Here is a 40,871-nt window from a genome sequence, read left to right as displayed (position 1 = left end):
CTTTATATTAATGCTAAAGAACAAGAGATTGAACCCTTAATTAAAGCAATTAAACAATTATTTCATACTCATGAGTTTGAAAACTCAAATCAAGAATTATTACAATCTGCTCGTCAAGTTGGTTTATTAGAACAAGTTCAATTAATTATTAAACAAGTAATTAATCATTTAAACAATAATGCAACAGTTGATCTTGTAATTGGTGATTTAGAGATGTGTAATCACAAATTAAATGAAATTCTTGGAGTTGGAGAGAACTACGACTTTTTAGATGAACTATTTAAAAACTTTTGTATAGGTAAATAAAGATGAAAAAGACAACTTTAATTGATACACATACACACACTAACATTGAACCATTAACACAAGAGTTTGATCAAATAGCTAAAGAATGTTTAGATCAACAAATTGGATTTAATATTGTTGGAGTTGATTTAGCTACTTCTAAACTTGCTATTAAACAATCTAAACAGTATGATCATTTAATGTGTTCAGTTGGTATCCATCCAACTGAGTTCAAAGAATTAAATGATGATATTATTGATCAACTTGATCAATTAATAGCTGATAACTTAGATGTGATTAGTTCGATTGGTGAATGTGGTCTTGATTATTATCATCAACCATATGACAAAAACCTACAAAAAGAGTTTTTTATTAAACAAATTAATTTAGCTAAAAAGTATAATAAAGCATTAATGATGCATATTAGAGATGCACATGATGATGCAATTGCTCTTTTAAAAGAACAACAAGTAAAGAATGCAATTATACATTGCTTTACTGATAAAAGTAGTTACATTGATCAATATAATGAATTAGGTTGTTATATTTCATTCCCTGGGGTAATTACTTTTAAACCAACAGCTAACAATAATATTTTAGATTTGTATGAAGCTGTTAAAAAGACCCCACTTGATAAGATCTTAGTTGAAACCGATGCACCATATTTAACACCAGCTCCTTATCGTGGTAAAGTTAATTATCCACAATATGTGCAACATACTGCTACTACAATTGCTAAAATTTTAAATAAGTCAGTTGAAGAAATAAAAGCAATTACAACAGCTAATGCTAAAAGAGTTTTTAATATTTAATTGAAACTATTAAAAAAAAGATAAAGAATACAGGTTATTAACATGTTTGATATTAATTTGATAAGAAAAGATTTAGACAACACAAAACAAAGAGTTAAAGCTCGTAATTTTGATCCATCAGTTATTGATAAGATTTATCATCTTGATATTTTAGTTAGACAATTAATGGTTCAAGAACAATCTTTAACCAATAATAAAAACAAACTATCTAAAACAATTCCTGAATTAGCTAAAACAAATAAAGAAGAACAATTAAAAGTTTTAGCTGAACTAAATACTATCAAACAAGAAATTGAAACAATAAGTGAACAGTTAACTGTTAATAAAAAAGAATTAGATAGCTTATTATTAACAATTCCTAATGTTGCTGATGAATCAGTGCCAGTTGGAAAATCTGAAGATGATAATGTTGAAATTAAACGTGTTTTTGAACCAACTAAATTTGATTTTGAACCTTTAGCTCACTGGGATTTAGCTGCTAAAAATGAATTAGTTGATTTTGAAAAAGCAGCTAAATTAACTGGTAGTCGTTTTAGTGTTTATACTAAAGATGGAGCTAAACTTTATCGAGCTTTACAACGTTTTTGTTTAGCTATGAATACAAATGCAGGATATGAAGAAATTATTGCCCCTGTTATTGTTAATCAAGATTCATTAATTGGATCAGGGAATTTACCTAAATTTGCTGAAGATTTATTTAAGCTTGAAAATAGTAATTATTATCTATCACCAACTGCAGAAGTGCAATTAGTTAATTTACATCGAAATGAAATCTTAAAAGCATCTGATCTACCTAAAAAGTTCACAGCACTTAGTGCTTGTTTTCGTAGTGAAGCAGGATCTGCTGGTAGAGATATGCGTGGGGTAATTCGTCAGCACCAATTCCACAAAGTAGAATTAGTGCAACTAACTAAACCTGAAGATAGTTTTAATGCTCTTGAGTTAATGGTAAGTCAAGCTGAAAGCATTCTTGAAGCATTAAAACTACCTTATCGTCGTTTATTATTATGTACAGCTGATATGGGCTTTTCATCAGCTAAAACTTATGATCTAGAAGTATGATTACCATCATATAATGCTTATAAAGAAATATCAAGTTGTTCTAACTGTACAAACTTCCAAGCAAGAAGAGCAAAAATCCGTTATAAAGAGCATATTAACAGTAGTACAGAATATGTTCATACGCTTAATGGATCATCACTTGCAATCGATCGTTTATGAGCTGCTGTTGTTGAAAATTATCAGCAAAAAGATGGTTCAATTATGATCCCAGAAATTCTTAAAAATTATTTGTAAACTTTATTTTCCGAATGTGTTAAAATTTTATCTGTTTTCTAATTAAAATTAGAAGACATTTTTTATCTCGTCAATGAGCGAACAAATATATCAATAGATAGAGAAATTAATTTTGGAGGACATTAAATGGAAAAACCTTTCCTACATCTTAGTGCTATTACCAAAACTTATGATGATGGATTTACAGCAGTTAATAATTTCGATTTAAAAATCAAAAAAGGGGAATTTGTTACCCTTCTTGGACCTAGTGGGTGTGGGAAAACAACAATGCTTAAAATGTTAGCAGGTTTTGAACAACCATCTAGTGGAAAAATTTTATACAACGGAGTAGATATTAAGGATATGCCGATCCGTTTAAGACCTACTTCAACAGTATTCCAAGATTATGCATTATTTCCAAACATGACAGTTAAACAAAACATTTTATATGGTTTGAAATTAATGCGTACACCAAAGGATAATATTGATCCAAGTATTTACACACAAGCAGAGAAAGTATTCTTAAACTCAGAAAAGAAAGCAAACGAAAAAATCAAAGGAATCGCTAAGAAGCGTGAACAATTGCTTGCTGAAATTAAAAAAGTAGAAGCTAAATATAATAAATCAGCTGAGCTTTTAGAAATCAAAGACATGCGTCGTACTCAATTCATAGCTACGCTTGAAGAGTTATGAGAGCAACAAGAAAATGAAAGTGATCAAAGCAAAATTAATGCTATTGAGCTTCAAATCAAACAACTTAAAAAACTTTATAAAGATAAAAGTGCAATTGATAAAAAGTACGATGCTTTAATTTATAAATACAACGATCTAGATTACTGAGAATCATATTGATCAATTTATCCAGAAATTAAAAAAGAACAATTTGAAAAACATAATATTACAAGAAGATTAACTAAACAAGAAGCTAATGAAAGAGCTGAAAAAGTAATTGAGTTAATTGGTTTAAAACACAAAGCTAATAGTCATATTACTGAACTTTCTGGTGGGATGCAACAACGTGTTGCTTTAGCACGATCAATTGTGATCGAACCTGAAATTATCTTATTAGATGAACCATTAAGTGCTCTTGATGCTAAGGTTCGTAAACAATTACAAGATGAAATTAAATCATTACATACAAAACTAGGTTTAACATTCATCTTAGTAACTCACGACCAAGAAGAAGCGTTAAGTTTATCTGATAAAGTTGTTGTTATGTCTCATGGTCAAATTGAACAAGTAGGAACACCATCTGATATTTATGATTCACCAAACTCATTATGAGTTGCTAACTTCATTGGTAAAACAAATATTTTTGAAGGGGTTTATAAAGATAAAGGTTCTGTTGAATTCGATGGTGTAGTTTCAGAAACTGATGTAGTTGAAGGTTTTGAAAAGGGTGAAAAATGTTTAATCATGATTCGTCCTGAAGACTTTGATGTACTTAAAGCTGGTGAAGGATCAATTAATGCGGTTGTTGAATCAGTTTTATACAAAGGTTTATTGTGAGATATTAAATGTCGTTACAAAGACATGATTATAAATGTTGAAGGTATTGATGAAGTTAAAGTTAATGAAACAATTGGATTAGATTGAGATGATATTGATGTTCATGTTATTAAATGAAATGATGAATATGATCAATATCGTAACAACAAAGTAGCTGATAATGAGAACTAATCGATTCATCAAACGTTTTACTTTACGTCAATACATTATTACAACTAAAAGAAAAATTAGAAAAAATCGAATTGATCAAGCACAGTTTGAACAATTATTACCAATTGAACAAACACTTGATAACTTAGATATAATTCAACCAATTGATTTATCAACTCTAGAGTTATCTTCACTTAATTTACAACATGAAGATGCAAATAAAAATGAAGTGATGAATCAACTAGAAATCAAAACAGAAGAATCATCTAATCAATTTGATTCAATTCCATTAAATGATTTATTAATTAATGATCATGATCAATTATTAAATCAATCAAATACTGTAGATCAAAAAGTTGATCTACAGATTCAAGAAGCTAATGCTAGTTTAAAAAAAGTTATTAAAAAGAAACCAAATAAGTTTTTACCAACTAAAAACAAAAAACCTTGGTTTGATCGTTTTAGATTAACAAGAGGGTTAGTGTTAACTATTCCTTATGTTTTATTAACACTATTCTTATTAATTATTCCAATTGCAGCGATTGTTATTAAATCATTTGTTCCTAACAATGATCCAACAACAGGGATTACAACAATTGCTGATAACTGAGCAATTGTAACTCCTGCAGTTGGTGAGAAGATCTTCCATTCATTATGGATTGCTGTTGTTGCTACTATTTTCTGTATCATCATTGCATATCCATTTACTTACTTCTTATCAATTAGTAAATCAAAGATGCTTAAGATTATTGCTATTACTTTGATTACAGCTCCAATTTGATTAAGTTTATTAGTTAAATTAATTGGACTTAAAACATTGTTTGATGTGATCCATGGTGAGATCAATAGTACATATGGGCATATGTACACTGTTATTGGTTTAACATACATCTATTTACCATTTATGATGTTACCACTTTATAATACTTTAACAACAATGCCAAAAAACATTACTAATGCTAGTTATGATCTAGGGCGAGGTTTCTTTTATACATTCTTTCATATTGTTATTCCATATACAAAAAATGCTTTATTATCAGGAATATCAATCGTCTTCTTATCTTCATTCACATCAGTTGCTGTAGCTGGTTTCTTAAATAACAGTAATAGTGGTGGATCAATTGGGGATGAGATTGCTCAACAAGGACAAGCTGGTATTGCTAATGTGATCCAACTTTCAAGAGCTTCAACGCTTACTTTAGTAATTAGTTTAGTATTAATTGGTTTATATTTAATCTTTGTTTTAGTACCAAAGATTTGAAAACTAGTTGCTTATAAAAGAGTTTGAAAAAAGAAAAACAAGGAGGTAGATAATGAAAAACTTTAAATTTAAAGATTTATGAAGAACTTCGTATATTTGAATCGTTTTAGCTGTTATTTACATTCCTTTAATTATTATTGTTTTATTATCTTTTACAGCCCCTTCTGTTAAAAACAATGTTACATCTGCTTTTAATTGAAATGATGGAAGTAACTATTTATTATTAGATAATGAACAATTTAAAAATGCTTTATTAAACACTGTTATTATTTCTGTAATTGTTGTCCCAGTATCAGTTATTATTGCTGTTATTACTTGTTTTGGGATCTGGTATGCACGAACTTTCTATAAGAAAGCAACAATGTTTAGTTCACAAACTAACATTATGATTCCAGATATTATTACAGGGGTATCTTTATCATTATTGTTTGCATCAACATTTATCCCACTAGGATTTAGTTTTGGTTTTACAACCATTATTCTTTCACATATCTCATATTGCACACCTTATGCAATTGTGATTATTTATCCAAGAATGGTAAAGATGAACAAAAACTTACTATTAGCAAGTTATGATCTTGGTTATAGTAAACTTGCTACTTTCTTTAAGGTAACATTACCTTATATTATGCCATCAATTATCTCATCAGTTATTATTGTGTTTGCAATGTCGTTTGATGACTTTATTATTACTAAATTAGTTGGTGGTAAGGTTAATACTATTAGTACTGAACTTTATTCAATGGCTAAAGGGATTAAGATGTGAGCTATTGTCTTTGGTTCATTGATGATTTTAGCGATGATCGGAATCGTATTTATAATTGCTTTAGTAAAATTATTAAAAGATAATAAGCTAAGAAAAGCTAATATTAATGAGAAAATGAAGATTTGAAATAAGCAGGACTAAAAGATGAAATTAAAAAGTAAATGACATAAATTATTATTAGGTGCAGGTTGTTTAACTTTAATTGCTCCGATCGCAGCTGCTTGTAGTTCAAACTCAAAACTTGTTTTTAGTAACTATGATGGATACATCGATCAAGATGTTGCTAATGAGTTAGCTAATGAACATAAAGAAAATGGTTTAACATATAACTCACACGATAATAATGAAGTAATTCCTGGTTTAATTAAATCAAAAACAGTTGATGTAGCTGTAGTTTCAGCTTATACTGCTGTTGGTTTAGCTAAGAATAAATTAATTCAAAAAATTGATTGATCGCAATTTAATATAATTAATCCAGAAACTAAAAAGAAGATCACAACAGTTGATGAACTAGCTAGTATCTATACAAAAGAAGTATGAGCTTTCTCTAGTGTTTATGATCACTTATTAGGGGATATTGATGAAGATGGTAAACCTGATCGTTTAATTGAATACATGGTTCCATACTTCTTCCAAGACTTTATTTTTGCTTATCGTGGTAAAAAGATCGATCATTTACACAACCCAAACACAACTTGAGAAAACATCTATCAAGAATTAACTCGTAAGGGTGCAGATAACCGATTCTTAAAAGAAAATGAAGCTCAAATTGGAACTTCTGATAAACCACATACAATTAAAGCTAATAAATCAAAGATTACTTTAATTGATGACTCACGAACAGTTTATGATATTGCTAAGATTATGGATCATGAAGGAAAAAAACGTGATCAAGTAATAGCTGAAGCAAATAAACAAATCAAAGAACTACAAGATGAGATTCAAATTACAAAAGAATTAATTAAGACTCCTAACTTATCAGAAGATATTGTTCAACAAAACAAAGAACGATTAGCTAATTTAGAAGCTAGATTAAATTTCTATAAATTAAATCTAAAACCAAATGTTTCTTTACCTAAAAATAGTACAGTAACTGAAATCGTTGATAAGTTTAATAACATAACAAATCACTTTAAGGATTTACCTGCAGATTCACACAATCTTAAGGCATCATCAAATGATTTAATTAATGAATTAGCAACTGGTCAGTTTGCAGCAGGTTTATCTTATAATGGAGATATCTCATTTGCTTTAAATGGGGGAGAATATCTAAGTGATGATGCATCATCTGAATATGAAAACATTAGACCAAATGCAGATAACTTCCATTTCATCAGACCAAAGAATACTTTAAAAGTATTAGATGGATTTGTAATTAGTAACTTCATCGATCCAGTTAATATTGATGCAACATATAAATACATTAATGATATTTCATTCTCTGGTCTTAACTTACCTGATTATGATGGTTCGCCAGCTATTTTACGATGAGATATGAAAATCCATCGAAATAAAACTGATAAAGAAATTCAAGATTATGAAAATAGTGATATAAACCAAACAGAAGAAGGGGAGTTACTTAATGATATGGGATATATCTACAAATCAATGCGAAACTTTGATTATGTAGCTTACACCCCTGTTCTACGTAGTATCTACGATCACTTATTAGATGCTGATGAAGGATATTATGGAGCTAATTCATTCCAAGAAGATGAATTCAAAAAACGATTAGTAAAAGCGTTCTTAAAAAATGGACAAGCTAAATATACTCATAAAAAAGAACGACAAACAAAACATGCTAATTTATCAACTCTAGCTGAACTTGTAATGCATCTACACAGTAAATATAAAGAAGAAAACAAACCATTTAGTCTTACTAATGAAATGTTAGATGATGTTTACAAAAAACTAACTCTTGTTTATGAACTTAAAAACAAACAAGAAGGTAGTGAACCAGTTGAAATAGAAACTGTTGTTGATCAAAATAATGAAACTGAAATCGATTTAAGTAGTTTAGAACAAGATCAAGAATATGTACTAACTAGTGTTAAAAATAGTGATGGTACTGAACTTGCTTTAGATGCATTCAATAGTATTAAATCAATTACTAAAAAAGAAAATGCAGAAAACTTAACAGCTACTTTAGCAGCTAATTATGATCAAATTAAAGAAGAAGATAAAATAGTTAATCAAATTAAAACAGCTTTAGCTAATTTAGGTGTTAATTTAGATAATAAGTATAAAGAAACGATCTTTAAAACTTTAAATGAAGAAGTTTATAAAGATATTGATCAGTTTATTGAACAAAAACAAAAGTTATATGCACTACAACGTGAAATTATGAAAGTTGACTTTAGTGCAGATCCAAATAGTAATGATCCAGCTTTAATTGAGTTCCCAACAAACGATCTATCACTTGCTAATTTAAAACTTGCTTACATTGATTTTAAAAAGAAAGCATAAAACATTCAAACAACCCAAAAACCAGGGTTGTTTTTATATTGTTTTTTGAGTTAAATAAACCATTAAAAAAGGGTTGCAAAAGATATCGTTTTATTGTATAATTGTAAAGATTGTTGCTTGTGAGATTGCTGATACACCGAGAAAAGTTGTCAAAAGGCATCAGGTAACTCATAAAGTAAATAATTCAACGATTCGCATACAAATATCAATGCATCAGGAGACAACAAAAAATGAATCAAGAATTAAGAATTAGATTAGAGTCATACGATCACAGATTATTAGATGATACTGTGAAAACAATCGTTGATATATCTAATAGTACAGGAGCAAAGGTAAGAGGTCCAATCCCATTACCTACTAAAAAAGAAATCTTTACAATCTTACGTTCACCACACGTTAACAAATCAAGTCGTGAACAATTTGAAAGAAGAACACACAAGCGTTTAATTATTTTAGAAAACGCAACTCCAAAAACAATGGAAGCTCTTAAACGTTTAACAATTCCATTTGGTGTTGAAGCTACCTTCAAACTTTAATTTATTTTTCATTAGGAGGAAACGATTCATATGAAATCATTACTAGGAACTAAAGTAGGCATGACACAAGTTTTTACTGAAGAAGGTAAAGCTGTTGCTGCTACTGTTATCTATGTTGAACCAAATAAAGTACTAGCAGTTAAAACTAATGAAAAAGATGGTTATAGTGCAGTGCAAGTTGGTTATGAAACAGTTAAAGAAAAAACTTTAAACAAACCTGAACTTGGATTATTCAAAAAACTTGGCTTTGAACCAAAAAGACATGTTAAAGAATTTAGAAATCTATCAAGCACTTATGAAGTTGGAGCTGAATTAACAGTTAGTGAATTTGCAGCTGGTGAATTAGTAGATGCTCAAGCATTAACTAAAGGACACGGATTTACAGGTTCTATCAAGCGTCATAACTACAAAATGGGACCAATGGGTCATGGTGCTGGATACCCACACCGTTATGTTGGTTCAATTGCTAAAGGTCGTGGGGGTTCTCAAGCTCAACGCGTTCTTAAAGGAACTAAACTTCCAGGACACTACGGTCATGAATTAGTAACTATTAAGAATTTATTAGTTTTAAGCGTAATGCCAGAACAAAACGTAATCTTAGTTAAAGGAGCAATTCCTGGTCCTAAGGGTTCAAATGTAACACTTAAATCATCTAATAAAGCAAGACACATTGTAAACGACCCACAAGTTGTAAACTACTTAAAGAAACCTTCAACTAATGAAGAACAAGAACAAGCAAGTGAATAAGGAGTAAATCATGGCAAAAATTAAATTATTAACAATTGATGGTAATGTTGCAAAAGATCTTGAAATTACTTCTGACTTATTTGTTGAACAACCACACAAACAAGCAATGTTTGATGTTGTCATTAGTGAAAATGCAGCAGAACGTCAAGGAACACACTCAACATTAACTAAGGGTGAAGTTCGTGGTGGTGGTAAAAAACCATTTAGACAAAAACATACAGGACGTGCACGTGCTGGTTCTACTCGTAACCCACACTGAACTGGTGGGGGTGTGGCATTTGGTCCTAAACCAAACCGTAACTACACTAAGAAAGTGAACCGTAAGATTCGTTTATTAGCATTCAAGTCAGCTTTAAGCGTGAAGTTAATGGAACAAAACTTATTTGCACTAGAAGCTAATGCTAAATTAGAAGTTCCATCAACAAAGAAAATTGTTAACTTCATTTCAAATGCAAACTTAGATAACAAAAAAGTTTTATTTGTACTTGATGATAATAATGAAAACATTTCAAAATCAGCAAACAACTTACCAAAGGTTGTTTCAAAGAAATGAAACCAAGTATCAGTTCGTGATATTTTACATTCAAATGTTTTAGTAGTAGCTGAAGAAGCGTTTGCTAATTATGCTAGAAAGGTAAGTCAATAATTATGGAAATTACAAGAATCATTATTCGTCCACATGTAACTGAAAAAACTTACCAATTACGTGAAAGTGAAAAGCAAGTTTTATCATTTGTTGTTGATAAAAAAGCAAACAAACACCAAATCAAAGAAGCATTCATCGCAATTTTTGGACAAAAACCTGAAAAGATTAGTACTGTGTTACGTAAACCGACAGTAATTAATAAAAACCGTCCAAACCAAGGTTTTACAAAAGCAAAGAAAATTGCATATGTAACAATGCCTAAAGGTGTTAAAGTTGGTCAATCTGAAGATCCAACTGATACTAAATAATAAATATAAATAACAGTCGAAAAGCAAAGAGGCAATTATGGCAGTTAAAAAAATTAAAAACCATAGTAGTGGTAAACGCCAAACGGTTGTTGTTGATTACAAATCTGTATTAACAACAAGCAAACCAGAAAAATCATTACTAGTTACTTTACCTAAAAAAGCTGGTCGTAACAACCAAGGTAAAATTACAATTCGTCACCACGGGGGCGGACACAAACGTAAATATCGTGTAATCGATTTCAAACGTAACAAAGATAACATTGTTGGTGTTATTAAATCAATCGAATACGACCCAAACCGTACTTCATTTATTTCATTAGTAGTTTATGCAGATGGTGAAAAGCGTTACATCATCGCTCCTAAGGGAATTAAAGTTGGTGATAAAGTTGTTTCAGGAACTAATAATGTTGACATTTTAATTGGAAACTCATTACCACTTGAATTTATTCCTGAAGGTACATCAGTTCATAACATTGAACTTTACCCAAATGCTGGGGGACAAATTACAAGAAGTGCTGGAGCAAGTGCACAAATTCTTGGGTTTGATGAATCTAAGAAATTCGTATTAGTTAAATTAAACTCTGGAGAAGTTCGTAAATTTAGAAAAGAATGTCGTGCAACAATTGGTGTTGTAAGTAATGAAGAACACATTCTTGAAAATTTAGGAAAAGCAGGTAAATCACGTCACTTAGGAATTCGTCCAACAGTTCGTGGTTCTGCAATGAACCCAAATGACCACCCACATGGTGGAGGTGAAGGTCGTTCACCAGTTGGTATGGATGCACCTCGTACACCTTGAGGTAAACGTCACATGGGTGTGAAAACACGTAATAGTAAAAAAGCTTCAACGAGCATGATTGTTCGTCGTCGTAAGTAATATAGAAAGGAATATAGGTCGTTATGGCTAGAAGTTCAAAAAAGGGTGCTTACGCAGAACCAAGTCTTCTTAAAAAGGTTGAAGCTGCAAATGCATCAACTTCAAAAAAACCAATTAAAACTTGATCTCGAAGAAGTCAGATTTTCCCAAACTTTGTTGGTCTAACTTTCGAAGTTCACAACGGGAAAACATTCATTAAAGTTTATGTTACTGAAGACATGATTGGTCATAAGTTAGGTGAATTCGCACCAACGCGTAACTTTAAAATGCATACAGAAGCAAAACGTTAGTAAGAAAGGAAAAGATCAAAAATGACATCAAAAGTTATTCAACGAAATATTCATATCTCACATCGTAAAGCTTCTCTTGTAATTGATTTAATTCGTAACAAACCAATCGATGAAGCGATTAGAATCTTACAACACACACAAAAGAAATTTGCTCCAATCGTGTTGAAGTTATTAAACTCAGCAGTTGCTAATGTAACTAACAACAAAAAAGATATGGATCCTACTAATTTATATATCTACAAAATTGTAGCTAACCAAGGTCCAACAGCAAAAAGACGTAACTTCCGTGCTAAAGGTTCAGCTGATATAATCTTCAAAAGAACAACTCACTTAGAAATTGTACTTTCAGATGATAAAGATGAATTAGCTAAAGAATTAGCTACAATCAAAGCAAAAAAAGCTAAATCATCAACTCCTAAAGAAACAAAACCTGTTGAACAACCTAAAAAGGAAACTAAAAAGGAAGCTAAACCTAAAAAAGTAGTTGAACCTGTAGTTGAAGAAAATGAACCAGTTGATCCTGAACTATTAAAGCGTGAACAAGAAGTATTAGTTGTTGTTGATGAAAAAGATGATAATGGTGAAGAAGTTAAAACCGAAACAATCATTATCTCAGCATCACCAAAGGTTGTTAAAGAATTATTTGACAATCCAGAAAAAGATGTTTTATTCTACAAAAACACACCAGTTAATAAAGTATCACGTGTAATTGTTTATGCAACTGCTCCTGTGCAAAAAGTTGTTGGTGAATTCGATTTAGAATTAATCGACAAAGGTGCTGTTTCAACAAACTGAAAGAAATACAGCAAGCGTTCAGTATTATCTAAAAAAGATTATGATGTTTACTACACTGGTAAAGATCAAGCACATGCAATGGTAAGTTCTAAAGCCTACAAATACCGTAAACCAAAAGCACTTAGTGACTACAATATGAGCAAGGGACCAAGTGGGTTCCAATACTTAAAATAATTAAGGGGAGAAAAATATGGGTCAAAAAGTAAATCCTAATGGTCTAAGATTTGGAATTAACAAACAATGAGTTTCTCGTTGAGTTCCAGCAGACAAACAACAAATGGGTAAGTGACTAGTTGAAGATCACAAGATTCGTACTTACCTTAATACAAAGTATAAAAACGCTGCAATTGATCACATCGAAATCGAACGTGACCAACAACGTATTCATCTTTATATTTATGCTGTACAAACGGGTTTATTAATCGGAAACGAAGGTTCTGAAAAGAAAGCAATCGAATTAGCGATTAATAAAATTGTAGGTCGTAAAATGAACGTTTTCATGCGTGCTGTTGAAGTTTATGCACCAGAATTACAAGCTAATTTAATGGCTCGTGAAATTGCAAACGCAATTGAAAACCGTGTTTCGTTTAGAACTGCTCAAAAAGCGGTTATTAAAAAAGTACTTAAGGCTGGAGCTAAAGGAATTAAAACTCATGTTTCTGGTCGTTTAGGTGGAGTTGAAATGGCTCGTGAAGAAGGATATTCACAAGGGGTTATTACACTTCATACATTACGTGCAGATATTGACTACGCACTAGCTGAAGCAAAAACAACTTATGGTATTATTGGTGTTAAGGTATGAATTAACCGTGGAGAAATCTTTGGTAATAAATTAATTAACAATGTAGAACACAGTATTGCAAAAGCAAGTGAACGTGCAGCTAAAAACCGTCGTAATTCAAACCAAAAACCATTTAATAAAAACAAGCGTTCAAGCAATAAGCCATCAGCAAGCCAAAGCGCAGCTAATGAATAAGGAGGAAAATACAAATGTTACAACCAAAAAGAACAAAGTATCGTAAACCACATAAAGTTAGCTACGAAGGTAAGGCTAAAGGAAACCGTAACGTTGACTTTGGTGAATACGGATTAATGGCTTTAGAAGGAGCATGAATTGATGCTCGTCAAATCGAATCAGCTCGTATTGCGATTTCAAAACGTTTACTAAAAACTGGAAAAATGTGAATTCGTATTTTCCCGCATATGTCACTTACAAAGAAACCACTTGAAGTACGTATGGGATCTGGGAAAGGTAGTCCAGAAAAATGAGTTGCTGTTGTAAAACAAGGAACTGTGATGTTTGAAATTGCTAATGTTTCAGAAGAAATGATGAAAAAAGCATTACGTGCAGCAGGTAACAAGTTACCAATTAAATGAAAAATTGTTAAAAGGGGAGAAGCTAACTAATGAGTAGTGTTGTTCAAGACCTTCGTAAAAAAAATAGTGCTGAGTTAGAACAAATCGTTGTTGATTTAAAAGCTAAATTACTAGAACAACGATTTGCAGCTGCTAATGGTGAAGCTGTAAAACCTCACACAATTAAAGAAATTAAAAAAACAATTGCAAAAGCATTAACAATTTTAAACGAACGATCACTAGCTGAAGAAAACAAGGAGGCTAAATAATGGAACGAGCACGTCGTAAGGTATTAGAAGGTTTAGTTACTTCTGATAAGATGCAAAAGACTGTTGTTGTAACAGTTGAAACTAAAAACAAGCACCCATTATACCGTAAACTTGTTATTACTCACAAAAAGTACCACGCACATAATGAAAACGATGATGCAAAACTTGGTGATAGAGTTGAAATTACTGAAACAAGACCATTGAGTGCAACAAAAAACTGACGAGTTAGTCGAATTATTGAAAGAGCACGTTAGCAACTGATAAGGAGAAAAATTATGATTCAATTTATGTCTAGATTAAAAGTTGCAGATAACACTGGAGCACGTGAAGTTGGGGTCATCAAGGTATTAGGTGGTTCAAAGAAACGATATGCATCAGTTGGTGATATTGTTGTTGTATCTGTTAAGAAAACAACACCAGCAGGAATGTTTGCTAAAGGGCAAATGGCAAAAGCTGTTATTGTGCGAACAAAAAAAGCTGTGCGTCGTGAATCAGGTTTATTATTAAAATTTGATGAAAACGCATGTGTAATTATTAAAGAAGATAAAACACCACGTGGTTCACGTATTTTTGGACCAGTTGCACGTGAAATTCGTGACCGTGGTTTTGTAAAAATTGCATCACTTGCAAAGGAAGTACTTTAGGAGGTTAACGAGTAATGAATCGTATTCGAAAAGGCGATACTGTTGTTGTAATTTCTGGTAAGAACAAAAACAAGTCGGGCGTTGTTACGAGCGTTAACTTACAAGATCAAACAGCAATTGTTGAAGGTGTAAATAAAATTAAGCGTCACCAAAAACGTGACCAAGCACACCAAGAAGCAGGAATCATTGAAAAAGAAGCACCAATTCGTATGTGCAAACTTGCCCATGTTGATCCAAAAGGAAAAACAAAGGGTCAAGCAACAAGAATTAAATATGTTATTAAAGATAACAAGAAAATTCGTGTAGCTAAGAAGTCAAATAACGAACTTGACGGTGCTAAGAAATAGGGAGGAGCATAAGATATGGCATTTTTAAAAGATTTATACAACCAAAAAGTTGCTAAAGACTTACAAAAAGAATTTGCTTACTCATCTGTAATGCAAATCCCAAGAATCGAAAAAATCGTAATTAATGCAGGAATTGGAAATGCAGTAGCTGATAGCAAACACCTTGAAGCTGCAGTTAATGAATTAACTTTAATTACAGGTCAAAAACCAGTTGTTACAAAAGCTAAGAAATCAATCGCGACATTTAAATTGCGTGCAGGTCAAGGGATTGGTGCAAAAGTAACATTACGAGGTAATCGTATGTGAGCTTTTATGGAAACATTATTTAACATTGCATTACCACGTGTTCGTGACTTTAAAGGGATTTCAAACAATGGGTTTGATAGCCATGGAAACTACACACTAGGTATTCGTGAACAAATTATTTTCCCACAAGTTGTTTATGATGATGTTAAATCAGTGCGTGGCTTTGATGTGACATTTGTTACAACAGCTAACACAAAAGAAGAAGCTCGAGCTCTTTTAGTAGCGCTTGGAGCTCCATTCCAAAAACTTAAAGGAGACAAATAATTTATGGCAAAAAAATCATTAATTGCAAAGCAAAAAAAGCACCAAAAATTTGCAGTTCGTAACTATACACGATGCCAAAAATGTGGTCGTCCGCACGCTGTAAATCGTAAATTCGGAATTTGCCGTTTATGCTTTAGAGATTTAGCATATGCTGGTGCAATTCCTGGTATTAAGAAAGCATCTTGATAGGAGGTTATGTATGTACTTAGATCCAATTGCAGAATTAATTACAAAGATCAACAATGGTCGAAAAATGCGTAAACAAGAAGTTACATTTGCAACTTCAAAGCTTAAAACATCAATTCTAGAATTATTGGTAAATGAAGGTTACATCAAATCTTTTGAAATCAAGCAATTACCAAACAACAAATCTGAAACGATTGTTAAATTAAAATACAAAAACCAAACAACTTCATCAATTAACGGCTTTAGACAAATTTCAAAACCAGGACTTCGTATTTATTCAACTCACAAAGAATTACCAAAAGTTTTAAATGGTCTTGGAGTTGCAATCATTACAACATCTAAGGGTGTTATGTCAGATAAACAAGCTAGAAAGGAAAATGTAGGCGGGGAAGTTATCGCTTACATTTGGTAATTAAAATATGTCTCGTATTGGAAATCGTGTTTTAACTATCCCAGCTGATGTTAAAGTTACTGTTAATAGTGATAATGTTGTAGTAGCCGGAAAAAGCGATCAATTATCAGTTGCATATCCACCTGCTTTAATCCAAGTTAAAGTAGAAAATAACAAAGTAACTGTTGTTCGTGTTAATGATGAAAAACAAACAAAAATGTTCCATGGAACTGTTAATGCAAACATTGCGAACGCAATCTATGGTGTAACAGTTGGTTGAAAGAAAGAATTAGATATTAAAGGGGTAGGTTTTAGAGCAAAAGTTGAAGGCAACAAATTAAATGTTGGTCTTGGTTTCTCTCACCCAGTTATTTTAGATATCCCAGCTAAATTAACAGTTAGCACACCATCTCAAACTGAAATTAGTATTGTTGGTGCAGATAAAGCAGAAGTTGGTGCATTTGCAGCTACAATCCGTTCATACCGTTTACCTGAACCATACAAAGGAAAAGGTGTGATGTACAAGGGTGAACGTATCATCCGTAAAGCTGGTAAGACAGCTGATAAGAAGAAATAGAAAGGCACTAATTAGTTTATGAAAAGAATTAACTTTAGTCGTAATAAACAACGTTTGATTCGTGCAAAACGATTACGTATCCGTATCCGTAAATTACAATTAGTTGCTGATCGTTCAGTATTAGTTGTAACTAAAACAAATGCACATATTTGAGCTCAACTAATTGATTACAACACAAACAGAACACTTGCATCATCTTCATCTGTTCAACTAAAGCTTAAGAATGGAAACAAAGAAAATGCTAAGTTAGTAGGTGCTGATATTGCTAAGAAAGCTTTAGCACTTAATATCAAACAAGTAATCTTTAATAAATCAGGTTCTAAATTCCATGGTCGCATTAAAGAGTTAGCTGATGCAGCTCGTGAAAACGGGCTAGAATTCTAATAAAGGAGCAGTTATTATGGAAAACAATAATGTTGAACAAAAAGTAGTTGAAACAGCTTTAGCTGCTAAAACTACAACTAATGAAAAAACAAAAGCTGCACCAAAAAAAGAGTCAGCAAAAAAAGTAAGCTTTAAAAAAGAATCAACACCAACAAGTAGTTTTGAAGAACGTGTAGTTAAAATTAAACGTATTTCAAAAACAACTAAGGGTGGACGTATGATGCGTTTTAGTGCATTAGTTGTAATTGGTGATAAAAAAGGAACTGTAGGGTTTGGAATGGGTAAATCAAACGAAGTTCCAGATGCAATCCGTAAAGCAATCAAGAACGCAAACAACAATCTAATTAAGATTAAACAAACTAAAAAAGGTTCAATTTACCACGATGTTAATGGACGTCATGGAGCAGCTAAAGTAATGTTATTACCAGCTCCTGAAGGTACAGGAATTATTGCTGGTGGACCTGTGCGTGCGGTTGTTGAGTTAGCTGGATTTAGTGATATCTATACTAAATCACGTGGTTCAAACTCACCAATGAACGTAATCCGTGCAACAATTGATGGTTTATTACAACAATTTACTCCACAAGAAATTGCTCGTTTACGTGATAAAGAATTAAAAGATTTATAATGGAGCTTTGGTCATGCAACTACATAATTTAGAATATAAAAAAGGTTCTCGTAATCACAAAGCAAAACGTGTGGGGCGTGGACATGGTTCTGGGTTAGGTAAAACTTCAGGACGTGGACAAGATGGTCAAAAAGCACGTAAATCAGGACAAGTGCGATTAGCTTTTGAAGGGGGTCAAACTCCACTTTATCGTCGTACTCCAAAAGTAGGATTTAACAACGATAACTTTGCAAACAAATACAACGTTGTTACTCTTGCTCAAATAGCACAATTAAGTGAAAAAGAAATTACACTTGAAGTTTTAGCCGCAAACCGTTTACTTAAAAACAAACAATGAGATGTTAAAATCATTGGTAATACACAAGTAAGTGCAAAAGTTGTTTATGCACACAAATTCTCTAAGGGTGCATTAGACGCTTTAGCTGCTTCTAAAACGAAAGTAGAAACTATAACAAAATAATTAATATTGTTATAAAATGTATCTTATCACGATGTTAGTTATGCTATAAAGGGGATCAATAAATGAATACACAACCGAAGAAAAAAAACCATTTTCGATCGTTGTTTTTGATCTTTAAAAATAAGAAGGTTTTAATTTCTATCATTGTTACACTTAGTATTTTAATCTTATTTCGAATTGGTTCAGTTATCCCTTTACCTTACATTAAATTAAATGGTAATTTTAATTCACAAGGTTCTTTCTTCTCAATTATTAACTTACTTGGGGGTGGGGGTTTATCCCAATTTTCAATTTTTGCCATTGGGATTGGACCATTTATTACTGCACAAATTATTATGCAGCTATTATCAACAGAACTTATTCCCCCACTTGCTCGCTTGCAAAAATCAGGTGAGCGGGGACGAAAAAAGATTGAGGTTATTACAAGAATTATTACCCTTCCCCTTGCAATTATGCAAGCGGTTGTTATTATTAACTTACTAACACGAAACAATGGATTTGTATCAATTGCTCAAAATGCTCCATTCCAAGCTGGATCAGCACTATTTTATTGCTTATACATTTTTGTAATGGTAGCAGGTACTTATATCGCCTTATTTTTAGCAGATTTAATCTCTAAAAAAGGTGTTGGTAATGGTGTAACTTTACTAATTTTAACTGGGATTGTAGCATCATTATTTAATCAGTTTAGTGGTATCTTAAGAAACTTAGGAGCGATTAGTAATGAACGAACTAGTCAAATTATTGGTTTCTTATTATATATAATGTTTTATTTGATGATCTTAATTGGTGTTGTTTTCATTAATAATTCAACTCGTAAAATTCCTGTGCAACAAACAGGACAAGCGTTGATTTTAGATTACAACAAATTACCTTATTTACCAATTAAGATTATGACAGCAGGAGTGATGCCAGTCATCTTCGCTTCAACCATCCTTGCTATTCCTGCTCAAGTTTCTGAGTTTTTAGATCATAGTTCACATGGTTATTTCATAATCCAGAATTATTTCATCATTGATTCTTGAACTGGTTTAGGAATTTATGTCATTCTAATTCTTTTATTTACATTCTTCTTTTCATATGTTCAACTTAACCCACCAAAAATGGCTGAGGATATTAAAAAAGCAGGAAGATTTATTCCTGGAATTAAAGTTGGACTTGAAACTGAAAAACACATAACTAAAATTATTCACCGAATGAATTGAATTGGTGCTCCAATTCTAGCCTTCTTAGCAGCCCTTCCACACCTTGTGGCGTTAACTGCAAAAACAATTAATAATAATGTACCTGTGATTCAATCAGCTCAAATTTTTGGTGGAACATCATTAATCATTATGGTAACAGCCACACTTGAATTATGAAATGCAATTAAATCAGCAAGTACAACAACATCATATTCATACCAACGTAAAGAGCTTGAAACAGCAATTAGTTTAAAGAGTATGAATGAAAATGATGCTCAAAATAAAAAATCACAAATTTGGTAGGAATAAATTATGAAAATTCTATTAATTGGACCCCCAGGTAGTGGGAAAGGAACAATTAGCGAACTATTAATTAAAAACGATCAGTTTATGCATGTGTCAACAGGAAATTTATTCCGTGCCATCTTAAAAGAAAATTCAACATTAGCTGAAGAGATTAAGGATTTAATGCAAAAAGGTGAATTAATCCCTGATCACATCACTAATAAGGTAGCAGCGAATGCTATCCAAAAATTAATCGATAATAATCAAGATTTTATTTTGGATGGTTATCCGCGAACATTAAATCAAGTAGATTACTTAAGTAATTATTGCCCACTTGATTATGTGTTTTATTTAGATATTAACCATGATCAATTAATGAAACGTTTAGTTGGGCGTTTAACTTGTAGTGATTGTAATGTTGTTTATAACATTTATTTCAAACCTCCACAAACAGCTAATTTGTGTGATTATTGTAATCAAACACTTACTAAACGAAGTGATGATAATGAAGTCTGTGTACAAAACCGTTTAGCTGAATATGAGAAATTAACATTACCATTAGTAAAGTATTATAAAGAAAAGAAAAAATTAATTACTATTGATGTTGATTGCAAAGTTGAAGAAGCTTATGCAAAAATCAAACAACAATTATTAAAATAGAAAGTTAACTAGCATGATTATTATCAAAAGCCAAGATGATATTAATAAAATCAGAACCGCTGCAAACATTTGAAAAAAAGTAAGAGAAACTCTTATTAAAGCTACTAAACCAGGTGTTAGTTTAAAAGCACTTGATCAGTTAGCTAAAGAAACAATAGAAGCAAATGGTGCAGAGTGTGCATTCTATAATTACTTAGGCTTTGCTGGTAATATTTGTATTTCAGTGAATGAGTGCATCATTCATGGAGTCCCAACCGATTATGTACTTAAACATAATGATAAGGTCACATTTGACGTCGGTGTAAAGTATGCAGATCATTATTGTGATGCAGCTTTCACTATGATCTTAGGCGAAAATGTGCAAGCACATGCCATCTCTAAAGTTTGTTATGATGCAATGATGGTGGCAATTAATTTAATTAAACCAGGCACTAGCACCCATACAATTTCAAAAACAATCCAAAGACATGTTCAACAAAATGGCTATCATGTAATTCGTGATTTTGTTGGTCATGGTTGTGGTAATCAAATTCATGAAGATCCAATGATTCCTAACTATCGATCTTTATTGATACCAAATGCAATCTTACAAGAGAACATGGTTATTTGTATTGAACCAATGATCTTAACTGGATCAAATGAATACTTTATTGATCCTAATGATCAATGATCTGTTATTGCTAAAAACCGATTAATGACATGTCATTGAGAACATATGGTGCTTGTAACAAAAGATGGGTTTGAAATTTTAACCGAATAATTTCTTATAATGGAGAATAACATGAGTGATAATGACAAACTAAAAATGTCTGGAAAAATCGTTGAAGTTTTACAAGGGGGCAACTTCAAAGTTCAACTTGAAAACGATATTGTAATCACTGGTCACGTATCAGGTAAAATGCGTATGCACAAGATAAACATTTTACCAGGTGATACTGTTGATGTTGAGTTAAGTCCTTATGATTTAACACGTGGCCGTATAATTTTTCGACACCGTGATGTAATTAAAAGAACATAACGAAAGGATAAGTTTTAATGAAAGTTAGAGCTTCAGTAAAAGCGATCTGCAAAGATTGCAAAATTATTAAAAGAAAAAATGTTGTGCGTGTAATTTGTGCAAATCCAAAACACAAACAACGTCAAGGATAAAACGAAAGGATAGTAGAATATGGCACGTATTTTGGGAGTAGATATTCCTAATGATAAACGAGTAGTGATTTCATTAACATATATTTATGGAATCGGAAAATCAACTGCAAAAGCAATTTTAAAACTAGCTAACATTGATGAAAACATCCGTGTTAAGGATTTAGCTGAACAACAAATTGCTGACATCCGTCGTGTTGCTCTTGAATATGTAACGATTAATGGTGATAAGTTACAACTAGAAGGGGATTTACGTCGTACAGTAGCAATGAACATTAAACGATTAATGGAAATTGCATCTTATCGTGGAATCCGTCACCGTCGTGGTTTACCAGTGCGTGGGCAAAGAACTAAAACTAATGCTCGTACACGTAAAGGACCAAGAAAAACGGTTGCTAATAAGAAGATTGAATCTAGATAATAGCTTGAAAGGAAAATACAACAGATGGCTAAAAAGAAAAAACTTAGTTTCACGAATGGTGTTGCATACATTCATGCAACAAAAAACAATTCAATCATCACACTTGCTGATGAACAAGGAAATGTCCTTTCATGAGCTTCTTCAGGTTCAATTGGCTACAAGGGTTCAAAGAAGAAAACACCTTATTCAGCTGGTGTAGCAGCTGAAGCTGCTGCTAAAGCTTGTATTGAAATGGGTTTAAGAAGTGTTGAAGTTCGTATTAATGGAACAGGTGCAAGCCGGGACACTGCAATCCGTAGTTTACAAGCAGCAGGTCTTGAAGTAAGTAAGATTCGTGATGTGACACCAATTCCACACAACGGATGTAGACCACCTAAAAAACCACGTTAATGACTGATTTCAATAACATGTTTAAATACACGCAAGGAGAAGCGAATTAATGCAAAAATTTTTAAAGTACAATATTGATGTACCTACGATCACTGAAACAAGTACAAACCGTACTCAAATTAAAATCCACCCATTAGAAACAGGATTTGGTGATACGTTAGGGAACGCATTACGTCGAATTTGCTTATCTTCAATTCCTGGAGCATCAATGTTTGCAGTTAAATTCGGTGGTAAATCACACGAGTTCCAAGGCATTCAAGGAGTAAAGGAAGATTTAACGCACATCATTTTAAATTTAAAAGGATTAGCGATTAAGATTAATACTGATATTTTCAATGAAGAATACTTTGAAAATTTAATTATTGATAAGTGACCAAAATTAACAATTCGTTTTGATGGTCCTGGAATTATTACAGCAGCTGATATTGTATGTCCAGTTGGGTTTGAAATTGTTAACCCAGACTTATTTATTGCTGAAGTAACTGAAAAAGTTGATCTTGAAATCGAAATTTATGCAAAGACTGGTCGGGGACGTGTTGACTTTATTGCTAATAAAGATTTAGTACCAACACTAAACATGATTCCAACAGATTCAAACTATTCACCAGTCATTCACTTTGCTTACAATGTTGAAACAATTAAGGATTCTAAGAACTCAGTATCTGAAATCTTAACAATTGATATTGCTACAAATGGAACAATATCTGGATCTGATGCAATTGCAATTGCAGCAAGAATCTTACAAGAACACGTTCAACCAATTGTTAATATTAATGAACGAATTAAAGAATTAATTGTAACAAGAGAACGTGAAGAAGAAGAGAAACGAGTTAACGCTTCAATCCAAATTGATGATTTAGATTTAACTGTTCGTGCATATAATGCTTTAAAACAATCAGGAATTAATTCAACTGCTGAGTTAATTGAAATGACAAAATCACAACTAGAAAAAATTAAAAATCTAGGGCGAAAATCAGTTACTGAAATTATTCGTAAGCTAGCTGAACGTGGGCTAGACCTTAAAAAAGATTAATAGATAAGAATAAGGAGATAGCTATGAGTTACATTAACAAACCAGGTAAAACGCGTGCATGACGTAAAATGGTAAGCCGTCAACAAGTTAGTGATGTAATTAGTTATGGTTCAATTGTAACAACAAAAACCAAAGCTAAAGAAACACAACGTCATGTTGATCACATCATTACGCTTGCGAAGAAAAACACTTTAGCATCAAGACGTGCAGCTGCAGCAATCTTAATGAATACAAAAGATTTAAGTGCTGACCAACTTTTACAAAAACTATTTAACGATCTTGGTCCTAAGTACGCTAATCGAAACGGTGGTTATACTCGTGTTATTAAACTTGGTACAAGACCAGGGGACAACACTGAAGAAGCTGTTTTACAATTAGTATAATTCTAAATTAATAAAAACAAACTCATAGCCTTAGATGGTTATGAGTTTTTTGTTTACTTAAGATTTAAATTGATTAGTTATTATTTACATATTGATATCTTAAATCATTAATACTAACAAGATGATTATCTCTTAAAACATAAAAGTAATCTCATCCGTTATGATTAATTTGGTTTAGAAAGAATGCACTCATTTTATGGATTGATAAGGGTTCATTATCTTCAAATACAACCTTACCATTAGCTAGTAGTTTACATTGAAACATTTGATCTTTTGAATAAAGTGTTTCGTTGACAAATAAATAATTTGCAGCTATTAGTTGTTCAATACTTATTCTTGGTGGTTTAGTTTCTAGTTTTAAAGAGTTGTAATCATTAATAGTTGGAATAATTGCATTGATCCGATCAAATGCTGCTTGAACATAACTTGGGTCTTTTTCAATTCCAATTCAATTTCGGTTATTATATTTAGCTGCAGCTGCAGTTGTTCCTGTTCCAAGGAATGGATCTAAAACAATATCATTTGGTTTTGAAGCTGCAATAACGATTTTTTCTAGAAGTTCATAAGGTTTTTGAGTTGAATGAAGTTTTTTGTTATTAACATCTTTTAATCGTTCATTACCTGAACAAATAGCTATATCTCAAACTGAACGTTCTTGTTTGTTATTATTTAATGCTTTTAATGTTTTGTAGTTAAAAGTAAACTTAGCATTCTTATTTTTAACTACTCAAAGAATCGTTTCATGAGCATTACATAATCTTGTTCCAGCAAAATTAGGAACTGGATTCTTTTTGTTTCAAATAATGTCATTAATAAATCAAAAACCTAGGTTTTGGAGATGATATCCGATTCGGTAGATGTTTTGAAATGATCCAATAACAAATAATGAACCATCCTTTTTAAGAACTCTTTTACACTCTTTTAATCAACTAAGAGAGAATTGGTCATAAGCTTCATAATCATCAAACTTATCTCATTCATCATCAATCCCATCAAAAACAGAACCATCAAATCTTAATAAAGTTCCTGTTGTTTGCATAAAATATGGTGGATCTGCAAAAATTAGATCAATGCTATCATCATCTAACTCTTTAAGTTTTTCAGTAGCATCTCCTAGCATAATAGTATTTAAATACTTCTGTGTCATTACTAAAACCTATTTTATATCTATTGTTAAATTATATAAATTTAACTAGCTTAAAAAATAAAAAGTTAGCTTTTAGATTTATTGATTTTAAGGAAGTGAATCTCAATGGAACAGTTTTTTGTTTTCTGTTGTTTTAAAATCGAATTTAAGACTGTATTCGCTTAAATCTTCAACTTTATCTATATCTAATAAGAATATGGCATTGTTTTCAGAAAGACTAGTTGGCACATCTACTGGACGTTTCATAACTCCTTCATCTGCATCAAATAAAGGTCTTATACCATATTCTAATTCAATGTTTATTGTCTTTGTTTTAGAATCAATATTGATAAAATTCAATAACTTGAAGGAAGTCTTTAAATAAAAAAACTAATAAATCGTTTTTATCAAAAAAGATTATACACGACAAAATTTATCCACTTAATAATTAAATATATTCATTAAGTTTAAGTTTTGTTTAACTATCAAGAATCAAAAAACAACCCTCCATAAAGTATTTTTAGAAAGTTGTTTTAAGATTAATAACTAACTCTTAAACTCCAGATTTAAAGATTGCTGTTTTATTAAATCCTTTAAACTCAGAATTTTCTTGTTCACTAAGTCATTTTAAGTTTTCACGATAAGATTTAAATTGTTTAGGGAATTTATCTTTATCTGAACCATCAATTAGATTGTGTGCTGGTCCTTTTTCATTATCATCATGTACTTGAACTAAGAAAGTAAACCCACCCCTTTTGCTTACATCCTTTTCATTATCAACTCTAGTAATAGTTGAATAAATACCAATCGGTAAACCATATTCATTAACTACTAATGAACCAGAAGCACCAAAGAAGATACTACTATAATCTACAAAGGCATTAAAACCAAATCCTGAAGCTGTTGTATTAGCATCTAAAATATGTTCAATTTGTTGTCCTTTAAAGAAACTAGATCTACTAAAAACATCGTTTGGGATATTAGAATTCTTTGGATAATTTCTTCATAACATTTGTTTTCCATTCATTCCTGGAAAACCAGCAATATAAGCTCTTTGAGTATTTAAAGATGTTTTATCATCAATTTTATATTTGTCCTTATTTAGTTTTTCAGATTCTGGTTTGTTTTGATCTTCTCAAATTGATGGGTAATCTAGACTTAGATAAGGAACTGAACCTTGATCATGGTTAGGGTGCTTGTTATCTGAGAATTTCTTAATATCTTCATCTACAGATTTTGTAGCGTTATTAATATGTTCTAATAATAATTTGTATTTATCGTTAATTTTTGCTTTTTGCTCAAGTTCTTTGTATTTAACTTTTAAACCAAAAACTGCAAAATCTTTAGCTATGTATTTTCTTTCAGCATGATTATTAAGTTTATCAATTAACTTATCATTATTTTCTTGATCAAAAATATTTAAGGCTACAAAAACTGTTCTTGGGTTTTCAAATACTTTACTATCATCAAATGTGATTTGTTTAGATCCTTTATCTAAACTAAATGTAGCACTATCCTTAGTGTTGATGAAATATTTAAGATCATTTGTAGTACCATAACTAGTACCTGATTCGATAGCATTAAGATCTGCATCCTTTTTAGGAATCGCTAATACAAAACTATCAATTTTCGCTTGTTTTTGATTATCTTGTGTAAAGTATTCAGGGAATTTATTTCTATGTTTCTCATCATCTTTAATTGCATTGAAAGCTCGCTTGTATACATGGGCATTTGTTGCAATATAAAGCATTAATTCATCAGAGTTTTCTTTACCATCTTTTCAGGCATAATCTAATAATCATCCAGTTCCTGTTGGCTCAAAAGGAATTACTGATTGATTAATTCCACCATTATCCTCTTTAGCATAATCAACACTATTAAAACCAATAGCAAAAGATCTATTCTTTATCTTTTTATATGCTTCATCTTCTTTTATTTTTAAATTTTCAAGCACTTTAGAAGCTGGTCGGTTTAATCTATCTGCTTGTTCTCTTTGTTTTTTAAATTGTTCAAGTAAAGCATTAAGATCAGGCTGAACATTAGGATCAAAACCAGGATTTGAATTATTTAATTTAGGAACAGAATTGTTTGGATCAGGGACAGGACTTGTTTGACTATTAGAATTTAAGTTATTAGTTGATGATTCATTATTGTTTTGATTATCCGTTTTATCATTAGAACCCTTCTTATCATCAAAGTTCATTTGTTTATTAGGTGTTGGTGTTTCTGTTGGTGATCCACTATCCTTTTGATCGCTAGGGTTTGGTTGTTCATTTTGTTTTGTTTGATCATTTGAACTTTGTTTATCATCAGGTTCTATTTGTTTATTTGAACTTTGCTCTTTGTTATTAGATGGAGTTTTTACAACCAGCACATTTTCTAAATAAGAATTAGATACAATAGGAGTAGTCTTTCTTAGATCTTCATAAATATTAACTGCAGATACATAATAGCTTTTATTATGTTCTAAACCACTAAATACAACTGTAGTATCACCTTTAGTATCACTCGCTACTTTAGTTGATTTAATAGATGATGCATTAGAACTAGAACTATTTGGTTTTAATTCAACTTCAACAACTTTTCGTGCATATTCAGAACCTACATTTAATAATAAATTATGTTTTTGATCAACATAATTTAAAACACTTGAATGTAAAGTTACATTGAACTTATTTTTGTTTGATGGGTTATTATTTCTTGTTGTATTAGTTACTAAACCTTTGTTAGTTTTTGTTTGGTTATCTACTTTTTTGTCATCAACTTTTTGTTCATTTGTACAAGATGCTGCAACTGCTATTATCCCTGTTGTAGCTAGAACACTAATACCACTTAATAAAAATATTCTTTTGTTTTTGGTCATTGCTATTTCCTTATTAGTTTAAAGTTTTGATAAGGATTAAGTTATCGTTTGGATCGATTAAGGTATTCTCAGCACCATAGTCAAATCTATATGTTTTAGATTTTTCTGAGCTTTCTTCATTATCGTAGATACCAAGAACTTTAACAATAATTTGAGAATATGTTTTTTTGGTTTGTTCACTTATCTCAAATCCAGGTATCATTACTTTTCCATTAGAGATTAATAAATTTTTACTAATATCGTCATAAGGTGTGCTATATTGTTCTCTATCTCTTTCAAGACCGAGCAAGACAACCTTTAAATACTTTCCGTTAATTGTAGTATCGGTTTCTTTACTTTTAACACTTAGTTCTAATTTATTATCACTTTCTGCCAAAGTAATAATTGCAGCTTTTTTGTTTTTCTCAGTATCAGGAATTTGCTTTTTACCTTGTGGTTTTTTGACGGTAATAGTTTTACTTTTATCACTTTCAGTAAGGACGATATTAACCATACTCTTATCATCAGGTCTATTACCATTATTCTTAAAAATGAATGCTGATTCTAATTTATATCGTCCCGATTCTACAATCGGTTTAAAAACAAAATTAAAAGCATTATTTTCATCTATATTTTGGATGATTGCATGGGCTTTATCTTTTCCGTTTTCATTTTTTAAGACAACAACTATATTTTTATCTTTCAGTTCATCTTTATAATCTTGCTTATGAAACACCAATGATAATACACCATCGTTTGACCCAGGATATAGATCTATTTGTGGTTGATTATCTTTGAATCTTAATAAAGGTTTACTCTTATCTATATTTTCTTCAGCAGAAGAATCATTGTTACCACTACCATTTTGGTTTGGATGCGGATCTGTCTCTTTAGGTTTTAGATCTTGCCCGCCCATTCCGTTTTGTTGTTGTTGTTGTTGTTGTTGTTTTGTTGGCGGTTGATTTTGTCCCTCTGATTGTTTTTGATCTTCTTTAGGATCTTTATCTTTTTTGTTGTTTATATCTGTTGGTGGGTCTAGTTTTGTTTTAGGAGTTTGTTCCGCTTTTGGTTTAGAACCCATAGAATCGCTTTCTAAACCATTTTGTTTAGATTTATCATCTCCAGTTTTTGATTCATCTTTTTTAGGAGCTGGCTCTGTAGGAGCAACATCTTCCATCTTTTCAGATTCTTTTGGTTTGTTTTGGACTTCTGGTTGCTTTGGATTTGATATAGAACCTGAACTATTGCTATTGTCGGGTTTATTTTGATCATCCATTTTGTTGGGTGTATCTGATTTTTGTTTGCCATCACCATCCATTTGTCTTGAACTATCATCCTTATCTTCTTTTTTAGTTTCTGGCATTTTAGGAGTTTGATCTTTTTGATCTTTTTGATCTTTATCTACTTTATTCTTACCGGTTTCATCTTTATCTTTTTGATTATTAGTAGGATCACTTGGTTTTGTAGTCTTGTCTACACTATCCTTTTTAGTGTCAGAAGGATTCTTTTTAGGTTGACTAGATAAAGGATTATTTGGCTTTGGTTTTGAAGGTGTAGAAACTTTATTATCTGATGGTTTAGATAATGAGTTTTGTGGATTGCTCTTTTTTGTATCATTTGGCTTTGATGGCTTAGTTGGACTACTATTTTTAGGAGTACAAGCAACAGCAACTGCACTTATACTAGCTGCTGATAAAAGTACTAAACCACTAATTAATCATTTAAGTTTTGATTTATATTTCATAAGCCATTTACACCCTTCTTTAGCTTATTAATTTTATATTATTTTTTTAAAATTGCTTAGCTTTAAATACAACTCTTTTGATAGAAAATATAACTTACTAAAACTTCTTTAATTAAAAACAGACATAATCAGTGGTAGCACCATTATATCTGTTTATATTTTTAATAACTTAATTAGATTATTTTTGTATTACTTATTCTAAGGTAGCGAGTCTTAGCTAATTGTTGATTTTTTAGACAATTTATTTTTTTAAATCAGCTATAAGTTAAAACTAACCTTATAAGTTATTGTTTGTTTTCTTGATCTTTAGTAGGTAATAATTTTTGGTTTAGTTTTCTCTTTTTGTAATATTTAGCAATGATTAATATTACAACAACACTTACTCCTAATACCACAGAACCTACGATTAAACTAATTCTTTGATGTAGAGCTATTTTTGTTTGTTCATCAACATAGATTTGATTAAGATTAATTTCATTAGTTTTAAGATGATCAGCAAAATGTAATTGTTGATCTTTTAAAGTGATTTTAGTAATAACAAGATCATTTAATTTATTAGCTTCATCAATGATTAAACGAATTGTTGAATCAGTAACCTTAAGAAAAGGAAATAATTTAGTTTCTGATACTTTAGCATTAATGTTAGTAAATGTTAAACTAATTGTTTTAATATCTAATAAAGATAAATCAGCCAAACCTAAAGTAAGTTCTAAAACATAAAAATTAGAAGCATTTTTATAGACTTTAAAATTATTAATTAAATTACTAATTTTATTAGATGCAACTAATACAGATGGAGTAATAATAAGAGTAGATCCTATTAATGTTTTTGTGATCAATTTAATTAATTGTTGTTTTTTAATCATATACTTATTTATCTTAAACCTTTAGATATTATTATAAATAAAAAAGCCGCACATTTTTGTGCGGACTTATATTTTTATCTTTTAGCTAATATTTCTTTAAGGATAGTGAATGAAATTGCAGGGTTAGCTTGAGCTTTGGTTTTTTTCATTAATTCACCCATAATGAATTTTTCAACACGATCTGGACGTTCATCATATTGAGCCATCATAGCATCATTATTAGCTATGATTTCGTTTAATAATTTAGTTAATTCATTTTTATCAGTGATTTGTTCAAAACCAAGTTCTTTGATTAATACTTCTGGATCTTTGTTTGTTGAATAAATTTGTTCAAGAATTGTTTTTGTTTGTTTACCATTGATTAAGGTTTGATTAAATAGTTGAATCATTTTTGCAATTTTAACTAATGTATCTTCACTTATTTGATCAATAGTTTTATTTTGTTTATTAATTAAACCTAAGAATTCTAAACAAACTCATTTATAAACATTAACACTTGATTTTGCTATTTGGTTAACAAAATCAAAAGCTTTATATAATGATCAATCAGCTAATAGTTGTTCAATAGCAACACTATTCATCCCATCAGCTAATAATTCAGATCGAACTTGATCAATACTACTTTTTTTAGTAGCTAATAAATCAGCTACAAATTGATCAGATAAAGATATTGGAGCAATGTTTGGTTCACTGATGTATCGATAATTAACCGCATCATTTTTTGAACGCATGAAAACTGTTGAGTTTGTTTGATCATCATATCTTCTTGTTTGTTGTTCTACTAATTGATTAGTTAAGATCAAATTAGTTTGTCGTTTTATTTCATAATTAATGGCTTTAGCAACATTACTAATTGAGTTGATGTTTTTGATTTCAACTTTAGTTCCAAACTTACTATCACCATATAAGCGAACTGAAATATTAACATCTGCACGCATTGATCCATCTTCTAATTTAGCATCTGAAATATCATTAAATAATAATATTTTTCTTAATTCTTCTAAATAAGCAACAGCTTCATCTGCACTTCTTAAATCAGCTTCAGTTACGATTTCAATTAATGGTCAACCAGCTCGGTTGTAATCTAGTAAGATTTTGTTTTCAATTCCAGTTTGTTTAGCTGTATCTTCTTCAAGATGGATTCGATTGATTCTGATCTTTTTAGTTTGATCATTACATTTAATATTGATATAACCATCATATCCAATTGGATACTGTTGTTGGGTAATTTGAAACCCTTTTGGTAAATCTAAATAGTAGTAATGTTTTCGATCAAAAGCAATGTAATGATGGTTTGTTTTCATATTTAAAGCATTAGCTAAAAATAAACCTTTATAAACAGCTTGTTTATTAACAGTTGGTAAAGCTCCAGGGTGTGCTAAATCAACTTCATTAATGTTTAGATTAATTGCAGCTTTATGATCTGCACTTGTGTTTGAAAACATTTTTGTTTTAGTGTTTAATGCTGTATGGACTTCAATTCCAATGATGACTTCAAAATTATTCATTACTATTTTCCTTTAAAGCTTGTTCAATTAAATAAGCAGCATTTAACACTTCTTGATCATTAAATACTTTAGAAAATAAATTTAAGCCAACATGACCTGATTCGTTTTTAATAAATGGAATTGAAATTGATGGAAGTCCACTGAAGTTAGCAATTTGTAATACATCTGTAATTTCATTAGTTGTTGGTTGTTGAGTTCTTACAGCTTCAATAGTTTCAGCAACATCATTTGTTGTTAAATGAATAAAGATAGTGTTTTGATCATTTAAATGTTGATTGATTGCTTCTACAATTAGATTACGCATCTTTTTAGCATTCATAAAGATTGGTTCAATTGTGTTTGATTGAGTCACAAAAGCCCCCATATATAAACGCTTTTTGATTTCACTATTAAAGAATTGATTACGAGTGTTATAAAGTAAATCTTCATAATTTTTATAATCAACTAACTGATGTCCAAAAGTAATATTGGTTAAGTTAGATAAAGAAGATAGTCCTTCAGCATAAGCAATTACTTTATAAATTGATGGAATTGCTTGAATCAATTTAAAATCATATTCTACAAAACTAACTTGATGATTATTAGCTTTAAGCTCAGCTATTAGTTGATCAAAAGCAAGTTTATATTCTGGTTTAAATAAAGCATAAATATCTTTAATGATTTTAAAGTGATATTTTTGGTTTGAATTTAGTTGATCATAAAAATTAGTATTAATGTCTACACTTGTACTATCTTTATAATCTCTTTGAACTATAGCATCTAAAACAATAGCTACATCAGCTACATCATTTGCTAAGATTCCAACATGATCAAGTGAAGGACTAAATGGCATTACTCCATATCTTGAAACAATTCCATAAGTTGGTTTATAACCACAAATACCTAATAAAGAAGCAGGTCGACGAATTGAATCCCCAGTATCAGTTGCAATTGCATAAGGTACTACTCCTTGTTGTACTAATAGTGCAGAACCAGATGAAGAACCACCAACAACTCTGTTAGGATAATCAACATTAATAACAGGACCAAAAGCTGAAGCTAATCCAGTTCCACCAAATCCAAATTCATCACAATTTGTCTTGTTAATCAAGATTGCTTTATTTTGATCTAATAAAGTTTTAATGTGTGCATCATATGGGGGAGTATATTTACTTAATAATTTAGAGCCACCAGTTGTAATAATATCTTTTGTAATAATATTATCTTTTAGTGAATAAGGAATACCAGCTAAAAATTGGTTAGGTTCTATAGTACTTTTATCAAATTCTTTAGCAAGTTCTAAAGCTTGTTTGTAATTTGTAGCTAAAGTTGCATTAGCTTCTTTTAGTGCAATATCTTTGTTGATTGCTTCATTTACTAATTGTTCAACAGTTATTTCTTTATTAATTAGTTGGTTATGTAAAGTTCGAATTGTTTTATTTTTCATTTTTTAGAACTCCATAATTTTGTTGAACTTCAATGTGACAATCTAATACTTCTTTATGATTTAGATTAGCATTTTGATCAATTTCATCATCTCTTAAGTAGTTATCAAATGATTGATGAATATTAAGTAAAGGTTTAGTGTTAGTTAGATCAAAATGATCAAAGCATTTAAGATCATTAACTAATTGTTCTATTGCTTTAATAATGTTAGCTTCTTCTTGTTCATTAATATCAAACATTGATGTTTGTTTTAAATCAGCTATATTGATTTCATATTTCATATTATCTTAATCCTTAATCAACATGAATTGGTACATTTTTATCTTCGACAATATCATCTTCATACTCATATCGAATCAATGGTACAACAATCTTAAAGATTGGATAAATAATCATTAAATTTAATATAACCATGAATGGGAATAAAGCTGCTCTAATTGATAACCATTGAGTATATTTTAGTGATGATAGTTCAGCATCAAATGATGGCATCATCAATAAGTTAACAACAGCTTCAGTTAATAAGATTGTAACAAGCACAGGAGTAAAGACAACAAACCAATTACCCTTCTGTTGTTTTTTACTATATTTCTTTATTAATCATTTAACTAATAAACATAACCAAACAACAATGATTGATACAACAAAGAAACCAGAAATTAAAGCTATCATTGTAGTAGCTGGAAGTCTTAGATCAAATCCAAAGACTTGAATTGAGAATCCATTATCTTTAATTCCTGGCGCAAAATATAAGAATAAAACAATAATAACACCAATAAATAAGGTAGCTAGTGAACTATAAATAGCAAACGGAATATCGCGTTTTTTAGATGTAGTTAGAATGATTCGAATCAATCCACCAATTAGACCATATGCCATTGCAGCAATTAAATACCCATGGTGGAAGACACCTGCAGTTAAAGCAACAGCTAATAAATCTGTCATTGCTCCAATAAAAATACCTAAGATTGGACCAAATAATAATCCACCAATTTTAATTAAAATTCCTTCAAGCGTAACCCGGGTTCCTGGTCAGGCTCTAAAAATAACAGATGCAGTATTAGCTGATAAAACAGTTAATAAGATAATAACAGCAACTGAGATCGAGATCACCATTCCAATATTGGAGATCCCTTTAATTGATGGTCTTGGAATAATATAAAATCGTTTTTGATAACGAATTGAATAATATATTTTTTTAATAACTGTAAAAATAATAAAAGTAATTAAAAAAGCTAAAAATATTAAAATGATTTGTCAACTCTTAAACCCCTCAACTTCAACTGTTGTATTATGAAGTTTACTTTGTATATTCATTAAGAATTCACCTCATTTCATAGTTTGTATATTTTATCATTTTATTGGATCTCTATTATTTTTAATCAAATATTGATTAGCTTGACTAAAATGCTTGTTTTGTATAAATCCTAAGTGAGCACTTAAAGGGCTTGGATGTGGACACATTAATATTAAGTTTTGAGCAGTATTAATGTATTTTAAATATGATTGAGCTTGTTTTCCTCATAACATATAAACCACATTTTTAACTTTACTTAATGCTTTAAAAATATCAACCATCATCTCTTCATAACCAAAAGCTTTATGTGAGTTTGGTTGGTTCATATTCACTGTTAAAACAGTGTTTAATAATAAAACACCTTGTTTAGCTCAAGGTTCTAAATCCCCATCTACTTTTTTAATATTAAGATCATATTCAAGAGCTTTAAAAATATTAATTAATGATGGAGGTAAGGGTTTGTAGTTATTATCTACACTAAAACACAAACCATTAGCTGTATCTTTAGTATGATAAGGATCTTGTCCTAAGATCACAACCTTAGTATCTTCTATATCAAAATATTTAAAACAACGAAAACGTTGTTCTATTTTTGGATAAATAATATGATCTTGACTTGCTTTTTTAAGATTGTTTAAGATCTTTGTTGCATAAGGTTGTTTTAGACAATGATTAATTATGAAGTCTTTTCATTTCATGAATCAGATACATTTTGATTTGATGCTACAACTTTATTTAAATCAACAACATATTTAGTTAAATTAGCTGCTGCAGCTGTATTATTAGCATCAGTACCTATAGTTGCTTTAGGATTAGCTAAAGCTGCAAAAGCTAAGTTAGCATATTGTTGTTTTTCATCAACTTTTTTAGAAACAACAGATTTTTTGATTGCTTCAACAAATTTACGTGAAGAGATAAAGTGATCACGAACAATTGGTTGATTATCAACTATGAATGCATATGGATAAACACCATTAATACCATTATTGTGTTCATAATAAAGATGATCTAAGATATCTTTATCTTCTGTGTATTTTCTATTTTCTAATTCAAATAAAGCTTTTGTATCAGCTTTTAATTCTTTACCTAAAACATTAAAAGCTTGAATCTTATTAATACCACCAGTGAAGTATTCATAGTGAACTACTGCACCATCTTTTTGTTGTTGAGTAAGTTCTTTATTATTGTTATTAGCTTTGATTAATGCTTCGTTTTTTGAAGTTAATTCTTGATTAGTTCGATCAACTCTTAAAGTAGCTGGAGCAAAGTTAAATACCATATCATTGATTGGTAAAGCATAAACAAGGTTTTTAACTCCATCTTTATAAACTTTTTTATCATCAACTGATAAAGCAGCATTAACTAAACTAAGTGGATTTTTAAGTGGATCAGCACTATTTTTTTCAGGAAGCATAAAACTAGCTCCATCTTTAGCTGATGTGTTTAATCAAGCATAGTGTAATTTAATATTTTTTACTCTAACAAAAACATTATGTAAACTACGATCAGCTATTTGTTGATCAGTTAATGGCTGACCAAATTGTGGTAAATCAATTGATAAATCTTTAACACCTTTAATGAATTCATATTCGAACTCAAAGTTATAAAGAGCAAGTTTAAATGTACGTCTTCCTGCTCCTACTCCTCTTACTAATCCATTTAAGAATTCTTGTTTAACTTCTGAATCTTGTTGTGAACGGAAGTTATAATCTTTTACATTAACTTCTTGAGCTAAAAACTTAGTTAATTCATCAGTCATAGTTGTAGCGTATGCATAAACACTATCACTAACTTGAGCTTTATTATAAACATCAACAGCATTTTTAATTGATGCTAATTTTTGTTCATTATATATTGTTTTATTTAATTCATATTGATTAGTTTGAGTATTTAAAGTTTCAAAGTTAATTGGTAAAGTGCTTGTTTTAGTATCTTTATCTGTACTTAGTGGATGATATGATAAACCATTGTGAATTGTTCTAAGCATTTCATTTTGAAGCACAGCAATACTAATTGGATTAATCTTTTTAGGATCAGTATCTTTTGTTCAAACAACTTCTGGTTTTTCATTAACTAAAACATAACCATTAGCATCAATTTCTTTGTTATTTTTATCAACTCGTTTATTATCTTTAACTGTTACATAAGATAGATCACCAGATCTAAAGTATTGTTGATTTAAAAGATTTTGGTTTTGGAAAGCTAATTCGTGAACAGCATTAGCTCCGTTTGGAGCTTTAATTGTTAATGCTAATTTTCCATTATCTTTAATTGTTACATAGTGTGCTTTAACAACAGGATTAGCAGCAGCTGAACAAGATGCAGCAATTAAAGGAACTATTACTAGTGCACTAGTTGCTAAGAGAGCGAACAACCTTTTTTTATTTTTATTTAATTTCATAATTACCCCTTTTAATTATTAGTTTATTTAAAGGCAAAGAAACGAGATATTTGCTTATTAAAGGTTAAAATCACATATCCTGTTGTACCACTTCTATTCTTTGCTATATCAAATTTAACATTAGGTGATTGGTCATATGTTTGTGAATTGTTATTATTTGAATTTTGTAAATTAACAACAGCAGCTCGATCGTAATGAATAAAAGCAACAATATCAGCATCTTGTTCAATTGATCCAGATTCTCTTAGATCAGATAATTTTGGTCCTGAATCATCATATTGCGAATTAAACATTCCCTTTGGAGCATTGTTTTTAATTAAACCACTAGAAGCACGATTTTCAGCTTGTCGTGATAATTGAGCTAATGCAATAATTGGTGTTTTTAAATCTTTAGCTAAACTCTTAAGTTTTTGTGAAATTTTACCAACTTCTTGAGCTCGGTTCATTGATCCTTGTTCTGTTGGTGAAATCAATTGTAAATAATCAATTACAACAAAAGCAATATCATTCTTTTTAGCTATTTCTCTTAATTTTGATTCAATATCTAAGATTGTTAATGGGTTCTTATCATCCATGTAGATCGGTCAATGATTGATCTCTTTTAATTTACTAGCAAATGCTGAGTTATTCTTTTTGTTTGTTTCATATTCTGGATGTTTTAGAAAATCAAGTTTTTCAATTTCTCTACTTGGAATATGAGTTTCAGCAGCAATCATTTTTTTAAGAATTTGTTCATTAGGCATTTCTAATGAAAAAATAACAATACACTTTGTTTTCTTGTTTTTAACATTGATTTTATTCATTTGGTTTAAAATGATTTGTTGTTCAATTTCTTCGTTTTGTTGCATGATCCGTTTGATGTTATTAACAACAACATTTAAAGCAAAAGTTGTTTTACCCATCCCAGGACGTGCAGCAATAACAACTAATTCCCCTGGGCGAAAACCATTATTAGTAAAAGCATCAATCCCTGAATATCCAGTTGGTACTAAATCTGGTGATTTGTTTTCAGTTTTAAAATCATTTAGTTTTTCTTTATATTCATCAACTACACTATTAATTGATTTCATTGATGAAGTTGATACATCAGATAAGATCTGTAATAATTGATCCCGAATGTTATCATATTCAACTAAATAATTATTTAAACCAATATTTAGATTTAATAAATTAGTGGCAAAATCTTTTAGATTTTGTTGTGTAATACCAATTTTAACAATATCTATTAGATCTTCTAAACTCTCACTATAAGAAAGTTCAATATCTAAAATAATATTTATTTCTTCTTTAATTTTTTCTAATTGATCAAGTTTATTAACTTTACTTGAATCTTCAGCACCAACTGATAAGATTGTTTCTAGATTAATACTTCGATCTGAAGTTTTTAGTTTATAAATTGCTAAAAAAATATCCTTAATAACACCGATACTACTATCAAGGTGTTTTGGGTTAATCTTATTTAAAGCAACATCAGCGTGAAGGTTATCGACCAAGATTGCTTTGATAATTTTACGCAATGCTTCAATTAGCATATTTTGATGCGTCTTTGCCATATCACTCATATTAAACCTCGATAGTACTATTGATTAATTAGGCTTTAGTAACAACAACTTTAATATTTGCAACTACTTGTTTATGTACTTGCACTTGAACAATATGTTCACCAATACCTAAAGCATGTGGTTTAGTTAACATATGTTTTGTTACAACTTTACTATCTTTATTTAGTTCTTCAATAATTTGTTTATTACTGATGTTACCAAATGTTTGTAAATTATTAACTTTTAAACTAAAGTGTAATACTTTTGATTCAAGTTCTTCTTTTAGTAAAGTAGCTTGTAGAATTGCTTCTTGTTCTTGAGCTTGTAAAGCTTCTAGGTTTTGGTTTAAGATTTGTTGAGATGTAGTTGTATAAGCAACAGCTTTCTTTTGTCTAATTAAAAAGTTTTTAGCATATCCATCTGCTACTTCAACAATTGTATTTTTAGAACCTAATCCCTTAATATCTTCTAATAAAATAACCTTCATAAAAACCACCTTTTTAATTTTAAAAATGTACAAAAAGCAGTGAAACGACTGCAAAGCACATCATCTCACTGTTCATTGTCAATTATTCTTTTACGTATGGTAGTAATGCAACAAAACGTGCACGTTTAATTGCATTAGAAACTCGACGTTGCATACGAGCGCTACAACCAGTTACACGACGTGGTGCAATTTTGTTATTATTGTTAATAAATCCTTGTAATAATTGAACATCTTTGTAATCTACATGTTCAATTCCTTTTGAAGATAGTAAACATCTTTTTTTTCTTCTAGGACGTTGTTTGTTTGGATTAAAAGCCATGATTAACTCCTTTTGTTTATTTATTCATCTAAACTATCCATTCACATTGATTGTTCATCACTTAAATCATCATTACTTGATTGATTTGATGATGAATTGTTATATGTTGTGTTTGGGTTAGTGTTTGAATATGATCCAATGTTATAATCAAAGTTATTGTTTTGTTTTACATTATCATTAACTGGATTATATTGGTCATTCTTTCTTGATCCAAGTCCTTGAACATTATTAGCAACAACTTCAGTTACATAAACGGTTTGCCCGCTTTTGTTAACATAACTTCGAGATTGTAATGCCCCTTCAACAACTAATGGATCACCTTTTTTGATGTACTGATTAATGAAATCAGCACTTTTAGCAAATGCGACACAATTAATAAAAGATGTAGGCATATTACGCGTTGGTCCATCAACTGCAATACTAAAATTACAAATTGATAACCCTTGAGTTGATGTTGATGGTCTAGGATCTTGTGATAAGCGACCAACTAAGAACACACGATTTAGCATAATATTACCCTAACATTTACTTTCTTAATTTTACTACGCTTTTTTGTTTACTTCACGTTCAGCACGAGCTGCTTCATAAGCTGCTTGACGTTCAGCAGCACGACGTGCAGCTTCTGCTTGACGAACCTTGAAGATTTCACCTTTCTTTTCGTTACGTGCAACTTTTTTAGGATTAATAGTTGCTTTGTAACCGTAATCTTTTTCAAGATTGATAATTAAGTGACGTAATACATTTTTGTTAATGTTTGCAAAACGTCTAAATTCACTAATTGCAGTGTTGTCTGTAGTTTCAAAGTTAAAAACATAACGGTATGCTTGTTTTACTTTGTTAATTTCATATGCTAATGTTTGTAAACCTTCATAGTTGTTTTCTTTAACTTCTGTTTTTAAAACAGCTTTTAGTTCATTAGCAACTTTATCTGCAGCAGATTGTTCGATATCTCCACGAACAACTAGCATAATTTCATATTTTGCCATGTTATTTCCTCTCTTATGGTTTAGTAGCTAAAATTAATTAGCAAGAGTGTTTAAATCTATAAAATAAATAAAACCTAAACGGTCTATTAATAATGTAATTAATTTAGTTTAGGTGCAAATATAAATTAAACTAATAAATTATAGCAAATTCAGCTATATCATTTTTATTTATTAGCATTATATATAAGATATAGTAAAAGATATTTATTAGGATTAGCTAAATTATCAACAAAACTTTGTTCTTATCATTATATCTAGTTTTTGGTTGTTATTTGAATATTAAATTGAGATC

Annotated in this window: 51 protein-coding genes and 1 pseudogene; 36 read left to right on the top strand and 16 right to left on the bottom strand. The window is 30.4% G+C overall.

Translation table 4 applies throughout. The annotated features are described in order from the left end of the window. The 36 genes and pseudogenes from UDIV_RS00280 to rplQ form a co-directional block, all read left to right on the top strand. Positions 1–306, top strand: a pseudogene (locus UDIV_RS00280) (tRNA uridine-5-carboxymethylaminomethyl(34) synthesis GTPase MnmE); the annotation flags it as partial. Between the two features lie 2 nt (positions 307–308). After that, entirely contained in the window at positions 309–1,097 is a 789-nt protein-coding gene (locus UDIV_RS00275; protein ID WP_038101569.1) for a TatD family hydrolase, read from the top strand. Between the two features lie 42 nt (positions 1,098–1,139). Then, entirely contained in the window at positions 1,140–2,393 is a 1,254-nt protein-coding gene (gene serS / locus UDIV_RS00270; protein ID WP_038101568.1) for a serine--tRNA ligase, read from the top strand. 126 nt (positions 2,394–2,519) lie between these two features. Further along, positions 2,520–4,052, top strand: a complete 1,533-nt coding sequence (locus UDIV_RS00265; RefSeq protein ID WP_051749352.1) for an ABC transporter ATP-binding protein — start codon at positions 2,520–2,522, stop codon at positions 4,050–4,052. Beyond that, positions 4,042–5,358 (top strand): ABC transporter permease, encoded by a 1,317-nt coding sequence (locus UDIV_RS00260; protein ID WP_051749350.1) that lies wholly within the window; start codon positions 4,042–4,044, stop codon positions 5,356–5,358. The genes UDIV_RS00265 and UDIV_RS00260 overlap by 11 nt, the downstream gene beginning before the upstream one ends. Next, positions 5,345–6,199: an ABC transporter permease gene (locus UDIV_RS00255; protein WP_038101567.1), complete on the top strand. Its 855-nt coding sequence runs from the start codon at positions 5,345–5,347 to the stop codon at positions 6,197–6,199. The genes UDIV_RS00260 and UDIV_RS00255 overlap by 14 nt, the downstream gene beginning before the upstream one ends. A gap of 3 nt (positions 6,200–6,202) precedes the next feature. Next, entirely contained in the window at positions 6,203–8,524 is a 2,322-nt protein-coding gene (locus tag UDIV_RS00250; protein ID WP_051749348.1) for a type 2 periplasmic-binding domain-containing protein, read from the top strand. 230 nt (positions 8,525–8,754) lie between these two features. Beyond that, a complete protein-coding gene (rpsJ, locus tag UDIV_RS00245; protein WP_038101566.1) occupies positions 8,755–9,060 on the top strand; it encodes a 30S ribosomal protein S10 in 306 nt (101 codons plus the stop codon). 30 nt (positions 9,061–9,090) lie between these two features. Next, a complete protein-coding gene (gene rplC, locus UDIV_RS00240) occupies positions 9,091–9,807 on the top strand; it encodes a 50S ribosomal protein L3 (RefSeq protein ID WP_038101565.1) in 717 nt (238 codons plus the stop codon). A 10-nt stretch (positions 9,808–9,817) separates the two neighbouring features. Continuing rightward, complete coding sequence (gene rplD, locus UDIV_RS00235; protein ID WP_038101563.1) at positions 9,818–10,453, top strand: 50S ribosomal protein L4; 636 nt, start codon at positions 9,818–9,820, stop codon at positions 10,451–10,453. A 2-nt stretch (positions 10,454–10,455) separates the two neighbouring features. Then, positions 10,456–10,761: a 50S ribosomal protein L23 gene (gene rplW / locus UDIV_RS00230; protein WP_038101559.1), complete on the top strand. Its 306-nt coding sequence runs from the start codon at positions 10,456–10,458 to the stop codon at positions 10,759–10,761. Positions 10,762–10,798: 37 nt separating this feature from the next. Continuing rightward, complete coding sequence (gene rplB / locus UDIV_RS00225) at positions 10,799–11,638, top strand: 50S ribosomal protein L2 (protein WP_038101557.1); 840 nt, start codon at positions 10,799–10,801, stop codon at positions 11,636–11,638. Between the two features lie 23 nt (positions 11,639–11,661). Continuing rightward, positions 11,662–11,928, top strand: coding sequence for a 30S ribosomal protein S19 (rpsS, locus tag UDIV_RS00220; protein ID WP_038101556.1), 267 nt, complete (start codon positions 11,662–11,664; stop codon positions 11,926–11,928). Between the two features lie 21 nt (positions 11,929–11,949). Continuing rightward, a complete protein-coding gene (gene rplV / locus UDIV_RS00215; RefSeq protein WP_038101554.1) occupies positions 11,950–12,897 on the top strand; it encodes a 50S ribosomal protein L22 in 948 nt (315 codons plus the stop codon). 16 nt (positions 12,898–12,913) lie between these two features. After that, positions 12,914–13,699 carry a 30S ribosomal protein S3 gene (gene rpsC / locus UDIV_RS00210; protein WP_038101553.1) on the top strand — a complete coding sequence of 262 codons (786 nt, stop codon included), beginning with the start codon at positions 12,914–12,916 and terminating at the stop codon, positions 13,697–13,699. 14 nt (positions 13,700–13,713) lie between these two features. Beyond that, entirely contained in the window at positions 13,714–14,130 is a 417-nt protein-coding gene (gene rplP / locus UDIV_RS00205) for a 50S ribosomal protein L16 (RefSeq protein WP_038101552.1), read from the top strand. Then, positions 14,130–14,348 (top strand): 50S ribosomal protein L29, encoded by a 219-nt coding sequence (gene rpmC / locus UDIV_RS00200; RefSeq protein ID WP_038101551.1) that lies wholly within the window; start codon positions 14,130–14,132, stop codon positions 14,346–14,348. Before rplP ends, rpmC begins: the two co-directional genes overlap by 1 nt. Beyond that, the gene (gene rpsQ / locus UDIV_RS00195) at positions 14,348–14,602 is read left to right on the top strand and encodes a 30S ribosomal protein S17 (protein WP_051749346.1); all 255 of its coding nucleotides are present in this window, start codon (positions 14,348–14,350) and stop codon (positions 14,600–14,602) included. Before rpmC ends, rpsQ begins: the two co-directional genes overlap by 1 nt. A gap of 21 nt (positions 14,603–14,623) precedes the next feature. Next, positions 14,624–14,992 (top strand): 50S ribosomal protein L14, encoded by a 369-nt coding sequence (rplN, locus tag UDIV_RS00190; protein WP_038101546.1) that lies wholly within the window; start codon positions 14,624–14,626, stop codon positions 14,990–14,992. Between the two features lie 14 nt (positions 14,993–15,006). Next, entirely contained in the window at positions 15,007–15,339 is a 333-nt protein-coding gene (rplX, locus tag UDIV_RS00185; protein ID WP_038101543.1) for a 50S ribosomal protein L24, read from the top strand. 15 nt (positions 15,340–15,354) lie between these two features. Beyond that, the gene (rplE, locus tag UDIV_RS00180) at positions 15,355–15,909 is read left to right on the top strand and encodes a 50S ribosomal protein L5 (RefSeq protein WP_038101538.1); all 555 of its coding nucleotides are present in this window, start codon (positions 15,355–15,357) and stop codon (positions 15,907–15,909) included. 3 nt (positions 15,910–15,912) lie between these two features. Beyond that, positions 15,913–16,098, top strand: coding sequence for a type Z 30S ribosomal protein S14 (locus UDIV_RS00175; RefSeq protein ID WP_038101533.1), 186 nt, complete (start codon positions 15,913–15,915; stop codon positions 16,096–16,098). 10 nt (positions 16,099–16,108) lie between these two features. Then, positions 16,109–16,507 carry a 30S ribosomal protein S8 gene (rpsH, locus tag UDIV_RS00170; protein ID WP_038101529.1) on the top strand — a complete coding sequence of 133 codons (399 nt, stop codon included), beginning with the start codon at positions 16,109–16,111 and terminating at the stop codon, positions 16,505–16,507. 7 nt (positions 16,508–16,514) lie between these two features. Beyond that, positions 16,515–17,063, top strand: a complete 549-nt coding sequence (gene rplF, locus UDIV_RS00165; RefSeq protein ID WP_038101528.1) for a 50S ribosomal protein L6 — start codon at positions 16,515–16,517, stop codon at positions 17,061–17,063. Between the two features lie 18 nt (positions 17,064–17,081). Next, positions 17,082–17,447 (top strand): 50S ribosomal protein L18, encoded by a 366-nt coding sequence (rplR, locus tag UDIV_RS00160; RefSeq protein ID WP_038101526.1) that lies wholly within the window; start codon positions 17,082–17,084, stop codon positions 17,445–17,447. A gap of 16 nt (positions 17,448–17,463) precedes the next feature. Continuing rightward, entirely contained in the window at positions 17,464–18,075 is a 612-nt protein-coding gene (gene rpsE / locus UDIV_RS00155) for a 30S ribosomal protein S5 (RefSeq protein WP_038101519.1), read from the top strand. 13 nt (positions 18,076–18,088) lie between these two features. Next, the gene (gene rplO / locus UDIV_RS00150; RefSeq protein WP_038101518.1) at positions 18,089–18,535 is read left to right on the top strand and encodes a 50S ribosomal protein L15; all 447 of its coding nucleotides are present in this window, start codon (positions 18,089–18,091) and stop codon (positions 18,533–18,535) included. Positions 18,536–18,597: 62 nt separating this feature from the next. Then, a complete protein-coding gene (gene secY / locus UDIV_RS00145) occupies positions 18,598–20,022 on the top strand; it encodes a preprotein translocase subunit SecY (protein ID WP_038101513.1) in 1,425 nt (474 codons plus the stop codon). Between the two features lie 9 nt (positions 20,023–20,031). Next, positions 20,032–20,664, top strand: coding sequence for an adenylate kinase family protein (locus UDIV_RS00140; protein WP_038101508.1), 633 nt, complete (start codon positions 20,032–20,034; stop codon positions 20,662–20,664). Between the two features lie 13 nt (positions 20,665–20,677). Next, positions 20,678–21,424: a type I methionyl aminopeptidase gene (gene map, locus UDIV_RS00135; protein ID WP_038101506.1), complete on the top strand. Its 747-nt coding sequence runs from the start codon at positions 20,678–20,680 to the stop codon at positions 21,422–21,424. A gap of 21 nt (positions 21,425–21,445) precedes the next feature. Then, positions 21,446–21,682 (top strand): translation initiation factor IF-1, encoded by a 237-nt coding sequence (gene infA, locus UDIV_RS00130; protein ID WP_038101504.1) that lies wholly within the window; start codon positions 21,446–21,448, stop codon positions 21,680–21,682. Between the two features lie 17 nt (positions 21,683–21,699). After that, positions 21,700–21,813, top strand: coding sequence for a 50S ribosomal protein L36 (rpmJ, locus tag UDIV_RS00125; protein ID WP_038101501.1), 114 nt, complete (start codon positions 21,700–21,702; stop codon positions 21,811–21,813). Between the two features lie 19 nt (positions 21,814–21,832). Beyond that, positions 21,833–22,231 (top strand): 30S ribosomal protein S13, encoded by a 399-nt coding sequence (gene rpsM, locus UDIV_RS00120; protein ID WP_038101499.1) that lies wholly within the window; start codon positions 21,833–21,835, stop codon positions 22,229–22,231. Between the two features lie 24 nt (positions 22,232–22,255). After that, on the top strand, positions 22,256–22,621 hold the full coding sequence (rpsK, locus tag UDIV_RS00115) for a 30S ribosomal protein S11 (RefSeq protein WP_038101498.1): 366 nt from the start codon (positions 22,256–22,258) through the stop codon (positions 22,619–22,621). Between the two features lie 49 nt (positions 22,622–22,670). Next, positions 22,671–23,654, top strand: coding sequence for a DNA-directed RNA polymerase subunit alpha (gene rpoA, locus UDIV_RS00110; RefSeq protein WP_038101497.1), 984 nt, complete (start codon positions 22,671–22,673; stop codon positions 23,652–23,654). A gap of 23 nt (positions 23,655–23,677) precedes the next feature. After that, a complete protein-coding gene (gene rplQ / locus UDIV_RS00105) occupies positions 23,678–24,037 on the top strand; it encodes a 50S ribosomal protein L17 (RefSeq protein ID WP_038101496.1) in 360 nt (119 codons plus the stop codon). A gap of 73 nt (positions 24,038–24,110) precedes the next feature. Here rplQ and UDIV_RS00100 read toward each other — a convergent pair whose 3' ends face one another. From UDIV_RS00100 to rpsF, 16 genes are all read right to left on the bottom strand, one after another. Continuing rightward, the gene (locus UDIV_RS00100; protein WP_038101495.1) at positions 24,111–25,184 is read right to left on the bottom strand and encodes a DNA-methyltransferase; all 1,074 of its coding nucleotides are present in this window, start codon (positions 25,182–25,184) and stop codon (positions 24,111–24,113) included. Between the two features lie 87 nt (positions 25,185–25,271). After that, positions 25,272–25,523: a hypothetical protein gene (locus UDIV_RS00095; protein ID WP_038101494.1), complete on the bottom strand. Its 252-nt coding sequence runs from the start codon at positions 25,521–25,523 to the stop codon at positions 25,272–25,274. Between the two features lie 193 nt (positions 25,524–25,716). Further along, positions 25,717–28,026 (bottom strand): MIP family Ig-specific serine endopeptidase, encoded by a 2,310-nt coding sequence (locus UDIV_RS00090; RefSeq protein ID WP_038101493.1) that lies wholly within the window; start codon positions 28,024–28,026, stop codon positions 25,717–25,719. A 13-nt stretch (positions 28,027–28,039) separates the two neighbouring features. Then, complete coding sequence (locus UDIV_RS00085) at positions 28,040–29,749, bottom strand: Vmc-like lipoprotein signal peptide domain-containing protein (protein ID WP_038101492.1); 1,710 nt, start codon at positions 29,747–29,749, stop codon at positions 28,040–28,042. A 284-nt stretch (positions 29,750–30,033) separates the two neighbouring features. Continuing rightward, positions 30,034–30,615 (bottom strand): hypothetical protein, encoded by a 582-nt coding sequence (locus UDIV_RS00080; RefSeq protein ID WP_038101491.1) that lies wholly within the window; start codon positions 30,613–30,615, stop codon positions 30,034–30,036. A gap of 74 nt (positions 30,616–30,689) precedes the next feature. Further along, positions 30,690–32,123 (bottom strand): Asp-tRNA(Asn)/Glu-tRNA(Gln) amidotransferase subunit GatB, encoded by a 1,434-nt coding sequence (gene gatB, locus UDIV_RS00075; RefSeq protein WP_038101486.1) that lies wholly within the window; start codon positions 32,121–32,123, stop codon positions 30,690–30,692. Beyond that, positions 32,116–33,549 (bottom strand): amidase family protein, encoded by a 1,434-nt coding sequence (locus UDIV_RS00070; RefSeq protein ID WP_038101484.1) that lies wholly within the window; start codon positions 33,547–33,549, stop codon positions 32,116–32,118. Before UDIV_RS00070 ends, gatB begins: the two co-directional genes overlap by 8 nt. After that, positions 33,539–33,829 carry a hypothetical protein gene (locus UDIV_RS00065; protein ID WP_038101481.1) on the bottom strand — a complete coding sequence of 97 codons (291 nt, stop codon included), beginning with the start codon at positions 33,827–33,829 and terminating at the stop codon, positions 33,539–33,541. The genes UDIV_RS00070 and UDIV_RS00065 overlap by 11 nt, the downstream gene beginning before the upstream one ends. A 13-nt stretch (positions 33,830–33,842) precedes the next feature. Beyond that, positions 33,843–34,868, bottom strand: coding sequence for a membrane protein (locus UDIV_RS00060; RefSeq protein WP_038101572.1), 1,026 nt, complete (start codon positions 34,866–34,868; stop codon positions 33,843–33,845). Between the two features lie 30 nt (positions 34,869–34,898). After that, positions 34,899–35,543, bottom strand: coding sequence for a uracil-DNA glycosylase (locus UDIV_RS00055; protein WP_038101478.1), 645 nt, complete (start codon positions 35,541–35,543; stop codon positions 34,899–34,901). Beyond that, the gene (locus tag UDIV_RS00050; protein ID WP_038101467.1) at positions 35,522–37,246 is read right to left on the bottom strand and encodes a hypothetical protein; all 1,725 of its coding nucleotides are present in this window, start codon (positions 37,244–37,246) and stop codon (positions 35,522–35,524) included. Before UDIV_RS00050 ends, UDIV_RS00055 begins: the two co-directional genes overlap by 22 nt. A gap of 23 nt (positions 37,247–37,269) precedes the next feature. Further along, positions 37,270–38,799 (bottom strand): replicative DNA helicase, encoded by a 1,530-nt coding sequence (locus UDIV_RS00045; RefSeq protein WP_197021664.1) that lies wholly within the window; start codon positions 38,797–38,799, stop codon positions 37,270–37,272. A 37-nt stretch (positions 38,800–38,836) separates the two neighbouring features. Beyond that, entirely contained in the window at positions 38,837–39,274 is a 438-nt protein-coding gene (gene rplI, locus UDIV_RS00040) for a 50S ribosomal protein L9 (protein WP_038101463.1), read from the bottom strand. Positions 39,275–39,356: 82 nt separating this feature from the next. Further along, a complete protein-coding gene (gene rpsR, locus UDIV_RS00035) occupies positions 39,357–39,593 on the bottom strand; it encodes a 30S ribosomal protein S18 (protein ID WP_038101460.1) in 237 nt (78 codons plus the stop codon). A gap of 20 nt (positions 39,594–39,613) precedes the next feature. Beyond that, positions 39,614–40,102, bottom strand: a complete 489-nt coding sequence (locus UDIV_RS00030; RefSeq protein ID WP_038101457.1) for a single-stranded DNA-binding protein — start codon at positions 40,100–40,102, stop codon at positions 39,614–39,616. 33 nt (positions 40,103–40,135) lie between these two features. Beyond that, complete coding sequence (gene rpsF / locus UDIV_RS00025) at positions 40,136–40,579, bottom strand: 30S ribosomal protein S6 (protein WP_051749343.1); 444 nt, start codon at positions 40,577–40,579, stop codon at positions 40,136–40,138. Between the last annotated feature and the right edge of the window lie 292 nt (positions 40,580–40,871).

The organism is Ureaplasma diversum NCTC 246, from assembly GCF_000731915.1.
GTDB lineage: Bacteria > Bacillota_I > Bacilli_A > Mycoplasmatales > Mycoplasmoidaceae > Ureaplasma > Ureaplasma diversum.
This window is presented reverse-complemented; position numbering and strand designations above follow the sequence as displayed.